Raw genomic sequence first — 56,631 nt, forward strand, 5'->3', positions numbered from 1 at the left:
CACCCGCGACCCGGCCCTGCGGGCACGGGCGGGCGGCCGCCGCCGATCGGCCGACGAGTTGTCAGCCAATGCCCGATTTCTACACCGCTGTCGGGAGATCAATCTCACACCCGGGGCAGGTGTGGACCCCTCTCACGTTACTGACGGACCGTCAGTTTCGAAGTCTCAGACCCGGGCGGCGACCACCGAGCGCAGCAGTTCCAGATCGACCTGCTCCAGCGAGCTCAGCACCGTACGCCCCGGGCCCGGCTCGATCGGCGCGACCGAGGGCACCGCGATGACCGGGCAGCCCGCCGCCCGCCCGGCCTGGACACCCAGCGGTGCGTCCTCGACCACCACGCAGCGGCCGGGCTCGGCACCGAAGCGGGCTACGGCGGCCAGGTAGGGGTCGGGGTGCGGCTTGGTCCTGGCGACCTCGTCGCCGGCGATCGAGAAGGCGAAGTGGTGGGCGCCCAGGCTCTGCAGCACGATGTCGATGATGTGCCGGTGCGAGGCGGAGACCAGGGCCGCCGGAACACCGTGCGCGTTCAGGGTGTTGAGCAGCCGCTCGGCGCCGGGCATCAGCGGGACACCGCCCGCCAGCAGGTCCACGAAGCGCTGGTTGATCAGCACCGTGAGGTCGGCGGGGGCCAGGTCCACACCCGTCCGCTCGAGCAGGTAGGCGATCACCCGGCTCATCGGGCCGCCGACCACCTGGGCCCGGTCCGCGTCGGTGAGCTCGTGGCCCAGCTCGGCGAAGAGCGAGAACTCCGCCTGCCACCAGAAGTCCTCGGTGTCCACCAGCGTCCCGTCCATGTCCAGCAGCACCGCCTGGAGGCCCTGACCGTCCGTGTGGTCGAGTCCCGTGGTGGCGGTCGAGATGGTGGTCATGGCGGGAGGTCCTTCCGTCCAGGAAGCCTGGGAATGGCACAGGCCGACCCGCTGGTGAGCGGACCGGCCCGTCAGGGTGATCCAGGATACGCTCCGTTCGCCGGAATGGGGCGAACGGAGCGCGGCTCCCGGGTTACCGGGCGTTGAAGTACTTGGCCTCGGGGTGGTGGATCACGATCGCGTCGGTGGACTGCTCCGGGTGGAGCTGGAACTCCTCCGAGAGGACCACCCCGATGCGCTCGGGGCGCAGCAGGTCGGCGATCTTGGCGCGGTCCTCCAGTTCCGGGCAGGCGCCGTAGCCGAGGGAGAAGCGGGCGCCCCGGTACTTGAGGGCGAACATGTCCTTGACGTCCTGGGGGTCCTCGTCGCCGAAGCCGAGCTCGTAGCGGACCCGGGCGTGCCAGAACTCGGCCAGCGCCTCGGCGAGTTGGACCGAGAGGCCGTGCAGCTCCAGGTAGTCCCGGTAGGCGTTGGCGGCGAACAGCTCGTTCGCGGCCTCGGAGATCCGGTTGCCCATGGTGACCACCTGCAGGCCCACCACGTCCTTCTCGCCGGACTCCTCCGGGCGGAAGAAGTCCGCCAGGCACAGCCGGCGGCCGCGCCGCTGGCGCGGGAAGGTGAAGCGGGTCCGCTCCGAGCCGTCCTCGTGGTAGACGACCAGGTCGTCGCCCTTGGAGGCGGCCGGGAAGTAGCCGTAGACCACAGCCGGCTCCAGCCAGCCCTCGGTCTGCAGCCGGTCCAGCCACATCCGCAGCCGGGGACGGCCCTCGCTCTCCACCAGCTCCTCGTACGTGGGGCCGTCGCCGCTGCGGGAGGCCTTCAGGCCCCACTGCCCCTTGAACAGCGCGTCCTCGTCCAGCCAGGAGGCGTAGTCGGCGAACGGGATGCCCTTGACGATCCGGTCCCCCCAGAACGGCGGGGTCGGCACCCGGTTGTCGATCACCACGTCGGAGCGGATCTGCCCGAAGTTCTCCTCCGGCGCCTCCTCGGTCTCGACCCTGGCGTGCCGGCGCTGCTTGAGCTCGGGCAGCACCGCTCCCGGGACCCCGCGCTTGACCGCGACCAGGGCGTCCATCAGCCTGAGGCCCTCGAAGGCGTCGCGGGCGTAGCGGACTTCGCCCTGGTAGATGGCGTGGAGGTCCTGCTCGACGTAGGCGCGGGTGAGGGCCGCGCCGCCGAGGATGACGGGGAAGTCGGCGGCCAGTCCGCGCTGGTTGAGCTCCTCCAGGTTCTCCTTCATGATCACGGTGGACTTCACCAGCAGACCGGACATGCCGATCACGTCCGCGTTGTGCTCACGGGCCGCGTCCACGATCGCCGCGACGGGCTGCTTGATGCCCAGGTTCACCACGTTGTAGCCGTTGTTGGACAGGATGATGTCCACCAGGTTCTTGCCGATGTCATGGACGTCGCCCTTGACCGTGGCCAGCACGATCGTGCCCTTGCCCTCGGAGTCCGACTTCTCCATGTGCGGTTCCAGGTGGGCCACCGCGGTCTTCATCACCTCGGCCGACTGCAGCACGAACGGCAGCTGCATCTGCCCCGAACCGAACAGCTCACCGACCACCTTCATCCCCGACAGCAGCGTGTCGTTGATGATCTCCAGCGCCGGACGCGAGGCCAGCGCCTCGTCCAAGTCCCCTTCCAGACCGCCCCGTTCACCGTCGACGATCCGCCGCTGCAGACGCTCCTCCAGCGGAAGCGCCGCCAGCTCCTCCGCCTTGGACGCCTTCAGCGACGCCGACGACACACCCTCGAACAGCTGCAGCAGCCGCTGCAGCGGGTCATAACCCTCCCGCCGCCGGTCATGGACCAGGTCCAGCGCCACCTCGCGCTGCTCCTCGGGAATCCGCGCGACCGGCAGGATCTTCGAGGCGTGCACGATCGCCGAGTCCAGCCCCGCCTCCACGCACTCGTGCAGGAACACCGAGTTCAGCACCTGCCGCGCCGCCGGCGACAGGCCGAAGGAGATGTTGGAGAGCCCCAGCGTCGTCTGCACCCGGGGACGGCGCCGCTTCAGCTCGCGGATCGCCTCGATCGTCTCGATCCCGTCCCGCCGCGACTCCTCCTGCCCCGTCCCCAGCGTGAACGTCAGGCAGTCCACCAGGATCGACCCCTCGTCGATCCCGTACTCGTCGGTCAGCTGCGCGATCAGCCGTTCCGCGACCGCGACCTTCTTCTCCGCCGTCCGTGCCTGGCCCTCCTCGTCGATCGTCAGCGCGATCAACCCGGCGCCGTGCTCCCGTGCCAGCGAAGCGATCCGCCCGAACCGGGTCTCGGGGCCGTCCCCGTCCTCGTAGTTCACCGAGTTCAGCACCGCACGGCCGCCCAGTGCCTCCAGACCCGCCCGCAGCACATCGGGCTCGGTCGAGTCCAGCACGATCGGCAGCGTCGAGGCGGTGGCCAGCCGCGAAGCGATCTCCCGCATGTCCGCCACACCGTCACGGCCGACGAAGTCCACGCACAGGTCCAGCAGGTGCGAACCGTCCCGGATCTGCTCCCGGGCGATCTCCACACACGCCTGCCAGTCCCCCGCCAGCATCGACTCACGGAACTTCTTCGACCCGTTCGCGTTCGTCCGCTCGCCGATCGCCAGGTACGAGGTCTCCTGGCGGAACGGCACCGACTGGTACAGCGACGCGGCCGCCGGCTCCGGTCGGGGATCACGCGAGACCACCGGGCGGCCCTGCACCCGCTCCACCACCGCCCGCAGGTGCTCCGGCGTCGTCCCGCAGCACCCGCCCACCAGCGACAGCCCGTACTCCCGGGTGAACGTGTCATGCGCCTCGGCCAGCTCGGCGGGCGACAGCGGATAGTGCGCACCGTCCCGGCCCAGCACCGGCAGACCCGCGTTCGGCATGCACGACAGGCCGACCCGCGCGTTCTTGGCCAGGTAGCGCAGGTGCTCGCTCATCTCCGCCGGACCGGTGGCGCAGTTCAGCCCGATGTAGTCCACACCCAGCGGCTCCAGCGCCGTCAGCGCCGCCCCGATCTCCGAACCGAGCAGCATCGTGCCGGTGGTCTCCACGGTGACCTGGACCAGCACCGGCAGATCCACACCCGCGTCCGCCAGCGCCCGCTTGCAGCCCAGGACCGCCGCCTTGGTCTGCAGCAGATCCTGGCTGGTCTCCACCAGCAGCGCGTCCGCACCGCCGGCGATCAGACCCGCCGCGTTCTGCCGGAACCCCTCCCGCAGCACCTCGTAGGGCGCGTGCCCCAGGGTCGGCAGCTTCGTCCCCGGCCCGATCGAGCCCAGCACCCAACGGGTACGGCCGTCCTCATGGGCATCGGCCGCCTCACGGGCGATCCGCGCACCCGCCTGCGACAGCTCGAAGATCCGCTCCGGGATCCCGTACTCGCCCAGCGCCGCGTGGTTCGCCCCGAAGGTGTTGGTCTCCACACAGTCCACACCCACCGCGAAGTACGCGTCGTGCACCGAGCGCACGATGTCCGGCCGGGTCAGATTCAGGATCTCGTTGCAGCCCTCCAGCTGCTGAAAGTCCTCCAGCGTCGGATCCTGCGCCTGCAACATCGTGCCCATGGCCCCGTCCGCGACCACCACACGGGTCGCGAGGGCTTCACGCAAGGCGTTCGCGCGGTCCTGCTGAACGGATGAGGGGACGACTGTGGCCATGGGGCTGCTCCCTGTGTGCGACGGCTGTCGGCTATGCGTCCCCTCCTCTGTGTGAGGACGCACGTCGCCAGATTATCCGGACACCTGCCCGCGCACAGAACCCATTCCGCATGCTGAGCGTCCCTCTGGACCGAGGGGGGCTGATCGATGGAGACGACGAAGAACCGCTGTGGCACCCGGCGGCACAGGTGGCGCGGCTGGCCACGGAGGCGAAAGGCCCTGGTGGCGGGCGCACTCGGGCTGGCCCTCCTGCTGCCACCGGCCTCGGCGGCCGCCGCGCTGCGCCTGCGGTACGCGGGGGAGCCGGCGGCCGAAGCCCGCACCCGGGGACATGACGCAGTCTGGCTCGGCCACGCCTGGGTGGACGGCCGGAAGGGGGACGCCGACCTCGCCGGCCTGACCCGGCAGCTCGCCGGCACCGGCATCCGCGACCTGTACGTGCACACCGGCCCGCTGGGCGACGACGGCTCGCTGGACCCCGCCAGGTACCCGAGGGCGGCCTGGCTGGTGGCGGGCGTGCACCGGGCGATGCCCGGCCTGCGGGTGCAGGCCTGGCTGGGAGACGTGGTGGCCCCCGAGGAGGACGGGCTGCATCTGGACCAGGCGGACACCCGGACCCGGATCACCGGCGCCTCCCGCCAGGTGCTCGACCTCGGCTTCGACGGGGTGCACCTCGACCTGGAACCGGTCCGCTCCGACTCGGCCGGGTTCCTCGCGCTGCTGGAGCAGGTGCACCCGGTGACCGCCGAGCGCCGTGCGCGGCTCTCGGTCGCCGCACCGCAGATCGACCCGCTGCCCGGACTGCACTCGGTGGGCACCGCGCTCGCCGGCCACGGCAAGTGGTGGTCGCAGGCGTACTTCGCGCAGGTCGCCCGGCGGGTGGAGCAGATCGCGGTGATGTCGTACGACACCGGCATGCCGCTGCGGTCGCTGTACGGCGGGTACGTCGCCCAGCAGACCTCGCTGGCACTCGAGGCGACCCCGCCCGGGGTCGACCTGCTGATGGGCCTGCCCGCGTACTGGGACGACAGCTTCGGGCACCGGGGCTCGGCGGAGACGGTGGCCGCGGCGGTGCGGGGCGCCCGGCTGGCGCTGGGCCGCAGCACACGGCAGACCTTCGGCCTGGCGCTGTACGCCGACTTCTCCGCCACCCCCGAGGACTGGGCCGCGTACCGGCACGGCTGGTGCGCGGCCTGACCGCGGTGTGCCGCGTGTCCGGCACGGTGACGCGCGGCCGGACAACCTCTCAACCCGCCGGTCAGGGCTTCCGGTTCGCCGATGTGCGCGGCACCTCCTCCGGTCACTGCGGGTGCGCCGGCGGCGGCCGGGAGCGGGCCGGGCGGATCACGGCACCCGCCCGCCGGGAGTCCTTCCTCGCGACCGCGACCGGCCGGCCGGGGTTTTCTCCCGCCCGTCCCCGCGGCGGCCGCCGGCCGGACCCGCTCCCGGCCGCCTCCGGAGCCGCCCCTGGCGTAACGGGGCAGGCATCAAAGCCCGTAGGCTGGGCAGGTAGGGACCATGGAACGGGCAGTTCCATGCGGAGAAGGTTCAGCAGTCGGCAGCCGGCCGTGGGTTCGCGTGGATGGACAGGCCGTACTGGCAGCGCGGGGCGGTCCGCTGACCGACCGGAGGGAGACACTGGGTGATCGAGCTGGAAGATGTTCCCGAGTTGATCGACCCGGTGATGGTCTGTGCGTTCGAAGGCTGGAACGACGCGGGCGACGCCGCCTCGGCGGCGGTCGGGCACCTGGACGAGACCTGGGGCGGCAAGGTGTTCGCCGCACTGGACGCCGAGGACTACTACGACTTCCAGGTCAACCGGCCCACGATCTGGCTGGACGGCGGGGTGCGCCGCATCACCTGGCCCACCACCCGTCTCTCGGTGGTCCGGGTCACCGAGCCCACCACCCGCGACCTGGTACTGGTCCGGGGTATCGAGCCGAGCATGCGCTGGCGCTCGTACTGCAACGAACTGCTCGGATTCGCCCATGAGTTGGGCGTCGAGCTGGTGGTGATCCTCGGCGCGCTGCTCGGGGACACCCCGCACAGCCGTCCGGTACCGGTCAGCGGGGTCACCTCGGACGCGGCGCTCGCCCGCCGGCTCGACCTGGAGGAGAGCCGGTACGAGGGCCCGACCGGCATCGTCGGCGTGCTCCAGGAGGCCTGTGCGCACGCGGGCGTCCCGGCGGTGACGCTCTGGGCGGCGGTGCCGCACTACGTCGCCCAGCCGCCCAACCCGAAGGCCACCCTGGCGCTGATCAACAAGCTGGAGGACCTCCTCGACCTGCGGATCCCGCCGGGCGAGCTGAGCGAGGACGCCCGCGCCTGGCAGCTCGGGGTGGACCAGCTGGCCGCCGAGGACAGCGAGGTGGCCGAGTACGTCCAGCAGTTGGAAGAGGCACAGGACACCGCGGACCTGCCGGAGGCGTCCGGCGACGCCATCGCCCGGGAGTTCGAGCGCTACCTCCGCCGCCGGGAGAACCTCGGCCCCACCGGCGAGAAGCCGGCCGTGGGCCACGCCACGGCGGAGCGGCCGAGCGAGCCCGAGAGCAAGGAGCCCAAGGAGCCTGAGCAGCCCGAGGGTTCCGAGGAGTCCGACGGGGACACCGAGCCCGGCGCCGACGAGAACGGCGAGGACTGACGGTCCGGACCGCCGAAAAGGGCGAGGGTTCCGTCCGGAGCGACCGCGTGGTCGCTCCGGACGGAACCCTCGCCCTTTTCGGTCTTGAGAGGTGGGGTCTAGAGCGCGACGCCGAGCAGCGCGTCCACCATCCGCGACACCAGACCCGGCGCCCCGGTGTCGGTGCCTCCGGTCTCGGCCTGCCGGGCGGCCCAGCGGTCGACGGCCGCCAGCGCGGCGGGCGCGTCCAGGTCCTCGGCGAGGGCGGTCCGGACCTCGGCGAGCAGCTCCTCGGCCGACGGGCCGTCCGGACGGGAGACCGACGCCCGCCAGCGCGCCAGCCGGTCCACGGCCCCGTCCAGGTCCTCCTTGGTCCACTCCCAGTCACTGCGGTAGTGGTGCGCCAGGAGGGCCAGTCGGATCGCCGCCGGGTCGACGCCGTCGCGGCGCAGCGCGGAGACGAACACCAGGTTGCCGCGGGACTTGGACATCTTGTGCCCGTCCAGGCCGACCATCCCGGCGTGCACGTAGGCGCGGGCGTAGGGGTGGGCGCCGGTGGCGACGTGGGCGTGCGAGGCGCCCATCTCGTGGTGCGGGAAGGAGAGGTCGCTGCCACCGCCCTGGATGTCGAAGGACATCCCGAGGTACTGCAGCGCGATGGCCACGCACTCGATGTGCCAGCCGGGGCGGCCGTGGCCGAGCTCGGTGTCCCAGGCGGGCTCGCCCTCGCGGGCGGCGAGCCAGAGCAGCGGGTCGAGGCGGTGCTTCTTGCCGGGGCGGTCCGGGTCGCCGCCGCGCTCGGCGAAGACCGGGAGCATGGCCTCGCGGTCGAGCCCGGAGACCTCGCCGAAGTGCGGGTCGGACTCGACGGAGAAGTAGATGTCGCCGTCCACGTCGTAGGCGGCGCCGCTCTCCAGCAGCTTCTTGACCAGCGGGACGATCCACGGGATCGACTCGACCGCACCGATGTAGTGGGCCGGGGGGAGCATCCGCAGGGCGGTCATGTCCTCGCGGAACAGGGCGGTCTCGCGCTCGGCGAGCACCGTCCAGTCCATGCCGGTGGCCACGGCCCGCTCCAGCAGCGGGTCGTCGACATCGGTGACGTTCTGGACGTAGAGGACGTCGTGACCGGCGTCCTTCCAAACCCGCTGCACCAGGTCGAACGCCGTGTAGGTGGCGGCGTGTCCCAGGTGGGTGGCGTCATAGGGGGTGATGCCGCAGACGTAGAGCCGGGCGGTGCCGTCCTGCGGCACCACCTCCCGGACTCCGCCGGTGGCGGTGTCGTGGATACGGAGCGGGAGCCCCTGACCAGGCAGGGCGGGAACCTCGGAGGCGGGCCAGGCATGCATGGAACCGACTCTAACCTTGCGATCATTTGAAAGGCTAACCAGTTACCAAGATCGGCCAGAATCAGCTTCCGATCGATCGGACTCGGTCAGAGATGCCGGGGTGCCCCGGTGTGCGGGGACGGCGGAGCGCCCGTCAGGCGGACGGCTTCGCCGGACCCGCGGCGTACCCCGGACCTCCGGCCACCGCCGGACCGGAGGCCTCCGTCAGACCGGAGGCCCCCGTCAGACCGGCGGCCAGGGAATCGACGGCCAGTCAGGAGACGGCAGCGGGTGCCGCGCGCTGCGCCGCAGCCGGGCCACCCGCTCTGCCGCGGCGGCCAGTTCGGCCCTGGTGAGGTGGGGGCGCAGCCTTTCGCCCAGCGAGCCGTCCAGTGCCTCGGCGAGCCGTGCGAGAACGTCGAGCGCCTCCTCGGTCACCGGTTGCTCGGCCCAGCCCCACAGCAGGGTGCGCAGTTTGCCGGGGACCGCGAAGGTGACCCCGTGATCGATCCCGTACAGCCGCCCGTCGGCGGCCGGGATCCAGTGGCCGCCCTTGCGGTCGGCGTTGTTGAGCACCGCGTCCAGGACCGCGAGGCGGCGCAGCCGCTCGTCGTCCCGGTGCACCAGCAGCGCGATCCGGTCGGGACCGACCTCGGCCCTGACGATCGGCAGCCAGCCTGGCTCCGGGCCGTCCGGGTCCTGGAGCGCCAGCAGCTCCTCGGCCGCCGGGTCCGGCTCCACCCAGAGCTGGACCATGCCCGGCCCGTGCGGGCCGTCCCGGAGCACGGTCGGCGGTATCAGCCCCCAGCCGGTGGCCGCCGACACCTCGTACGCGGCGACCTCGCGCCCGGCCAGGGTGCCGTCCGGGAAGTCCCAGAGCGGGCGCTCCCCGGCGACCGGCTTGTAGACGCAGGGGGCGCTCAGCCCGTCCAGGGCCGCGGTGCAGTACAGCACGGCGTTGGAGGCGTCGGTGAGCCGCCCGTGGACGGTGAGGACGCCCTCGCGCAGCAGGCGCAGCGCGGTGCCGGGGTCCGCCGCAAGGGCGGCGCTGCCCGCCGGGTCCGCCTGCGGCACGGACGGCTCGTCCCGCGCCGCCCGGTCGCCCGGCCCGGCCGCGGGCTCCCGCTCGGGCGTCTCGTCCCTCCGCACGGGTGCGGAGTCCGTCGGGGCGGGGTCGGTGTTCAGCGCCGGTAACCGTTCGCGCGCGGGCACAGATGGCCCTCCGGGTCGAGCGGGAGGTTGCAGAACGGGCACGGCTTGCGGCCGGCCGCGACCAGGTCCAGCGCGCGCTTGGCGAAGACCCGGGCCATCGCGCCGGAGATCCGCACCCGGAGCATGTCGGGGCCGTTCTCCTCGTCCTCGAAGAGCCGCTCGTCGGCCTCCTCGTCCTCGCTCTCCTCCTCGACGATCGCCTGGGCCTCGACCACCAGGCACTCCTCCACGCTGTCCCAGGCGAGCGCCATGGTGCCGACCCGGAACTCCTGCTCCAGCGGGAGGTCCAGCGGCGCGGTGTCGATCAGGTCGGCGGGGGCGATGGCGGGGATCGACGCCGAGCCGCCGCTGCGCCGCAGCGCCTCGTCCAGCACCTGGTCGACCCGCTCGGCGAGCGCCATGACCTGGGCCTTCTCCAGCAGCACGCTGGTGATTCGCCCCCGGGTGCTGGCCTGCAGGTAGAACGCCCGCTGGCCGGGCTGGCCGACGGTGCCGGCTACGAACCGCTCGGGCTGGTCGTAGAAGTAGACCTGACGAGGCACTCTCTCGCTCCGGGTTCACAATGGTTCGGTCAAGGGCTTATGTGCCACCCTACGGCCTGCCGGCCCGCCCCGGTGGGTCAGGTACGGGGCAGTCCGTCAGGTGTCAGCCGGCGTCGGCGCGGGCCGCGCGGGCCCGGTGTCCGGGCTTGTCCCGGTCGGTCCCGGTTCGCCGCCCCGGGTCTCCGTCGCGGTTCTCGGGCACCCGTTCTCGGACACCGGTTCCCCGTCGCGGTTCGCCGTCCGGGTTCAGCCGGTACCGGTGTCGCCGCCGACCACCGCGTCGCCGCTGGGGGCGTGCTCGGCGCGGCGCGGGGCGAGGGAGGCGAGGGTGCCGGTGTCGCCGACCCGGAGCACGAAGGGGCGCTGCGGGGTGTACCGGATCGCGGTGACCGAACAGGGCTCGACCGAGATCCGCTGGAAGTGGTCCAGGTGCAGGCCCAGCGCGTCCGCCAGCACCGCCTTGATCACGTCGCCGTGCGAACAGGCCACCCAGACCGCCTCGGGGCCGTGCTCGGCCGCGATCTTCTCGTCCCACTCGCGGACGGCGGTCACGGTGCGGTGGCTGAGCTCGCGCAGCGACTCCCCGCCGGGAAAGGCCGCGGCGGCCGCGTGGTCCTGCACGGTGCGCCAGAGCGGCTCCTTGGCCAGCTCGGCGAGCGGACGGCCGGTCCAGTCGCCGTAGTGGCACTCGCCCAGCCGCTCGTCCAGCGCGGCCTGCCCGAGCTCGGGCCGGGCCGCCAGCAGCGGCTCCAGGGTCTGGCGGCAGCGCTCCAGCGGGCTGCTCACCGCCTGGACCAGCGGAATGCCCGCCAGCCGTCCGGCCAGCGCCTCGGCCTGGGTCCGTCCGGTGTCGTCCAGCTCCACACCCGGGGTCCAACCGGCGAGAATCCCGGCGGTGTTGGCGGTGGAACGGCCGTGGCGGACGAGCAGCAGTGTGGGCATGGGGCCCAGCCTACGACCTCGGGCCGGGGACCGGACCCGTCCGGCCCCCGGCTACCGGCTTGGCAGCGGGGCGGGGCGGACCCCCTCGGGAGCCGCCCGGCCCCCGGGAGTCGCCCGACCGACCGCGTACACGCTGTGGAGGGCACCGCCGCCGAAGCCTTCTCCGGACGATCCGCCCTGCCGCGCCCGGGAGTTCGGGGACGGCCCACCGGGCCCGGCCGCCTTCCGACTCACGCGGGCGGCCGGTCCGCCCGGCTCGCCCCGTACTCCCGAACTCTCAGGCCAGGCCGGCCAGTTCGAGCGCCTCGACGCCGGCGCGGAGTGCGGCGATCCGCTCGTCCAGGGTGAACCCGGCGGGCGCCAGCGTCAGCGTGGTGACCCCGGCGTCGGCGTACGCCTGCATCCGGTCGGCGATCCGGGCCGTGGAGCCCAGCAGCGAGGTGGCGTCGATCAGCTCGTGCGGGACCGCGGCGGCGGCACCCGCGTAGTCCTTGGCGAGGTAGCGTTCCTGGATCTCGTCGGCGGCCTGCTCGTAACCCATCCGCCGGGTGAGCTGGTTGTAGAAGTTCTTGTCCTTGCTGCCCATGCCGCCGATGTAGAGCGCGGCGTAGGAGCGCTGCGAGTCGGCGGCGGCCTTGACGTCCTCGCCGAGCGAGATGGCCACGGTCGGGCAGAGGTCGAACCCGTCCAGGGTCTGGCCGGCCTTGGCGCGCCCGGCCCTGAGCGGCTCGACGGAGAGCGCGGCGTGCTCGGGCGAGAAGAAGATGCCGAGCCAGCCGTCGGCGATCTCGCCGGTCTGCTCCAGGTTCTTGGGGCCGATCGCGGCGATGTACAGCGGGATGTGCTCACGCACCGGGTGCACCGTCAGCTTGATCGGCTTGCCGGGCCCGCCGGGCAGCGGCAGCGTCCAGTTGGCGCCCTGGTGCACCAGCCGCTCGCGGGACATCGCCTTGCGGATGATCTCCACGTACTCCCGGGTGCGGGCCAGCGGCTTGTCGAACTTGACGCCGTACCAGCCCTCGGAGACCTGCGGGCCCGAGACGCCGAGGCCGAGCCGGAAGCGCCCGCCGGAGAGGGTGTCCAGGGTGGCGGCGGTCATCGCGGTCATCGCGGGCGTACGGGCCGGGATCTGGAAGATCGCCGAGCCGACGTCGATGCGCTCGGTCTTGGCGGCGACGTAGCTGAGCACGGTGGCCGCGTCCGAGCCGTACGCCTCGGCGGCCCAGCAGACCGAGTAGCCGAGCCGGTCCGCCTCCTGGGCCACCGCGATGTTGTCGGCGTCCATGCCGAGTCCCCAGTAGCCGAGGTTGATGCCCAGTCGCATGGTGCCAAGCCCTTCAGGTCGGTCCGCTCCGGTCGGTCTTCCGCCCGGCCGCGTTCGGTACGGCGGTGCTTCGTACGGTCGCGCCCCTACGCCCGGGCGTCCGGTGTTCCGGGGTGCCCGGGCCGACGGGTACGCGGCCGTGTCGGCCGAGCGTAGCCGGGTGGCCGCAGGTCAGGCTACCGGCCGGTAGGTGTGGGCTGCGTCACGCCTCACCGGCCCCGCTCCTGCGGGTCTGCCGGGCAGCCCGGGACGTGGCCGCTACGCTCAGCCGACGGGGGGATGACCCTTCCCACCTGCGTGTTTATCAGCTGACGGAGGCTGGCCCCGATGGAAAAGCGTCACCTCGGCCGCACCGGTCTGCGGGTGTCCAGACTCGGCCTCGGCACCATGACCTGGGGCCGGGACACCGACGAAGTCGAGGCCGCCGAACTGCTCAAGCTCTTCGTCGACGCGGGCGGCACCCTGGTCGACACCGCCGACGTCTACGCCGACGGCGGCGCCGAGTACCTGATCTCCCGGCTGACCGAGAGCCTCATCCCCCGTTCCGACCTGGTCATCGCCACCAAGGCGGGCAGCACCCCGGACCCCGACCACCGGTTCGACACCTCGCGCGGCCGGATGCTCGCCGCCCTCGACGCCTCGCTGCGCCGCCTGGGCACCGACTACGTCGACCTCTGGCAGGTCCACGCGTACGACCCGGCCACCCCGGACGAGGAGACCCTGCACGCCCTCGACCTGGCCGTCGGCTCCGGCCGCGCCCGCTACGTCGGAGTCGCCAACTTCAGCGGCTGGCAGCTCGCCAAGGCCGCCACCTGGCAGCTCGGCGGGCCCGGACGGGTGCCGCTGGCGAGCACCCAGATGGAGTACTCGCTGCTCCAGCGCGGCATCGAGCGCGAGGTGCTGCCCGCCGCGCTGGACGCCGGGGTCGGCGTGCTCGCCTCCTCGCCGATCGGGCGCGGCGTGCTCACCGGCAAGTACCGGCACGGCGTACCGGCCGAGTCGCGCGGCGCCTCCCCCCAGCTCACCGGCTTCGTCCAGCCCTACCTCGGCGAGCGGTCCCGGCGCATCGTGGACGCCCTGGCCACCGCCGCCGACGGCCTCGCCAGCAGCCCGCTCGCGGTCGCCCTGGCATGGGTCCGGGACCAGCCCGGAGTGGCGAGTGCGCTGGTCGGCGCACGCACCGCCGCCCAGCTGACTGCGGCACTGTCGGTGGAGGCGCTTACGCTTCCGGAGGAGATTCGAGGTGCGCTGGACGATGTCTCGGCGCCGCTACACCGCTACCCCGACCAGGGGTGGACGGAGCTGTGAGGAGCGATTGATGGGCGACGGCGACGTGGAGAACGGCCACGTGGAGAACAGCGCTCCCGGGCACCGTGCGGACACCGTCGCGGCCCTGGCGGAGGCGATCCGCAACATCGGCCGCCAGGGGGCGGCGGCACCCGGCCAGGGCGGTGAGGCGGCCGGCGGTGCCACGGGAGGCGGCGGCGAGCCGGGCGCTCCCGCGCCGACGGCCGGGGCGCCCGTCCCGACCGGGGCTGCGGCCTCGGCCCCGGCCCCCGCTGCGGCCGAGGCCGAGGCCGGGCAGGTGACGGACCGGCAGCGCGTCGACGCACTGCGGGCCACCGCCGAGGTACTGGCCGCGGGCGGCGCGCCGGCGGCGCTGGCCGAGGCCGCCGTCGCCGAGTTCGGCGAGGGCGCGGCCCAGGTGCTGCGGGACGACCCCTGGGCGGTGCTCGCGCTGCCCGGCGTCCGGCCCGAGCACGCGGACGGCTTCGCGCGCGGGCTGCTCGGCCCGGCGGCCGGCCCCGGCGACCGGCGCCGCGCGCAGGCGCTGGTTCCCTGGCTGATGGAGCAGGCGGTGCTGCGCGGCCACTCGGCGCTGGAGATCGGTGAAGTGGTCACGGGGCTGGAGAAGTTCGGCCTGCCCGACGCGGCCGCCGCACTCCAGGAGGTCGTGGTGGACGGCCGGGTGATGGCCTTCCAGGACGAGATCCCGGGCAGTCAGCATGCCGCCGCCTCGGACGAGGACGAGCCCCCGACCCGGACCTTGCTGGCCCTGGAGCGCCTCGCCCTGGCCGAGGAGAGCCTCGCCGACGGCCTCGTCCGGATCATGTCCACCTTCGTCCCCGCCGAGGACGGCGAGTCGGACGGCGAGTCGGACGGCGAGTCGGACGGCGAGTCGGACGGCGAGTCGGACGGCGAAGCGCACGCTGCCGAGAACCACGGGGCGGACGGCGACGGAGACGAGGACGAGAGCGCAACGGAGGCCGAGGGGGCGCCGGCTGACGCTTCCACCGTGGACACCGCGGCCACCAAGCCGCAGGACGTCAGGACGGCTCCGCGCACCGTAGGACCGTCCGCCTGGGAGGCCGCCGCCACGGCCGCGCCCAGCTCCTCGGCCACCGCCCTGATCAGGGCCGTCGCCGCCGATCCGCTGGTCCTGCACACGGGCGGCCAGGCCTCCCGTGCCGAACCGGCCGCACTGCTGCACGCGGCGCACCGGCTCGGCCTGCGCACCTGGGCGGCGACCTGGACCGACCAGGGGCGCGACAGCCTCGTCACGCTCCTGCCCGAGGCCGACCGCGGCGCGCCCGCCGATCACTCCGCACCCGCCGATCACTCCGCACCCGCCGATCACACCGCACCCGCCGGACACACCGGAGCCTCCGAGGAGCGCACCGACGCGGCCGGCGCGCATGTGGCCACGCTCGCCGACCTGCTCTCCGGTGCCGCCGGTCCGGGCCGCGCCGAGGACGGTTCGCTCGCCCTGGACGTCCTGGTCGTCCTGGACGCCCAGCTGCTCGACGTCGAGCTGGCGGCCACCCTGCTGGAGGCGCTGGCCGACGGCACCCGGCTGGTGCTCAGTGGCGACCCCGGCCAGCTCTGGTCGGCCGGGCCCGGGCGGTTCTTCGCCGACCTGATCGCCGCAAAGGTCTGCCCGGCGGTGGCCTCCAGGACCCCGGACTTCGGCCCGATCGGCGAGCTGGTCTCGGGCATCGGCATCGGCGAGCTGCAGCCCGTCGAGGCGCCGGAGAAGGAGGTGGTGATCGTCACCGCCAAGGACGGCGCCGAGGCCGTGCACCGGGCGATCCAGCTGCTCACCGACTCGATCCCGCGCGCCCTGGGCATCCCGGTCGAGCAGGTGGTCATGCTGACCCCCGGCCACGGCGGCAGCGCGGGCACCCGGGCGCTGAACGCCGCCGCCAAGGCCCGGCTCAACCCCGGCCCCGGCCGCTTCGGCGGCTTCGACCCCGGCGACCGGGTGGTGTACTCGCCCGCCCCCGGCATCACCCGCCCGGCACGGGTCCTGGACGGCGACGCGTCCGGGCTGCACCTCGAACTGTCCGACGGCGCCCGGCTGACGGTCACCCCCGCCCAGGCCGCGAAACTGCGGCACGGCTGGGCCCTGACGGTCCATCAGGCGGTCGGCCGGCGCTGGCCCGGCGTGGTCACCGTACTGCCGGACGACGCGGCGGCCGGGCTGACCAGGCAGTGGGTCTACACCGCGTTCGGACGTGCGGAGCGGCACCTGTCCGTGGTGCACGCGGCGGGCCAGGCACTCGCGCAGGCCGTCGCCGAGCGGCCGGCCCAGGCGCGCACCACCCGGCTGCGGTCGATCCTGGCCGAGCAGACCGGCCAGGCGTAGCGCTCCCCCGCCCGAAGACACCCGGGCGGCGCCGGAGACCCCGGCGCCGCCCACGGTGGTTCCGCCTGCCGGTCAGACCTCGCCCTCGAAGGGATCGAGGTCGTCGTCGTAGACCTCGCTGACGTCGAAGCGGCAGATCAGCAGCTGCGGATCGGCACCGTCGAAGGGCTCCGGCAGCCACTCCCCCGGGTCGGACGGCTCGGCCGCGGCGACCCAGAGCGTCGAGTCGCCCTCCTCCAGGCCGAACTCCTCGCAGCGGGCGGCGATCTCGTCCGGCTCGTACTCTCCGAAGAGCACGCCGATCGCCGCGTTGACCCCGCCGTCCTTGCCTCCGCCGGGGGTGAGCGTGCTGTCCACCCGCTCGGCCTGGGCACGCAGCCGCTTGGCGTCGGCGATCAGGTAGTCGCGGCGGATCAGCACGCTGATCGCCTCGGGCTGCTCCGGGCCGACGTAGCCGCCGGCGCTCTCGTCCCCGGGGACCTCGAAGGGTGTGACCTCGTCATAGACCTCGTAGAGGATCTGGTCGTAGGCGATGGCCGCCGCTGCGAGCTCCTCATAGGCGGCGACAACGGCGGGATCGTCCGCCGTTGCAGGGGCGGAGACCGCTTGCAGGTGGCGGTCGATGGCTGCCTTGACCGCCTCGGCGGCGGCGCGTACCTCGGCGATGGTGGGCTGCGCGGCATCAGACATGGTGCTGACGCTATATCCCCTGGGTGACAACACGCACAGGGGTTGTCGCCTACACCCGTGAATTCCCGGCAACTTACCCCCAGATGTCCGGTCCGGGTGGTTCTGTGCCCGCACGGAACGACGGCCTCCGGGTTCTCTCCCGACCGTCGTCGGCCCCACCCGGGGGGCTCACCCGCCGTTCGCACGCCGTCCGCCGGCGGCCGGTCCGCGCGTCATCGCATGCCCCCGGCGTCCGCATCGCCGCGGCCGCACCTGGGTAACCCCTTCACGGCAAGGAACCTGATTGACTGTCAGTACTGACCTCGACAGCCTCGCAGGCAGCAGTGCCCGGAGCCGCCCCGCGGGGCCGGTCCGGTTGTCACAGGCAGGTCGTAACCTGGCCTCCAGACGTTCCGCAGGAGGAGAAGTTTTGACCCCACCCAAGCTGGTCCGACAGCCCGAGTACGAGTACCAGTCGCTGCGCATGCCGCGCGGCACCACCCGTAGCGCGGCCCGGCAGCTGCTCACCGACCACGCCGAGTACGGGAACTGGGAGTTGGACCGGCTGCGGCTGTTCCCGGACGGCAGCCGTACGGTGCTGCTGCGCCGCCGGATCATCCGGCAGGTCCGGAGCTGGTGACGGCGGGCTGACGGCCCCGGTGGAGCGGCGGCTGCGGTCCGTCTGATCGCCTCCGGCCGCCCGGGCCGGCCACCGCCCGGGTCGGTCCGCTCGGACTGCGGCCGCTTCGGGCCGGTCGCCGCGCGGGTCAGTCGCCGCTCGATGGGGCCCGCCCGGGTCCCGGATCGCCCTGCCCCCGACGCCCGGGCTTCCGCCACCCGCCCCGGACAACGCGCGCGCCCGCAGTCGTGAACCGTACGACTGCGGGCGCTTGGGTGGCACTCGGACCGGTCAACCGGCCCCGAGGCCGGCCGGGCACAGGCCCCGGGCGGGGTTCAGCGAGCCCCGGCCCGGGTCACCGGGATCCGGCGCGGGCGCGACGGTAGAGCACGCCGCCACCGATCAGCAGTGCCGCTCCGGTCGGGGCGATCAGCTCCAGCCCGGACGCACCGGTGTAGGCCAGCTGGGAGCCGACCGGCGCCTGCCGGGGCGTCTGCGGCGTGCCCTGGGCGGGCAGCACCTTCGGCGGGGTCTGGGCGCCACTCGTGCCGGGGCTGGCCGGCGGGGTGCTGACCGGCGGTGCGCTGCGCGGCGGGACGTGCGAACCGGTGTCCCCCGGCGGGCAGTCGTCACCGGGCTGCGAGTTGCTCGGCGGGGTGACCTCGGCCGGGCCGTGGTTGCCGCAGTCGTTGCCGTACGCCGGGTTTCCGACGCCGACCACGTTGACGGAGTTCCCGCAGGCGTTCACCGGGATGGTGATCGGTGCCTGCGCGTTGATGCCGGAGATGACTCCGGGCGAGTTGGCCGCACCGCCCACGGAGGAGGCCCCGGAACCCGCGTGCACCGGGCCGCCGGGCCTGCCGTGGTCGCCCGGGCCGTCGGAGTCGTCGTCCTGACCGGCCGGGCTGTGCTCACCGGGCGCGATCTGCCCGTCGTGTCCGCCGGATGTTCCGTGCCCGCCGTGTGCGCCGTGCGACACGTTCCCGCAGTTGTTCCCCATCGCCGGATTGAGCAGACCGACCACGTTGACCGTGTTGCCGCAGGCGTTGAGGGGTACGTCCACGGGCACCTGCACGCTGTTTCCGGAGCCCACCCCGGGCGAGTTGGCCGCACCGCCGTGGGCTTCGGCACTTGCGTACGCGTAGCCCGCGGTGGAGGCCAGCACACTGCCGGTGGCTACGGCAGTGAGGATTCCTCTCTTGGCGACCTGTCGCATGTACTCCCCTGACTTGTGATTGTCGGAATTCCTAACGAAGCGACTGCCCGTCCACGGGATAACGAGAGGCAGCCGCGAAGGTTGAGCCGAACGGGAACCGTTCACTCAATCGCGTGGCAAGGGATTGCATGCTGACCCGCAGTCCGGATAGGCAGGAAAACATCCCCGGGCGGAGCCATCCGCCGCCCGGGGACGCAGGGATCAGTGGACCGGCACAGCCACTACCGTGCCGACGCCGCACCGCCCTGTGAGAGCTGCCGCAGCAGAGTGCGGCACGCCGCTCAGTGGTTCAGGCAGGCGTTGCCGAAGGCCGGGTTCAGCAGACCGACCACGCTGATGGTGTTGCCGCACACGTTGACCGGCACGTGCACCGGAACCTGGACGTTGTTGCCCGACAGCACACCCGGGGAGTTGACCGCCGCGCCGTGGGCCAGAGCGCCGTCGTGGGCGGAGGCGACACCGGCACCCGCGAGCGCCAGACCACCCGCGGCGGCGACAACGGCAACGATCTTCTTGACCTTCATGGTTCCTCCTGGCCGGCCCCGGGTCGTCCCCCGGGGCGGCTGATGTCGATTCGTCATTCCACAGCGCGTTTCCGAGCTGCCATATGGGTGAACGACGATGCGGCAAACGGGGTACGGAGGCGCCTGCCCATTCACTCGCAGCGGTGATATCTCGCACAGGTAATCGACCAGCTGTTTCGGGATTTATCGTTTCTGCAGAGCCCTCGACGGCAGGCCTCAAGTCATTCGCTCCGACAATGCGCGAAGACCGCCCGGCGACGCTTCGGCGACGCCGCCCGTCACTCCGGGACACCCCGCGCCCGGCACTCCCGGCGGACACGCTCCGGACATGCGGATGGCCCGCCCCGTACTCCCGGGGGCGGGCCATCCGTCAGACGCTGTCGCCGGCCGCTCAGCAGGCGTCGATGAACCGGTCCAGTACCCGGACACCGAACTTCAGCCCGTCCACCGGCACCCGCTCGTCCACACCGTGGAACATCCCGGCGAAGTCCAGCTCCGGCGGCAGCTGCAGCGGCGCGAACCCGAAGCAGCGGATCCCCAGGTCCTGGAAGGACTTCGCGTCGGTACCGCCGGAGAGGCAGTACGGCACCGCACGGGCGATCGGGTCCTCGGCGCGCAGCGCGGACTGCATCGCCGCGACCAGCGGCCCGTCGAAGTCGGTCTCGATCGCCTTGTCCGAGTGCAGGCTCTCGCGCTTCACACGCGGGCCGAGCACGCTGTCCAGCTCGGCCAGGAACTCCTCCTCGAAGCCGGGCAGGAAGCGCCCGTCCACGTGCGCGGTGGCCTGGCCCGGGATGACGTTCACCTTGTAGCCGGCACCCAGCATGGTCGGCTGCGCGGTGTTGCGCAGCGTGGTGCCGATCATCTTGGCGATGCCGCCGAGCACCCGGAGCGTCTCGTCCATGTTCTCCGGGTCCAGCTCGACCCCGAGGGCGTCCGACAGCTCGTTCAGGAAGGCCCGCACGGACTTGGTGATCCGCAGCGGGAACTGGTGCCGCCCGAGCCGGGCCACCGCCTCGCACAGCTCGGTGATGGCGTTGTCGTCGTTCTCCATCGAGCCGTGCCCGGCCCGGCCCTCGACCGTGAGCCGCATCCAGTGCATGCCCTTCTCGGCCGTCTCGATCAGGTAGAGCCGGACATCGTTGTTGACCGTGAAGGAGAAGCCGCCGACCTCCCCGATCGCCTCGGTGACGCCCTCGAACAGCTCCGGGTGCTTGTCCACCAGGAAGCGCGCGCCGTAGGTGCCGCCCGCCTCCTCGTCCGCGAGGAAGGCCAGCACGATGTCGCGCGGGGGCTTGCGCCCGGTGCGCAGCCGGTCGCGGATGACCGCCAGGGTCATCGCGTCCATGTCCTTCATGTCCACCGCGCCGCGGCCCCAGACGCAACCGTCCGCGATCTCCCCGGCGAACGGGTCGTACGTCCAGTCGGCGGCGTTGGCCGGCACCACGTCGGTGTGTCCGTGGATCAGCAGCCCGGGCCGGGAACGGTCCTCGCCCTCTATCCGGACCACGGTCGAGGCCCGGCCCTTGGCCGACTCGAAGATCTGCGGCTCCAGACCGAACTCGGCCAGCTGCTCCGCGACGTACTCGGCCGCGCCCCGCTCCCCCGGCCCGGAACCGTCACCGTAGTTACTGGTGTCGATCCTGATCAGGTCACGGCAGATCTCGGCGACCTCCGACTCGGCCGTCCGCTCCGCCTTCGCCTCGCTCATGCGCACTCCTCGTCTCAGACCCGCCTGGCGCATCTCCACGCCTCCCCCGGCCCCACGGCCGCGGCCCTGCGGGCACGCTCCCGTCATCCTCCCTCAGCGACCGCCCCACCCCAAGGGCAATCCCCCGGATCGAAGCCGGTCGGGGCCCGCCACGGACGATTTTGGATCCTCAAGCCGATCTTGCTACAGTTATCCATGTCAGCGCGGCACGGAAACGAAAACCGCAAAGACAGACACCTAGTCCGGGTGGCGGAATGGCAGACGCGCTAGCTTGAGGTGCTAGTGCCCTTTATCGGGCGTGGGGGTTCAAGTCCCCCCTCGGACACCAACGAAGGACCCCAGTTGATCTGGGGTCCTTCTGCTTTCCCGGCACGGTTCGGCCGTCGCGTGACCCACCGCGTGACCAACGGAGCCGGGGGCTCCCGGTCAGACCAGGGCGGACGGGCCGAGTCGGCCCGCTCCGGAGGCGGCCAGGCGCCGCGCCCCGTCCTTACGCGAGTGCCCGTAGCGGGCCATCGTGCAGCCCGGCGAGTGGTGCCGGACGTTCGCCGAGACCTCCACCGGGATCTCTCCTTGCTGTGACGCCAGTCAAGATCAAGTAGGCCCCCTCCCCGAGAGGGGGCCTTTGCCGGCTGAGGGCTACCTCTGGGAGATCACCCCAGAACCAGAGTCCGGGTAACGGTTGCTCCGGTGCTTCCTGTCTGCGAGGGGGTGAGGGTGGTGGTTACCGTGACGGTGTCTCCGGCGTGAAACTCGCCGTCGATTGGCGCCAGGGTGAAAGTCCGGTTGATGTTCCGGCTCGTGCAGGGCTCCAAAGGATTCAGGGTGATCGCGGTGACGGCGCCGGTCGTCCGATCCGTCGCTGAGGTCTCGAAGTTGGCCGACAGGTCGACCGGGTCACAGCTGCAGGCGATGTGCACCTCCACAAGGCCGAGGAGCTTGTTCGCACTGTCGAGCTGCACGACGCCGGCGCCACCCGGTGGGACGAGCGGCAGGTCCAGACCGGCCCCGACCTGGATCGTCCGCCCCCGGTACTACGGCACATCGAGGCGGGTCCGCCGGTCGTCCAATTACCCGTTCGGGGGTGCGCCGGGCTTGTTGGCGGGTCCCTTCGGCCGCTTGTTTGAGCGGTAGGCCGCGAGGGGCGGCCCGCAGTTGCGGGCCGCCCCTCGCGGGTGCCCTGTCCCTTCCGCCGACTGCGGCCGGGTCAGAAGTTCCAGTGGTCGGTGGTCATGCCGAAGCCGGCCGAGTACAGGTACTTCGAGGTCTTCTGCTCCCGGGAGCCACGGATGTGGGTCTCGTACTGACCGGTGGTGTTGTAGTGCGGGATCTGGATGATCTCGTAGGACGGGTACTGGTCGGCGATCATCCCGATGTCATAGTGCTCACCGTCGGTACCGGGTGTCTGGTTGATGGTCACCCGGCCGTCCACCCCCGCGGTCTCACCGACGTAGGGGATCGTGGAGAAGGCGTTGGCGACCTGGTACTGCAGCTCCACGTGCCCAGGCGTGCCGTAGGCCGCCACCTTGTTCTCGGAGAAGGTGTAGTCGCACGAGTGGACGGGGCCGTCGCACTCGTCGTTCGGCCGGAAGTCCATCGGCAGCTGCTTGATCGGCAGGGCGTCCTTGCACACGCCGGGCGGGCAGGTGGGACTGACCGACATACCGACCTGGCCCGACTTGGGATCCCAGAGGAACACCACGCGGTGCGTGGCCGAGACCTGGTCCGACTGACCGTCACGGTCCTTGAACCAGTAGGAGACGTCGTCGCCGCCGGTGATGTAGCCGCGGATCATCAGCAGGTCGCTGTCCGCGCCGCCGCCTCCGGGGGAGAGCACGGCCTGCTTCTCCGCCGCGTTGGGCTTGTTGACCATGAACTCGTTCATGGCCTCGGTGTAGGCCGGATTGACGTACTGGGTCGGCGCCGGCGGTGACGTCGGTCCCGGATCCGGGGTGGAGCCGCAGACGGGCAGGTCCGGGTCCATGCCGGAGTACCCGGTCTTCACGTAGAAGTCGGGGATCCAGAGGTTGTCGTAGGTGTAGTCCCAGATGTTGGAGCCGTAGGCGTTCGGCCCGTTGTCCTGGCACTTGATCGAAACCATGGTGCCGATCGGGTACTTGTCCGGGTAGGCGTGGTTGCCCAGGTCCTTGACCGAGCGGCCGTCCAGCGTGGCGGACACCGGGAAGCTGTTGCCGCCCCGGGGCACGTCGATCGGCGCACCCTCGCCGTCCGCGTCGTGCAGCGGCGACACGACCGCGTAGATCGGCTCCCAGCCGGTGTTGCGCGGGTCGAACGGGCCCTTGCGGGCCACGCCGTCACCCCAGTTGCCCTCGATGGTGGTGATCCGGCCGTCCGAGCCGACCGACTCGACCACGCCGATGTGCACGCTGTCGCTCAGCGAACCGTAGATCACCGCGTCGCCGGGCTTGATCTGGCTGAAGTTGCGCAGCAGGCCCTTGGGCGCGCCCCAGTAGTAGAACTGGTTGGAGCCGCCGTAGTTGGCCCCCCAGACGCCCGCCTGGCGCCAGGCCCAGCTGGCGAAGTACGCGCACCAGGGCTCGCCGCAGTGGTACGGGGTGGCGAAACCGGTGTAGTACGGCTCGCAGTTGTCCCGGTTGTGCTCGGGGTAGACCCCGACCTGGGACTGCAGGGCGGCCACTATCCTGCCGCGAACGCTGCCCGGGTCCGGCACGCTGGGCGCCGGGGTGCCGCTGTCGCCGCCGCAGTTGGGCAGGCCGGGCGCGAAGCCGCTGTAGCCGGTCTTCACGTACTTGTCGGTCACCCAGAGGTTGTCCGAGGTCTTGTCCCACACCGTCGAGCCGTAGGCGTCCGGGCCCGACTCCTGGCAGACGACGGTGACCAGCGATCCCTGCGGGTACTTGTCCGGATACGCGTGGTTGTTCAGGTCCTTGGCGGTGCGGCCGTCCAGCGTGGCGCCGACCGGGAACTGACGGCCGTTCGGCGACGGCGGCTGGCCGCCGTCACCGCACCGGGGCAGCGTGGAGACGAAGCCGTCGCTGCCGGTCTTGATGTAGGCGTCGGTGACCCACAGGCCGTCGGTGGTGTAGTCCCAGATGGTCGAGCCGTAGGCCGACGGGCCGGTGTCCTGGCAGACGATGTCGACCATCGAGCCCTGGGCGTACCGGTCCGGGTACGCGTGGTCGTTCAGGTCCTTGGTGCTGCGGCCGTCCAGGGTCGCCTTGGCCGGGAAGGCGTGGGCGCCGGGCTGCTGGATCGCCGGGGAGTTGTTCTCGTCGCACCGGGGCAGGTTCGGGCTGAACCCGCTGTAGCCGGTCTTGACGTAGTAGTCCACCACCCAGAGGCCGTCGGCCGTGTAGTCCCAGATGTTGGAGCCGTTGTAGGTGACCGGGCCGGTGTCCTGGCAGACGATGTTCACGGTGCTGCCGGCCGCGTAGCGGTCGGGGTTGGAGTGATTGTTCAGGTCCTTGGCGGTGCGGCCGTCCAACGTGGCGGTCACCGGGAAGGTGCCGGCCGCGTGGGCCGCCGGGGCGCTGCTCAGCACGGTGAGCAGCGAGGCGGAGAAGGCGAGCAGGCAGGACTGCGCCACTCGGCGGGTGTAGGTGCGCATGAGTCAGCGGCCGCCAGCCGTCAGTGCCTTGACCGCACGTGGGGCCTTCCGGGCATGGGTCTTCAAGTGTTCTTCCCCTCGGATTCGGTACCGCCCATGCTCGGCGGGCCCGGTCTCGGGCCGGTGCCGCCGGCCCCGGGGCGGCGGGCGGGCGGCGACACCGGAACGAGACCGGCCGGAGTCGGGGTGACGGGAGCGGCGCGGGGGCGGGCGGGCCTCAGGTGCAGCGGGCGGCCGGCGCGGGGACGTCCTGACGGGCCGCCGAGATCCTGGTCTGTTCGGCGAGGGCGAGCTCCTCGCCGTACCGGTCACCGCGGTAGGCGCAGCAGCCGATCAGCAGCATGCTCTCCCACTCGGCCCGGTCCAGTTCGCCGGCGCCGCGCAGGCTGCGCAGCACGCCGATCCGGGCCTCCCGCTCGGCGTGCCAGTCACCGGCACCCTCGGCGGCCGCGCGGTAGTTGCGCAGGGCCTGGCGCGGCCGGCCGAGCCGAAGTTGGAGGCCGGCGACGTTGCGGTGCCCGCCCACCACGAACAGCTCGGGGTGCACCGGCTCGCCGACCGCCATGCTGCGAAGGTGGTACTCGACGGCGGCCGCGGGGTCGCTTCGCTCCAGCAGGGAGCCGAGGGCGCTCAGGGCCCGGGCCTCGGTGTGCGGATCGGCCAGCTCGCGGCTGAGCCGCAGGCCGTCGGTGAGCGTGGTGCGGGCCTCGGCATCCCGACCCAGCCGCTCCAGCATGATCCCCCGGTGGGTCAGGTGCACGGCCAGGCCGCGCGGATCGCCGAGCGGGCGCCAGCGGCGGATGGTCTCGTCCACCACGACCAGCGACTCCTCGAACTCGCCGTTCATGTAGAGCGCGCAGGACAGGTCGGCGTGGGCGTAGGCGTCGGCCACCGGGTCGCCGGTGCCGGCCGCCAGCTGCCGGGCCAGCCGGGTCACGGTGACCAGTTCGCTGAAGGAGCCGCGATCGGCCAGGTAGGCGAAGAGGGCCTGGCTGATGGTCAGCAGCCGGCGCAAGTGGTGCGGAGCGGTGCGGGCCGGCACCCGATCGACCAGGTCCAGCGTCAGGTTCTCCCGCTCGGCGTCCCACCAGGCGCGGGCCTCCTCGGCCGAGGCGAAGGCCGGCCCGCAGGGCACCGGCAGCCGGGCCCGGCGGGGGTCGCCGGGGACCAGCAGGCACCGGGCGGCGGCCACTGCGCGGTCGGCGTACCAGCCCAGCGCCCGGCCGACGGCGGCGGTCCGCTGCTCGGGGGCCTCCTGGTGCCGGGCCAGCTCGCCGGCGAAGTCACGGACCAGGTCGTGCAGGGTGAAGCGGCCCGGCGACCGCTCGGTGAACAGAGCGGCGTCCACCAGCAGGTCGGCGGCGAGCTCGGCCTCGGCCGTGCCGAGGTCCGCCAGGTGCGCGAGGACGGGCAGGCTGTAGGAGGGCAGAGCCAGGGCGCCGGCCCGGCGCAGCAGCAGGGCCGCGTGCCGGCCGGCGGCACGCGGGGAGTCGGCCAGCGACTCGTAGGTCAGGGCCAGCGAGCCGCGCACGCTCAGGTCGTCCAGCTCCAGCTGGTCCAGGCGGCTGTGGCCGAACCGCAGCCGGTCCGCCATCAGCTCCAGCGACCAGGCCGGGCGGGAGGCGAGCCGGGCGCCGATGACCCGCAGGGCCAACGGCAGTCGACCGCAGCGGTGAACGATCCGGGCCGCGGCCCGGGGCTCGGCCGCCACCCGCTCGGGGCCGGCCAGCCGGGCCAGCAGCTCCCGGCCCTCGGCCGCGTCGAGCGGGTCGAGCGTGAGCCGGCGGGCGCCCGCCACGGTCGGTAGCGCGGACCGGCTGGTCAGCAGCACTGCGCAACCCGGGACGGCCTGCAGCAGCGGGCCGACCTGGGCCGCGGACCACACGTCGTCGACGATCAGCAGACGGCGCGAGCCGGCCAGCAGGCGGCGCAGCAGGGCCAGGGCCGCCGCCGGGGAGGTGGGCAGGTCGTACGGGGAGACGCCGAGCGCCTGCAGCAGGTCGGCGACCGGGTCGGTGTGGCGGAGCGTCAGGAAGAGCTGGCCGTCCGGGAAGCAGGCGGACATCTGCTCGCAGACCCGCAGGGCCAGCGCGGTCTTGCCGACGCCGGCCATCCCGCTCAGCACCACCACGGGCGGCGGGCCGTCCGCCGTGCCGAGCAGGACGGACAGCTCGGCGAGCTGAGCCGCGCGGCCGACGAACTGGGCCGGGGCGGCGGGCAGGGTCGGCGCCGCCGGGCGGGCCGGCCCGGCGTGCTGGCGCGGGACGGCGCCGGACGGCGGCTGGGCGTCGCGGGGCGGCTGCGGCGGGGCGTCGCTCTCGCGCAGCAGCTCGTGGTGGAGGGCGAGCAGTTCCGCCCCCGGCTCGACGCCCAGCTCGGCGACCAGTAGCGCGCGGGCCCGGCGGTAGGCGTCCAGCCCCTCGACTCGGCGGCCCGCGCCGTGCAGCGCGCGGATCAGCCGCACCCAGAGCGACTCCCGGTACGGGTGCTCGGCCACGGCGGCCCTCAGCTCGGGCAGCAGCTCCTGGTGACGGCCGAGCCCGGCGTACACGTCGGCCCGGGCCTCGCGCACGTCGAGCAGGCGGGACTCGATCCCCGCGACGAAGGCGGTGACCGTGGGCGAGCACTGCACGTCGGCGAAGGGCGGGCCGGCCGAGAGCTCGACGGCGGCGTCCAGCGCGGTCCGGGCCGCCGCCAACTCGCCCGCGGCGCGGGCCCGCTGGGCGCGCTCGGCGAGCCGGCCCAGCAGGAGCGCGTCCACCTCCTCCTCGCCGACCGCCAGCAGGTAGCCGGGCGAGCGGGTCAGCAGGACGACGCCGGCCTCGTCGCCGAGCAGCGCACGCAGCCGCAGCACGTAAGTCGCCACCACCTTGGCCCCGGTGGCCGGCGGGCGCTCACCCCACAACTCGTCGATGATCCGTTCGGTAGGGACCACCCGGCCCGCTTCGGCGAGCAGCAAGGCGAGCAGCAGGCGCTGCTTCGCCGACGGTACCGGGCACCATCGTCCACCCAGCCGCACCTCCAGCGGGCCGAGCACGCGAAAGTTGATCTTGTCCACGCCGCATGAGAGTACAGCCTATTTACAAGATCCTTACACCCTTTGATCAGCAGATCCTTGGAACTGGGCCTCCATTGACTATGAGCGTGCTTTACCTTCAGGCCGCATCGGCCCTGTGTCCGTGGAGAGCCGCACGATCTCCGGTAGTGGAACGACGGTCGGGCCACCGGCGGTCAGCCCGGAGCCCTTCTCCAGCAGCGGCGCCAGCAGCTCCTCAGCGGTGTCGGGGTAGGTGGTGGACTCCAGCAGCACGGTGGCGCCCGGCCGCAGGTGCGCGGCCGGCGCCTCGCCGGCCGCCTCGATGCAGGAGAGGTCGGGCACTCCCTCTCGCAGCGGCGTCGGCACGGTGATGACCACAACATGCATGACGACTCCCTTAGACCGACCGGCGATAGGGAGCGTGGATCAAGGAGCGGGGCGAGAGCCGAGTCTGGGCGTGCATCGTGAGGAGAGCGCAGCGGCGCTGCGCGCGACGAGGGATGTGCGTCCAGGCGAGAGCTATCGGCACGCGACGCCGCGGGCCCTATTGCCGGTCGGTCTTACTACAATTCCAGTGCTTGAACGGACTGTCGTCTCTGGCCTGGCAAGGAGAAGCGCTGTGCCCCTGGTGTCTGTGGTGATGCCCGTGTACAACTCGGCAGCCACTCTCGGCGCTTCGATCCGGTCAGTGCTCGCGCAGAGCCACAGCGATCTTGAGCTTCTGGTCACCGACGACGGGTCCTCCGATGACTCCATGGATCTGCTCATGGAATTCGCGCGGCAGGACGAGCGCGTGCTGCCGGAACCGGCACCCGGGCGTGGTGGTGCGGCACGGGCACGCAACCTCGCTATCGGACGGGCCCGTGGGGATTACGTCGCCTTTCTTGACAGCGACGACATGTGGCTCCCGGACAAGGTTGAGCGGCAAATCGACTTCGCGGCGACGGCCGATGCGCCGTTGACGTTCACCTCCTACTACAAGGTGGACGCCGCCTACGACGGTGAGGGCGCCGACTTCATCCCGAACGGGCGCGTGGTTCGGGCGCGAGAGTACGTGGACTACCGCGCGATGCTGACCCAGGATCACATCGGCGCCCTGACCGCCATGTATGACCGCACCGTCCTCGGCACGAGGCTGATGCCGGAGATGCACAAGCGACAGGACTACGCCCTGTGGCTGTCCATCATGCGCGACGGCACTCCGGCCCGGGGTCTTCCCGAGCCGCTGGCGGTGTACAGGTCCCACCGCGCGGGATCGCTGTCCTCGAACAAGCTGTCGCTCGTTCCGTACAACTGGGCCCTGTACCGCGAACACGAACGGCTGTCGGTTCCCCGGTCGGCGCAGGCGCTGACCGGGGCTGTGTGGCACTCGCTGCGCAAATCGCGGATCTAGAGTCCTACGCGGCGGCCGGTTCCACGACACCCGCCCCGCGCAGGAACAGCTGAAGCAGCAGGGCGGCGGCGCGACCCGCTCCGGACGCGGGCTCACCCGAACGCGCGTACGTGTCGGCGGGGCGTCGGCGGCCGGGGCTGCTCTCGCTGGAGGACACCGGCACGGGCCTACAGGTCTCCGATCCGCACCGGCAGCACCGGAGCCGGGGCACCCGGGGCCCGGTTTCGCCGAGGGCGGTCAGGTGGTCGTCCTGGTGGCCGGTGTCGGCGAGGTCATACCCGAGGGAGAAGAAGGTACCGTCCGTCCTGGGTCCAGAGCGGTGCAGCGGGCCATGAAGGAGAGCCGGTCGACGAGCCAGGGGAGCACCTGGTCCTGGGGGATCACGCCGTGACCCGCGCCTTCCTGCTCCCGGAGCAGTACCGGTGCCTCCCGGCGGTCTCCGCTGGTGGCGTGCTGCAGTGCTGCGCACAGCTTCCGGGCATGAGCCGGCGGCACCCGGCGGTCGGAGGTGCCGGCCATCACCAGGAATGCCGGATAACGCACGCCGGGCCGGACGTTGTGGTAGGGCGAGTAGGAGCGCAAGGCGGTGAGGTCGGCTTCATCGGCCGGGTCCCCGTACTCGGTCACCCAGGCGGGACCGTCGCCGAGCAGCGTGAATCTCACCATGTCGGTGACCGGATGAACCGCTACGCACGCGCGGAAGAGGTCGGGCCGACGGACAGCTGCGGCGGCGGCCAGCATTCCCCCGTTCGACGCTCCGAACAGGACGAGCTGGTCCGAGGTCGTCCGGCCGGAGGCGACCAGGTGCTCGGCCGCGGCGATGAGATCTTCCACCGAGCGGGGCTTGTTGCGGCCACGGCCGGCGGCGTGCCAGGTGGCCCCTGCCTCGCCCCCGCCGCGCACATGGGCGACCGCGTGGGACCCGCCGGCCAGCAGCCAGGAGAGCGTCTCGGCGCTGAAGGCCCGGTCGGCCGTGATGCCGAATCCGCCGTAGACGCTGAGGATGACGGGGCCCGGGCCGGGGGGACCGTCCTCATTGGTGAGGGTGCTGATGGGGATCTCGGTGCCGTCCGCCGACCGGCAGACCGTTCGCTCGGCACGGATGCGGGCGTTCAGACAGGGGTTGGCGGGCCTGAACCAGTCGCGGGCCCGTGGGGCCGCCGCCTCCCCGGCGGCGGCACCAGGGCCGGCGGGAGGATCGCTCAGATCGAACTCCAGCACGGCCGGCGGCTGAGTGGGGTCGGCGAACGTGATCCACAGCCGGTTGTCCGGCCCGGTCGAGCCCGTCATCGCGGAGACCGTCCCGCCATCGGGGAGTGGGAGAAGCGTCTCGCGCCCGGAGTCCGCGTGGACGACCAGGACTTCGGCGCGCCCGTCGACGGAGCGGCAGACTGCGACCCGGTCGTACAGTGGCGCGAAGGTGCGGATCACCGTACCGCCGCCTCCGGCCGTCAGTTCCCGCCAGGACGCCGGATCGGGGTCGGCCGGGTCGAAGACGCACACCTGGCCCAGGCTCGACCTGAGATGAGTGAAGCAGTAGATCCTTCCGTCGGGGCCGAAGCGGGCAGCGGTGAAGGACTGTCCGGACTTCACCAACAGCTGGGGCTCCGCTCGTTCGGGCGCGGCCGGGTTCACGGGAGCGATCAGCAGGGCATTGCGCGGGTCCGCGCCGTATCTGACGGTCAGTAGGAGCCAGGCGCCGTCGGGCGAGACCGCGGGAACGGTGAAGACGGGCCGATCCGTCTCCGCCGGCAGCCACACCTCGGTGTGCCGGCCGGATTCGAAGTCGACGAAGTACAGGCCCTGTTGCTCGCGGCCCGAGCCGGCCCTCGGGTAGTAGAGGCCGTTCGGCGGGCGGTCGACGGATCCACCCCAGGCGACGGAGGGATTCCGGACGTCCTCCGCCACCACGAGGACGACCTCGCCGGACGCCACGTCGAGAACGCGCAGGGGTCCGTGCTCCAGCCCTTCATCGCAGATCTGGAAGGCCAGCCGCGAGCCGTCCGGTGAGACACTCCAGGCCGTGATGCGCGCGCTCGCCGCAGTTCCCCAGTCGGCGGGGTCGACCAGGCGGGACGTGCCCTGCGGTCGCTCCACGTACAGGGAGGGCGAGACCATGCCGGGGGCCTGCTCGGTGAAGAACAGACCGGTATCGCGGGCAGCCGGAACGCCACGGCGGCGAAGGTCGGACAACTCTCGGACGGTGTGCTCGAAGAAGCCGCGGGCCGATGCCGAGTCCAGCCACTGCCGGGCATGGTCCCGCTGGGCCGCGAGCCAGGCGCGGACGGCCTCGGCGTCGCCGTTGTCCGCGCCGCCTCCGACCATCTCAAGGGCCCGGTAGGGATCCGGGATCGCGACGCCGTGCCGGATCTCCTCGTGCGGGCCGCGCAGGAGCGGTGGGTACCCGGCCGAGGGCTGTCGGGGCTGAGTGAGCCGAGCGTTCATGAGGTCTCCAACGTGGCCGCGGACCTGGCGCTCCGTTCGATCACCCGCAGGACGACCGCGGCGACGAGCACGTACCCGATGATCAGGAGGGCCTGCGCGCCGAGCAGCGCCAGAGCGCCAGGTCGGCCGTCGAGGTTTCTGCGCGCGCCTTCGATGCTCAGGGTCATCGGCATCAGATCGGCGAGCAGACGGATCGGCGCGGGGAAGTCGGACACCGGCACGTTGGCCCCGCTGAGCAGGAGGCAGGTGGTGAGCACCAGGCCGGCGAGAAAGTTGATGTCCCGGGCGCGCAGGCCGACGGTGCCGACCAGCAGGCCGAAGGCGCAGGCAGAGCCGGTCGACAGCATCAGCGCACCTAGGAGTCCGGCGAGTTGAGTCGGTGTCAGCCGGAAGTCGGTGGCCAGCCAGCCGGTTCCCAGGGTCACCAGACCAGTGCACAGGCCGACGCAGAAGGCGGGCACCATGCGGCCCGCGAACAGCAGTAGCCGGTTCACCGGCGCGGCCAGGACCATCACCAGCGTGTTGTTCCGGCGCTCCATCGCGACCGCGACCGACATGCTGAACATGCCGCCGATCGCGCAGCTGTAGAGCGCGTTGCCGACCACGTAGAAGGACGGGTCCCGGGCTCCGGCGTAGTGCCCCAGCTGCAGGAAGAAGAGCAGCTCTGCGATCGGCTGGAGGATGACCGTCGGAACGAACATCGCCGGGGTGAGGATGCGGAACCCGCCGCGGTAGGCCAGCCAGCTGTCGATGAAGAAGACGCGAAGTTTGTTCATGTCAGAGCGAGTTTCGCCTTGTCTCGGGCGCGGTTCACCAGGATCCGCAGGAGTACCGTCGCCGCCGCCAGGTAGCAAGCCGTGAGCAGGGCGCACATGAGCAGCGGGGTCGTCGGCGTCGCGGCGCCCACTGCTGCGGCATGCAGGGCGCGGACGCCCCACATCGGTGCTACCAGGTAGGACAGTGGCCGCACCAGTTCGGGGAGACTCGCCACCGGGACCAGGATCCCGCTCAGCAGCGCGATCGGGAACTCGACCGCGTTCGCCAGCGCCTGTGAGGCGGGGTAGAGGAAGAACACCGACCCGATGAGCAGTCCCATCACCCCGAGGGCGATCACGTTGGCGAGGACGCAGAGGACGAAGAGCACCGGATGCTGGACCGCCAGGGGCATCCCGAACAGTGCGTAGCCCCAGGCGAAGGTCGCCAGCATGGAGTACAGGCCCACGGTCGCGGAGGCGATCGTCACCGGCAGGATCACCACGGGCGTGGGCATGGGCGAGGCGACCACACCCTCCAGTAGGCCCATGAACCGGTACCGGGTGATCGCCGCCCCGGACCCGAACAGCGTCGACCCCCACATGCCCAGCAGGCCCGCGCCGAGCGCGATCTCGGTCGGCGTCTGGTGGCCCGGCGCGTGCCGGAAGACGAGGAAGGCGATGGTGGCGAAGAGCATCGGCTGGAAGAGTGCGGTCATCATCTGCAGGCGCGTCGTGCTGAGCTGCTTCAGCTGCAGCCACCAGGCGCTGACCAGGAAACGGGCGACCGCGCGGACCTCGGTCACCTTTCGCCCGCTTCCGGGGCGTCGGCCATCAACCTGAGGTAGGCGTCCTCGAGGGTCGGCTCGCTGACCGTGATCCGGCCGACCGAGAGGCCGGCGAGGATGTCCAGGGTGGCAGCCGTGGCATCGCACCGGGCGTCGGTCTGGATGTACACCACCTGCCCACCGGCCTGTTCGACCAGGTTCACCAGGGCCACCCCGGGGATGGCCCGGATCCGGGCCAGATGGCTCTCGTCCACCCCGTAGGACTCGATCGCGGTGACCTGCCGACCGTCGGTCGCGTACTTCAGGTCGGTGGCGGTGCCCTCGTAGATCTTCCTGCCGTGGTTGATGACCGCGATCCGGTCGCAGAGGGCTTCGGCTTCCTGCATGTAGTGCGTGGTCAGCAGCACGGTGCGGCCGTCTCCCGCCAGCCCGCGGACGAGCTCGCGCAGGTCCCGGCCGGCGACCGGGTCGAGCCCGTTGCTCGGTTCGTCCATGATGACGACCTCGGGATCGTGCAGCAGCCCGCGGGCGATGTGCAAGCGCTGCCGCATTCCCCGGGAGAACGACTCGACGCGATCCCCCGCGCGGTCCGCGAGGCCCACGAGTTCGAGGAGTTCGGGCACCCGGTGACGCCGGGTCCGAGCGTCGAGACCGTAGAGGTCGGCGAAGTACCGCAGGTTCTCGCTGGCCGTCAGCCGCTCGTACAGGCCTCGGTCGCCACCGATGACGACACCGATACGTCGGCTCACCTGTCGCCGCTCGGCGACCACGTCGAGGCCGGCGACCCGGACCTGACCGGACGTCGGCAGCAGGACGGTCATCAGGATCTTGATGGTGGTGGTCTTCCCCGCCCCGTTGGGGCCGAGCAGTCCGAACAGCTCGCCCGGCTCGACCGAGAGTGAGAGGCCGTCCACCGCACGGCGCACCTTGCCCCGGCCAGTGCGGAACTCCCGGACCAGATCTGTGATCTCAATGGCCGGCACGGTTGGCCCCCTCGCCGATGAGCACGCCGGAGTCCAGCAGGCCGGTGTAGTACGCGTCCACGGTGGCTTCCGCGACGCCGAGGAGTCCGGCGACGAAGGAGACCGCTTCGGCGCGTGGGCGGCCGTGGGCGACGCCCCACAGCAGCGCGCCCTGCGGGCTCACCCGCACGGCGCGGCTGTCCTGCCGGTTGAGCAGGACCGGACCGGTCGTCAGGGCCGGGACCACGCTGGGGTCGCGCCTGGGCTGACGGGGCGCCGGATCGACGATGATCGGGTAGGCCCGACCGGTCATCGCATGCACCAGAAGGTCCTGGGCCAGCCAGAACGAGCGGTCGACGGGGGCGGCCGGGTCGTACAGGACCTGCCGGACCGGTTCTCCGAGCTGGTCGCCGACGCTTCGCTCCCAGCGGGCCCAGACCCACTTCGAACCGAAGTAGGCGTCGCCACGCGCCGTCAGAAATGCCTCGGCGGAGGCGAGTAGGGCCTGTCGTCCGAGGTATTGAGCAGAGGCGTGGTCACCGACGGCGAGTGCGCCGTAGGCATCCTCCGCCAGGTTTCCGGTGCTCGACGCCTGCCGGGCGATCACGAGTTTGGCGATGTCCCCCTCGGCGCGGCGGGCGCGGTCGAGCAGCCCGGCCAGGGTGCCGTCGTCGGAGACGATCTCTCCGAGCGAGAAGCGGACCAGGCGGTCCAGGACGGAGGTCTGGGCGAAGCGCAGCTGGGTCATGTCGGACTCGGTGACCGTGAAGTGCTCACAGCGGGCCACTAGGTCCTCGAGAGCCGCTGCACTGACGGATTCGACATCGACCCGGGTCTCGTCGACGAAGATCTGCTCGGTGTGGCCCGGATGGCCGGACACCACGAACAGGTCGACGTCGGAGGAGGGTGTGCCGAGCCCAGCCAGCGGTGACCCTCCCAGGTAGGCCGGAACACCGGGCCACCGCTCCAACACGCTTGCCGTGGCGCTGCGGGCGAGTTCCAGCTGCGCGGGATCTCTGGGCGGGTAGTGCGTGAAGATGGGGTTGCTCCGTTCTTGCGTACACGGGTGGAACAAGGAAGTGCGAGGCGGCCGGAGCCAACCTCGCACTTCTCGTGAATCACTCGATAAAGAGAGTCATCACATCTCGTGCGTGCCGGAGCCGGACTCCAGGACGATCAGCTCGTCACCCATTTAATTCACCCCTCTGCATATCTTGCCGCGCAGGAACAGCTGCGCCTGAATTGCAATCGCCGATGCGGTGCAACAGGCTCGACGCTAGCAGTCGGCCAAGTCGCTTCGAAAGAGTTGATTTCGATAATTTTTCGAGCCGTCCAGGCACCTTCAGAAGGCATGCAAAAGTGGCCGTACGGCTAGTTGAAATGCCGTCGGCCGATCTTTTGCGGAGGTGCGGTGGCTGGGTCAGGTGGCCTTGCGGTGCCGGGATCGCGGGTCGAGCCCGGGCATTCCGTCGCGAGCCAGCCGGTGATTGCGGAAGCGGCTGTCCTCGGTCACCTCAAAGCCCCACCACGAGGGCGGCTCGAAGGCTCTCGCCTCGGCCGTACTCGGGAACTCGACCTCGGCGATCACGAGCCCGTCGTGCACGCCCTCGAATACGTCCAGCTCGACCAGGTGACCACGCTCCCGCAGGCTGTAGCGGGACTTGATGATCCGAGCCCCCTCGGTCAGCGGCCAAAGCGCATGGAAGAGCTCGTCGGTGACGACCTGTTCGACTTCCTGACGGACCAATCCGGATCCGCTCTTGACGGTCAGGTACGAGATCCCAGCCGCATTCCGGATCCGCAGCTCGACGCCGGCCCGGTCGATGGGCAGGTACCCCTGCACGACTCGGACGGGCGCTGCTGGCAGTTGGACGGGGTGAGCGTCCAGCAGGAATCGTCGCTCAATCTCATCGGCGATGACCAAACCCCCCTTGGTTGCCATCCGGCATTCTCCGACCCCGCCGAAGCATAACTGTCGGGAAGCCGCTGGCAACACCCTTCGAAGAGCTTTCATACTTCGCCGTCGACTGGCCCCACCCGGGCACCGTCGGCATGACGGCGGGACCGACACGCCGGTCACGCTCCGGCCTTCGGAGGTGCCCCGACTAGCACCTTCTGGAAGAAACTCCGGAACCGGCTCTCCCACATCGAACATTGATCGACTACCGTACAGTGATCTGGTCGTTATGGCCACGAGGGGAGGGCTGACACGGCATGCGCGTCGCTGCCATTGGTGCGGGATTAGGCGAGCAGTATCTCGACCGGCTCAGCCGGCACTCGAATGCCAAAACGGACATATTAAACTTTCAGCCTGACCTGGGGCAGGACGAGCGAATCGCCACCAAACGGCATACGCCCCGGGTGGGCGACAACGTCGACGAGACGATCGAGGACGGCTGCGACCTCGTGGTGACCGCCGCACCGGCCCGTCTGCGGTCCCGGTGGGCCGGACGTGCCCTGACGCTGGCCAAGGCGGTCGTCCGGGAGAAGCCCCGCCCGCCTTGACCGCCGAGACGGCCCAGGCTTATCGTCCACGCAGCCGAGACGGTCGGCGTGCCGAACATGGCGATGTTCCAGTGGCGCTTCCACCCCGCATTCCGCGCGCTACGGGACTTGTTCTCCTCGCACACGCCGGTCCGGAGACTCCATCTCGGCCCGCGGTTCTCCATCACGACATCCCGGCGGACCCGACCACGCCGTTCCTCTGGCGCCACTCCCACAATCAGGCGGCAGCAGAAGCCTTCACCGACCAGGGGTCCGTCTCTTCAACCTCCTGGACTGGTTGACCGGCCGGTCACTCGGCAGGGTCCTTGCGACAGCCTCGGTCCTGCGAGTCACCAAGGGCCACCGCCAACCGCGCGTCACGGTCTGCGGTACCGACTCGGTCGATCAGGCTGAGGTCCGCCCGGACACCACAGCCGGTCGACCGGGCTCCCCGATCCCGCGCAGCGCCCGGAATCGACCCACCGGATCGCTGTCGAACCCCTGCTAATTGTTCCTGGCCGGCGAGGACGCGGACGCTACGTCAGACCTCCCCGACTTCGCGGCCGGGCTGGCGGCCCGACGGCTCCTCGACGCCGCGGCCGCACACCCCGGCAGTACTGAGTAAGTGAACGGAAGGATCAGCATGACCAATCCGGCAAAGGCAGCCCGCACAGGCGTGGGCGACAGCACCTGGGAGCGGGAGATCGCCGCCGGCTACGCCGCTGTCTCGGCCTCCTCCTCATGAGGGGCGGGGCAGCGGAGCCCGGCACGTCGGACTGGGTCCTGGTCACCGGGGCCAGCCGGGGGATCGGCCGGGCGGTGGCGCTCACGCTCGCCGAGGCCGGCCACCAGCTGATCCTGTGGGCCCGCACCACCTCCGACCTGGTCGAGGTCTCCCGGGAGATCACCGAGCGGTGGGGCACCCAGGTCAGGATCGCCACGGTCGACGTGGCCGACCCCGAGCAGGTCGACCGGGCCGCCGAGGAGTCCTTCTTGGGTCTCGAATCGCTCCGCGCGGTGGTGGTGAACGCCGGCGGCGGCATCTGGAGCTCGATCGAGGCCATGAAGCCCGAGGACTGGCGCGAGGTGATGGGGGCCAACCTCGACGGCGCTTTCCACACCCTGCGGGCAACGGCGCCCTACCTGCGCAAGCGGCCCGGCGCCCAGGTCGTCGGTCTCGCCTCTGACTCCTCCTACAACTCCTTTGCGCAGCGCGGTGCTTACTGTGCCTCCAAGGCCGGCCTGCTGTCCCTGTTGGAGACCGCGCGCCGGGAGCTGCGTGAGGACGGAGTCCGGGTGACCGCGCTCGTCCCGAGCCGGGTGGACACCTACTTCCGCGGAAAGCATCCGGGCTCCCGCCCGGAGGCGCTGTCGATGACCGAAGTGGCCGATGTCGTGGCGACGCTGTTCGCCCTGCCCCCGCGGGTGGAGGTCCGGGAGCTGCAGCTCTCCTCCATCCACTCCTCCTTCGGTCTGTTTCCCGAGGTGTTCACCGAGGAGCCGAACGGTGTCTGACATCCCGGGCACCGCCCGGTGACCGGCGCCGCCACCGGCGCCGGCGACGCATTCGCTGCCGACTTCGTCGCGGCCGAACTCCTCGGCCGCCCTTGGCCGAAGGCACTCGCCCGGAGCACCGAAGCAGGAGCTCGCCCGGAGCACCGAAGCAGGAGCTCACGCGGTCACGGTGGCCGGAGCGCGGGACATCCCCCTCTCCCCGGCCCGGCTCTCGGGCTCAGGTACCGATGCGTCCACACCGGCGGTCCACCCAGTTCGAGAGACCGAAGTAAGGAATCCCCATGAGCACCGAGGTTCTGACCGAAGCCTTCCGCACGGTCGACTGGCGGCAGCTGGAGCAGGTCCACGAGGCTTCTGCCACAGCCCTGCCGGCACTCGCCGACCCCGCCGCGCTCGGCGCGCTGTGGGACGGGATGATGCGCGACGACCGCCTGGCCGAGAGCGCGGAGACCTTCAACGCGTTCCAGAAGTTCGTCCTGCACGACGACCTGGAGACGGGGCTGCGGTTGCGTCTGCATATTTTCAACGAGCACATGGTGGAGGAGGCCCACAACCACCGGGCCACCTTCAGCTCGCTGATCCTGCGCGGCAGTTACCGTCATTTCCTGTACGGCGACGTCGATCACGTCTGGGGTGAGGAGGAGAGGCCGGCGACGGCACTCGACGCCCGCTTCATCCAGGAACAGCTGCCGGGATCGAGCTACACGCTGCACCACGCCTTCGTGCACTCCACCTACGCCACCCCCGGCACGGTCAGTCTGGTCATCCAGGGCCCTCGGGACCGCGCCAGCTTCCGCATCTACGACCTTGCCCGGGGCGTCACCCGCACCAGGGTGGGCGGCGCCCAGACCCAAGGCGCCCAGGAGCCCGGCGAGCGGAAGCTCGAACGTTCCGAACTGACCGTGATCCGCGCACAGCTGGCGGAACAGGGCCTGCTGGTCTGATCCACCTTGTGCCTGCCCCTCACCACAAGCCGAGACACATAAGGACATCGTGAAGAAGTCGAGTCTGCCGCTGACCGTGCTCCAACCCTTCGCGAACTATCGCAATGAGGACCCCGACTTCCAGGTGGGCCTCGTCCACCCCTACCTCGTCGAAGCCTGGCAGAAGAACCGGCTCAAGTACCGCGAGAGCCTGGCTCTCGGCTATCTCGCCGGCGCTCTGGACAGGCACGGCTTCGAATCGACGAGCATCAACGCCGAACTGCTCGGCATCGGTCCCGAGGAGGTCACCGAGCGACTGCTGGCGGACCCCCGGATCCAGCTGATCGGCATCTCCGCCAAGTCCCAGCGCACCTACCGCGCCGCACGCCAGATCGCGCGTCTGGTCAAGGCGGTACGGCCCGATGTGCACATCACGCTGGGAGGCGTCTTCCCCAGCGCGGCCGACCAGCCGATCCTCGACGACTGCGTCGAGATCGACTCGATCGTCCGCGGTGAAGGCGAATACGCCATCGTGGAGTTGGCCGCCCGGCTCTCCCAGGGGCTCCCCCTGGACAAGATGCGCGGTCTGTCGCTGCGGGTCGACGGGAAGTTCGTCAGGACGCCGGACCGGCCGCGGGTCCGGGACTTGGACAGCCTTGCCTTCCCCGCCCGGGACGATCTGCAGCAGATGCTCGTCGACAACGGGGGCGGCTCGACTTCCGCCTATCTCGTGGCCTCGCGCGGCTGTTACGCGGCTTGCACGTTCTGCTCCATCCACCAGATCTACGGCGACCACAACGTGGTGCGCCGGTCGCCCGAGAGCATCGCGGACGAGATGCAGTCCATCAAGGACCGCTTCGGGGTGAGCCGCTTCTCTTTCGTCGACGACCTGTTCATCATGCCCTCCCCCAGTGGCATTCGCTGGGTGCACGACTTCTGCGACGTGCTCACCGAGCGGAAGCTGGAGGTCAACTTCTACGCGGAGATGCGCGCCGACACCATCGAGAAGTCGCTGGTCCGCCGGCTCATGGACGTGGGCATGCACCGCCTCTTCATCGGTGCCGAGTCCGGGGTGGACTCCGTCCTCGTCCGGTGGGACAAGGGAACCACGGTCGAGGACAACAACAGGGCGCTGCGTGAACTGCGCGAGATCGGCATGGCCCCGCACCAGATCAACTTCGGCTACATCATGTTCGACCCGGAGATGACGTTCGCGGAGCTCAAGGAGCAGTACCAGTGGATCCGTGACTCCGGGTACGCCAAGGTGCAGCACCTCCAGAACAAGATGAACATCTACTGGGGGACGCCCCAGTACCAGCGCATGATCGACCAGGGCCGGGCGGACGACTCCGCGCTGGGCGACCGCTGGATCTACACCTTTGACGATCCCAGGGTGGACTCCTTCGAGCCGGCCTTCCGCAGGTTCCACCGGCGCTACGAGGCTGACTCCCGCGCCATGGCCGTGCTCGCCGCCCGCGAGGCGTTCATGAAGCGCGTCCAGGAGGACAAGTCCCGCGTCCCCATGCCGCGCTGGCTCTTCGAGTGCCTCAGCCAGGCGATGCGCCGGATCGACCAGGCCGACCGGGACTGCTACTTCTACGTCTTCGAGTGGCTCTTCAGGGCGCTGGAGGAGCAGGACACTCTGGCGGATGGAGCCGAGGAGGAGATGTGGGCGGGGCTGGAGCCCCTGCTGGACGGTCTCGCGGCGGATGCGGAGCTGCTGAGCGCCCTGTGCGCGAGCATCCAGGAGATCGTCGAGAGCGACGGGGCGACGGCTGCCCCGCGAATCGGCGACGCCTGGCGCGCCTCCGAAGACGGCTCCCCCGAGATCGTGACGATCTGGCTCGCGGACCAGCCGCACGGTACCGAGGGCTTCCGGGTCGGTCTCGGCTTCACGGGAGATGACCGCTTCGACCACGCCTGCGAGGTGGTCCAACTGCCGCCCGGCGGCAGCCCGACCGACATCACCGTGCGCCGCTATCCCCGCGCCTCCCAGCTGCTCGGCTCGGCCCGTCTCCTGCCGGCAGGCGTCGAGGCAGGTCAGTCATGATCATCTGCGGCGTCAAGCTCACCCACGACGGCGGGGTCGCCCTCATCGACAACGGGCGGCTGGTCTTCTCCATCGAGATGGAGAAGCTCGCCAACAACCCGCGTCATCAGCGGATCGACGATCTGCAGATCATCGTCGAGTTGCTCGGCGAGTACGGCTACCGGCTGGCGGACGTCGACCGGTTCGTCTTCGACGGCTGGCGCAAGACCCACAAGGTCAAGCCGTGGGGTGGCCAGGAGGCTCTCGTCGACCTGGCGCCCTACCGGCGTGGGCTGCTCCAGGACGATCTGCTGCGGCCGTACCCCTCGCGGCTGTTCGACCTGGAGTACACCAGCTATCCGCACTACGCCGGCCACGTCGCGAGCGCCTACTGCTCCAGCCCGTTCGCGAAGAATGCCGAGCCCTCGTACGTGCTGTGCTGGGACGGGGCGATGTTCCCGTTCCTCTACCACTACGACCCGGCCACCGGCGTGATGGAGAGCCTCGGCGCGGTTCACCACATGCTGGGCGACACCTACCACACGCTCGCCCAGCTGTACCCGCCGTTCGATGCGCCCATCGAGTGGCCGCACACGCTCGCGCTACCCGGCAAGATCATGGCGTACGTCGCGTACGGCACTCCCGACGAGGGCGCGATCGAGGTGCTGGCCGGGCTCCAACGGGACGCGGAGCGGCAGGTGTTCGGCCTCGGCGACCCGGCCGACGACCAGCTGACCGAGGCTGCCGGCCGCCGGATCCTGGCCCTGATGCGCGAGGGGCTTGCCGTCCCTGGGGTGGCCGCCGACGACATGCTCGCCTCCGTCCACGCCTTCCTCGGCCGGGCCCTGGTCGACGGGCTGGCCACCAGGATCGCAGCCGACGGGCGGGGCACCCGCAATCTCTGCCTCATCGGGGGCTGCGCCCTGAACATCAAGTGGAACCGGGACATCCGCGCCTCGGGCGTGGCGGACCAGGTCTGGATTCCGCCATTTCCCAACGACGCGGGCAGTGCCCTGGGCACGGCCTGCTGTGAGCTGCTGCGCATGGGCGGGTCGCCCGCCCTGGAGTGGGACACCTACGCGGGACCCGCTCTCGGCGTCACCGAGGTGCTACCGGGGTGGGAGGCCCGCAAGTGCACCCCCGCCGACCTGGCGGCCTGGCTGCACGAGTCCGGCGATCCCGTGGTCGTGCTGCACGGGCGGGCCGAGCTCGGCCCGCGTGCGCTGGGACACCGGAGCATCCTGGCTCCGGCGGTCTCCCCGGACATGAAGGGCCGGCTGAACGAGGTCAAGGGACGCGAGCGGTACCGCCCGGTCGCGCCCATCTGCCTGGAGGCGCGCGCCCCCGAGGTCTTCTCTCCAGGCACCCCCGACCCGTACATGCTCTTCGACCACGACGTACGGGAGGACTGGCGCGAGCTGGTGCCCGCGGTCTGCCATCTCGACGGCACCGCCCGGGTCCAGACGGTCGGCCCCCGGGACGACACGCTGATCTTCGAGGTCCTCACCGAGTACGAGCGGCTCAGCGGAGTGCCGCTGCTCTGCAACACCAGCGCCAATCTGAACGGCAGTGGATTCTTCCCGGATGTGCGCAGCGCGATGGAGTGGGGCAAGGTGCCCGCGGTGTGGTCGGACGGCACGCTGTACGAGAGGCGTTGAGCGGTGGAGCGGCACGACGGGGTGTGCACCGTGCCGGCGGCGTTGAGCCGGGTGGAGCGCAAGCGGGAGGTCTTCGCGGGTGATCCGTACTTCCGGGACACCTGGGACGATCTGCGCGTGGTCTGCGGCACCGGGCAGGCCACGGTGGAACGGCTCTACCGGGTCGCTCCGCTGGTGCTGCGGCCTGACACCATGGCCGTCCGGGGTGGTGTCAGGCTGCTGAACGCCGTCCGGGCCGCGGGGTTCGTCCCCGTGGCCTGGGCTCCGTTCCGGTTCAACCGCCACACCACCCGCGAGGTGTGGCGGTACCAGCTCAACATCGCCACCCGCGAGCGGATCGACGTCATGGACATGATCATGCCGGCGGGCACCTCGCTGTACGTGCTGTTGCGAGACACCGCGGACTCGGCCGTGCCGGCCACCACCCGGCTCAGCGGCCTCAAGGGCCCGAGCCGTCCGGAGGACCGGAAGCCGCACCACCTGCGCCGGCTCGTAGGACCGGCCCAGGCGTCCGTCCTCACCTACATCCATGTCTCGGACGAGCCCGCCGACATCGTCCGGGAGCTGGGTATCTTCTTCGACCGCCCGCAGCGGACACGGCTCATCGGATGTCTGGACTCGCACCAGGACGTCACAGAACAGGTCGTGGCCGCACTCGCGGAGATCGAATCCCACACCGAGGCATCGGACCTGAGCTGGCAGTCGGCGCTGGACCGGCTGGAGCTGCGCCTGAGCGGATCGCGGGCGGACGGACCGCTGAACACCCTGATCCAGCAGGTGCGTTCGGGTCAGAGCAGGGACTGGCGGGCCGTCCTGGCCCAGGCCGAGCGGCTGGAGCCGGCGTGGGGGCACTGGGATCGGGTGGCGGTGGCCGCCGAACTGAGCGCACGGCATCTGGACGCGACGCCGGTCATCCCCGATGTGGGCCGGTCCTGCTGGCTCGCGACCGTGTGACCCGGGCCGGCCCGAGGGCCTGGTCCGGCGACGGGACACGGCCGGTACATCAGCATCACGAGCAGGACATGCGAGAGACAGGAGAGATCATGGAACAGGATCGGGTGACGGTCGCACGCCTCGCCGAGGCCAAGCGACTCCCGGTCGAGGCGCTCCGCCGCTTCGGACTGGGCGACAGCGACGAAGGGGTCCGTTTCACGTACGCCTCCCCGGCCGGGCTGCCCGGCCGGACCCGGCTGCGGACCGGGATGCGTGGCGCCGGCGGCTCGTCCTGGATGCCCGGTGACACGTCCCCCGTGGTGGCGTACAGCACGGCCGAGGGGCTGGGCTACGCCAGGTCGGCCGGCTACCAGATCGTGGTGGAGGGCGAGTCCGACTGCTGGACGGCCTGGCAGCACGGCGTGCCCGCCGTCGGCATCCCGGGCTCCGATCACTGGGACGCCCTGACCCTGGAGCACCTGCCGGTCGCCGAGGTCTTCGTCCAGGTCGAGGCGGAGAGCGCCCAGACCTACCCGGGCGGCGTGGCGGAGTACGTGTCCGCAGTGGTGCGCCGGGTCCGGGACGTCGGCTTCGACGGGCCGGTGCACCAGCTGGAACTGGGCGGCGGTATCAGCGATCTGAGCGACCTCTACCAGAGCGCCCCCGAGGAGTTCGTCGCAGCCCTGCGACGGGCACTCGACCGCTCCCGCGGCGCCGCGGATGCGGGGACGGCATGACCCTCCCGCTCGCGACCGCTCGGAGCCTGGACGCCGGGCGCGTACCCGATGACGTGGAGACCGCCCTTCAGGGGCGTTACACGATCAAGTCCTCCGTGACCGTCGACCTCAACGCCTTCCGGCTGCGGATCGCCAGCAACCTGGCGGACTTCGACGGGTACTCGTTCTTCACGAAGTTCGTCGAGCCGGGCGCGACGGATCAGCCGTGCGCATATGAAGTGGTCTGTGTGGACCTGGACGAGGACCCCATCGATCCCGCCCTGATCGAGCCCCTGGCGGACCGGGGATTTCGGGCCGACCGGTTCCGTGGCGGCTTCTACCTGACTCACCACTTCGGCCCGCCCGCGTATCTGGCGACGCGCGGCAACCGGATCTACGTCTTCGGCCGCAAGCTCGACCGCATCATCTGGCCGTACTTCGCCAAGCACCTACTGACGATCTTCGCTGTCGACCACGACCTGGTACACCTCAAGGCCGCGGCCTTCGTACAGCCTGGCGCCGGGGCCACCCTGCTGTTCGGACGGGGAAGCGGCGGAAAGACCGTCTTCATCACCCAGGCGTGCACGGCCGGTGCGGAGTTCGTGAGCAACACGCATGTGCTGACCCGCGACAGCACGGTGTACGGCATCCCGTCCGCGATGCGGGTGCGCCGTGACCGTTGCTTCGAGGAGGTCATCGCCTCCGGTCGGCTCGAACGGCACCTGGACGCCTCCGAATACCGACTGGATCCCGCACTGATCTTCGGCCGGGAGCCACGCACCGAAGCCACCATCCGCAATCTGTGCATCGTGGACTACCGCCCCGATCGGCCGTCCCGCTTCGAGGAGGTGGACGAGGAGCCTTTCGCCGCGTTCCTGGACCTGTTCGCCTTCGCTATCGGCACGTACGGGCTGAAGGACGATGTGCTCGCCCACCTGGACAACGACTTCGACCGGTACGGCGAGGCCTACGCGGGGATGAAACGGCGGATGCACGAACTCATCCGTTCTGCTCGCCGTCTCTACATCAACGCCGACATGCTCGACCCCGCCGTACGGGACCATACGCTGGCCAGGCTCGCGGAGTAGGAAAGACGGATGAAGAATCTCGACGCCGTACTCGCGGCCGCCGTGGAGGCCGCCCAGGCGGCCGGCCGAGTGATCGTGGAGCGCCAGGCCACCGGCGGTTCCGCGCTGTCCTACAAGCAGGACGTCGAACCGGTCACCGAGGCGGATCTGCTGTCGGACGGGGTCATCACCCGCTCCCTGCAGCGGGCCTTCCCGCTGTACGGGATCCTCTCCGAGGAGACGGCCGCATCCGACGGCTGGGAGTCGGGAGATCTCTCGGCACCCCAGTGGGTGGTGGATCCCATCGACGGGACCGCCAACTACACGCGTGGGCACCCCTACGTCTCGATCGCCGTGGCCTTCGTCGTGGACGGATTCACCCAGGCCGGTGTCGTCCACGCGCCGTTCCTGGGCGAGACCTTCACCGCGGTCGCCGGCCGAGGGGCACAGCTGAACGGTGTGCCCATTCGGGTCAGCCATCCCGACGGGCTGCTCCGAGCGGTGGTCAGCACGGGCTTTCCGCATCTGAAGACCGATCTGGACCCCCTGGTGCAGCGGATCACCAGACTGCTGACGCACTGTCAGGACATCCGGCGGGCCGCCTCGCCCGCCCTGGACATCTCCTGGGTCGGCGCCGGACGCCTGGACGCGCACACCGAGACCCTGCATCCCTGGGATGTGGCGGCCGCTTCGCTGATCGCGCGGGAGGCGGGCGCGGTGCGCAGTCATCTGGAGCCGGTTCCTCCGCACATTCCCCCCGACCTGTTCGGTGGCGGTTATCTGGTGTCCTCGCCCGCCATCCATGACGAACTGGTGGACGTGCTCAGGGGAACGCGAGGTGGTGACTCGCCACCGCCCGGCCGTATGGCAGGAACCGACCCCAACGGCCTTGACCTCAACCGCGCTTGAGCTTCTAGGGTCGGCTGCATGATCTTCACCGAGAGGGAACGCGAGTACCTCGCCGCCCAGTTGCTGGCCCGACTGGCCACCATCGGCCCCGACGGCCGTCCGCAGGTCCGTCCGGTGGGCTTCCGGCTCAACGGCGACGGCACCATCGACATCGGCGGGCCCGCCATGGCCCGCAGCCAGAAGTACCGCAACGCTCGGGCCCACCCCGATGTCTCCGTGCTGGTCGACGACCTGGCTCCGGCCGATGACCCGGTCGCGGGCGGGTGGGGGCGCGGGGTCGAGATCAGGGGCCGGGCCGAGGTGCTGACCGTCGACGTGCCACCCGTGGCACCCGATCGCTTCAGCAAGGACATCATCCGCGTCCACCCCCGGCGGGTCATCACCTGGAACCTCGAGGCACTGGGGAGCGCCGCCCGCGACGTCGGGTGATGCGGGGCCGAATGCGTTGCACGTTCGCCCGCACGCTCGCCATGGGCTGATCCCCCCGCGGCCCGGAATGACGCAGCCTGCCGCACCCGTCCGGGTTCCCCCGTGAGCCGAACGGGCGCGGAGACGAGCAGGCCCTGCGGCGGCGGAGCGCACCGGCAGGACGGGGCTTCGCGGACACCGGCGTCGGACCGCTTCGGCGACGGTGGTCGACAGCATGCCGTCGGACGCGTGACATGGTCCGCCAAGTGTGGTCCGCAGAAGGCGGTTTGGAAGCGGACGCTGAGCTCGTTACTCAGGAGCCTGTCCCGGGACGGAAGTTCTGGCCGCTCGCCCGCAGACCTTCGGCCCGGCTGTTCCGTCGGCGGAAACCCTTCTGGCTGCTTCTGGCGAACCGTGACTTCCTCGGTGCCACAAGTCCTTTGAGCAGGTAGATTCCCGGAGCTGTCCGGCCAGACCGGGGAACCGGTGCCAGACGTCTTCCGATAGTGTGCGTGTCGCTCCCGGTACGTCGCCCGGGAGTTGGGGGATCACCGCTGCCGTGATCATCTAGGCCTGGAGGATGGATGCCGCCGGTACAGCGGATCACGTCACGCAATGCCCGCTTCCAGCAGTGGGAGTCGCTCCTCGGCAACCGGAACAAGCGACAGCGGGCAAAGGAGTTCCTGGTCCAGGGAGTTCGACCGATCTCGCTGGCGGTGGAGTACGGCTGGCCTATCCACGCACTGATCCACGACGCCGAGCGCCAGCCGTCCCGCTGGGCCGAGAACCTTCTCCGCACGGTCCGGGCGGACCGCGTCGCGATGGCGTCCGACCTGCTGGCGGATCTCGGGGAGAAGAACGAGAACGCTCCCGAACTCATCGCGGTCGTCGGGATACCCGAGGACGACCTGGGCCGGATCAAGGTCGGCGACGGCTTCCTCGGGGTCGTCTTCGACCGGCCGACGAGCCCGGGCAACATCGGCAGCATCGTCCGGTCGGCCGACGCCTTCGGGGCCGACGGGCTGATCGTGACCGGCCACGCGGCCGACCTGTACGACCCCAAGTCCGTACGGGCGAGCACCGGTTCGCTCTTCGCCCTGCCGACAGTCCGCAGCCCCTCGCACCGCGAGGTCGCCGAGTGGGTTCGGCGAAAGCGCATCGACGGCCGGCCGATCGTCCTGGTCGGCACGGACGAGCACGGTGACTGTGACGTCTTCGATTTCGACTTCACGCAGCCCACGCTCCTGCTCATCGGCAACGAGACGTCCGGACTCAGCAACGGCTGGCGTGAACTGTGCGACTACACGGTCAGCATCCCGATGACCGGGGCCGCCAGTTCCCTGAACGCGGCCAACGCGGCGACGGCGGTACTGTACGAGGCCTCCCGGCAGCGGACCGCCGCCGGGAAGCGCGCCGGCTGACCGGGGCGGGGCCTGCCGACCCTCTCATCCACGGCTGCTCCGGTTCGCTACCGGTGGAGGGGTGGGCGGGGCGGCCCGGGCGGGATGGTGCCGACACCGGGTGCCGGTTCGGGCCAGACCAGCAGGACGGGACAGGGGGCGTGGTCGACGACGAAGCGGCCGGCCGGGCCCAGGCTCCGTGGCCCGAGGTGGGTGCGGTCGCCGTCGCGGGCGAGGACGAGCAGGTCGGCTCCTTCGGCCGCGGCGACGACCTCCCGCTCGACACGACCGGTCCGCTCCAGGCAGGTGCAGGTCCGCCCGAGGCGGTCGGCGGCAGCTGCGAGCAGTTGCCGGCCGGAGGTGGTGGCCAGGCCTTCCAGACGGGTACCGGGGTCGCGCTCGGGGCGGCCGCGTCCGAGCAGCCCGGCGAACGCACCGTGGGCGACGCCGGGGACGTCGTCGCCGCTGACGTGGAGCAGCACGACCTCGCCGCCCGCCGGGGCATGCGTGCGGACGGCGTCCACGCAGGCGGGCCAGGTGCCCTCGGTGATCCAGACGACGACGGCCATGGCTTCAGCCTCCGATGATCCGCAGTGCTCCCCACAGAGCTACCACGGCCAGCGTCAGGGCGGCCGGTACGACGAGCAGTCCGAGCCGGGTGAACTCACCCAGGTCCACCTCGGTGTCGTGTTCACGGACGATGCGCCGCCACAGCAGGGTGGCCAGGGAGCCGGCGTAGGTGAGGTTGGGGCCGATGTTCACCCCGAGCAGGACCGCCAGGACCGCGCCGGGCCCGGCCGGAGCGGTCAGTGGCAGCAGGACGAGGGTGGCGGGCAGGTTGTTGATGATGTTGGCCAGGACGGCGGCCAGGACGGCGACGCCGAGCAGGGCGGGCAGTGCGGTGCCGTGCGGTACGACGTGCGCGAGCGCGGAGGCGAGCCCGTTGTCGACCACCGCTCGGACCACGATGCCGAGCGCCAGCACGAAGGCCAGGAAGGAGGGGGCGGCGGAGCGCACGATCGCGGTCGGGGTGGTGCGGCGCTGGGCCAGCGCACGGGCGGCGAGGACCAGGGCGCCGGCCAGGGCGGCCCAGGCCGGGTTGATCCCGATCGCGGAGGTGAGGACGAACCCGGCCAGCGTGCAGGCGACGGTGGCCAGGGCGAACAGCGGCATCTCCGGCGCCGTGTCGACGGTCCGGGCCTGGGCACCGGCGTCGAGGTCGGTGGCGAAGAACCGGCGCAGGACCGCGTACTCGACGGCGATGGCGGCCAGCCACGGCAGTGCCATCAGTGCGGCGAAGCGGGTGAAGCTCAGTCCGCTGGCCGCGAAGGCGAGCAGGTTGGTGAGGTTGGAGACCGGCAGGAGCAGCGATGCGGTGTTCGACAGGTGGGTGCAGGCGTAGACGTGCGGCTTGGGGCGGGCGCCGAGGCGGGCGGCGGTGGCGAAGACCACCGGCGTGAGCAGCACGACGGTGGCGTCCAGGCTGAGCACCGCCGTGATCACCGAGGCGGCGGCGAACACCTGCACCAGCAGCCGACGCGGGCGCCCCACGGCGGTGCGGGCCATCCAGGCCCCGCAGGCGTGGAACAAGCCCTCGTCATCGCACAGCTGGGCCAGCACGAGTACGGCCGCAAGGAACCCGATCACCGGGCCGAGCCTGGCGGCCTCGGCCGCCGCATGGTCCAACGAGATCGCGCCGGCGCCGATCGCCACCCCTGCCGCCGGGACCGCGACCACCGACTCCGCCCAGCCCCACGGCCGCACGACTGCGCAGGCCAACACCACCACCAGCAGGCCGACTGACAATGCCTCGGCGAAAGACGTGTTCAGGGTCTGCTCCTCGTGGGTGACGGCGATGGCGCCCCTTATCGAAGCAGAAGGCCCCGCGGGTACGACCCAGCGGCCCGTCCTCGGCCACCCGGCACACGCGGTGGTTCCAGTCGGCGGCAGCCAGTCGGCGTCTCCATCGACGAGGCCGGATGACTCCCCGTCGGGTGGCGAGCGCTGAGGGGGTGTGAACCGGCCGCCGACGGCCGGGTGGCGGGGAGGCAGGCCGACTGTCCCACATCCGGTCGTCTGACACCGAACAGCTCGGAGCACCGCACCGTAATTCATCCACCCCGGGGGCGGCCGGGCGGCACAGGCGCCATTTTCCGAAAGTCCCACATATGCCATCGGGCGAAAAAATTACCACTGCAGCTATTTGACCGAATACCTGGAAGCCCCCCAGGAGAGGGGGGCTTACCAGGATCATGTTCAATCATTCAGGTGCTTCAGGAGCGCGTCTCGCAGATCGCGTATGCCTGGATGTTCCCCTTGTGATCCCTGGCCACCCACGACTTCTGGTCGATGACGGACGGGCCGTTGGAGTCCACGGTGTCGGCGGGACTCCCCCCGTAGGTGTACACCGGCTGCCAGTAGTATCCGCCGCCGATCAGATTGGTGCCGTCGGGGCAGGTCGCCCTGGAGAGCTCCCCGGCGCCGACCAGGGGCCCGGCCACCACCTGGGTGGTGGTGGCCGCCGCGGTGCCGGCCGTTGCCAGCCCGAAGGCGGAAGCGGCAGACAGGACACCGACCGCGACGGCGCCGGCACGCAGGCACTTGCGAATACGCATATCAGTCCCCAATACATTGATTCCAGCGCACGGAGCGCTCACTGGTCAGAATCTATCGGCGAAATTCGTCGTTATCGCCGATCAAGGACGGAAGGTCACCTGAACGGCTCCGACTGAGCCCCGGGGTTGATCGGCAGAGTTTTTCCGACCGGCCCATGCTCCTGCCACGGCCTCGATCATCGTGTTGTCCGAATTCGACCAGGACCCGGCGGAGATTCCGGAGGGCCGGACGCAGCCCGGCCCATGTTCCCGACCGACCCGGCAGGTCGAGTCCGTCTCTCGGGACGGTCGGCTGTACGGCCGAGGCCGTCACCGGCGTCGGCACCCGCCATCCGGTGCACGGCCTCCCCTGGCACGGCGGCTTGACCTTCACCCAGACGTCAAGGTTGATGCTCTACCGCATGCAGACGACCGAGACGAACACCTGCCAACCACTCGACCGCAAGGCCTCCCTGGCGTTGGCCGCGCTCACCCTGTGCTCCTTCACCCTCGGCACCGGCGAGATCATGATCGCCGGGTTGCTTCCCGACATCGCCTCCGACACCGGGGTCTCGCTCTCCACGGCCGGGCTGCTGATCAGCGTCTTCGCGATGACTGTCGTGGTGGGTGGTCCGATCCTGGCCCTGACCACCGGGGCCGCCCGGCGCAGCCGGCTGGTCGTCGTCCTCATGGCCTGCTACGTGCTGGGGAACGTGGTGTCGGCGGTGTCGCCGTCCTTCCTGCTGCTCGCGGTCGGCCGGATCGCGGCCGCCCTCGCGCACTCGGCTCTGATGCCACTGTTCTTCGGTCTCGCCGCCGACGTCGTCCCGCCGCACAAGCGCGGCACGGCCGTGGCCCGGGTGTCCCTCGGCTTCAGTCTCGCCATGGTCGCCGGCCTGCCGATCGGCACGGCCCTCGGGCAGTGGCTGGACTGGCGCGCCACCTTCTGGGCGGTGGCCGTACTGACCCTGGCGGTCACCGCCCCGGTGGCCCTGCTGGCCGGGAAGGCACCCGGGGTCCCGGCGGGCTCCGGCCGCCTCGCCGAGCTCCGGGTGCTGGGCGACCGCCGGGTGCGGATCGTCACCGCCGTGACCGCGCTCGCCGCGGCCGCCGCGTTCACCGCCTACACCTACGTCGCGCCGCTGCTCACCGACACCGTCGGTTTCACCGCCTCCGCCGTCACCGTGCTGCTGTTGCTCTTCGGCATCGGCGGCACCGTCGGCAACCTGGTCGGCGGCAGGCTGACCGACCGTTCGATGATGCACGCGATCTGCGTCGGGCTGGCGGCGCTGGGTGCCTCCCTGCTGTTGCTGGGCGCGACGGCGACCAGCAAGGTGCCCGCGGTGGCGTTCCTCTTCCTGTTCGGCGCCGCCTACTACGCGGTCATCCCGGCGGTGAACACCCGCATGATCGACGTCGCCTCGCAGCAGGCCCGTACCCTGGCGCTGACCGTACAGAGCTCCGCCTTCAACCTCGGTACGGCGCTCGGCGGTTGGTTCGGTGGCCGGCTCATCGCCGCCGGAACCGGACTGAGGTGGCTGCCGGTCGCCGGTGGGCTGATCGCCGTCGTCGCCCTGCTGGTCGCGCTCGGCGAGACCTCGGGCGAGAAGCGCCGGAACGTGCTCGCCGCCGCCTCCCCGACGCCGTCCGAGGCGCCCGCCGGCGCCCCTTCCTCGGAGGGTCGATGAGCGGTGAGCCCCAGTCCCTCTCCGTCAGTCGATGGGTCAGACCCACCGGCAACACCACCACGAACGTCATTTGTCAGTCGATGCCTTCGATGATGCGGAAGTCGCGCTCGACGCCGTCGGGGAGGGCCACCAGCGCCTTCTGGTATGCCTCGCTCTCGTATGCCGCGACGGCCTGTTCAAAGCTGTCGAACTCGATCAGAACGACGCGTTGCGTGATTCCGGCCTCGTGGGCGACGACTCGACCGCCACGGGACAGGAGGCGCCCGCCCCCAGCCCGGACAGCCGGACCGGCCAGCTTCTCGTAGGCGGTCAGCCTCTCAGGGTCGGAAATGGCGGGGTAGACACTGGCCCAGTAGCCCTTAGCCATGGAAACCTCCTGTGTTCGGCCGGGCACGTCTGACTTCGAATCGACACTCAGATCGATCGATCCCGGCATGCGCAGGCTAGGGCTTGATGCGCGGTCGGGGGAAAGACCGGTACGGGATAGGCTCAGAACGGATCGTTATCAATCGGCAGGGAGAGCACGTGGCGCCGGATGCGGTGAGCCTGCGGTACTTCCTGGTGCTGGCGCAGGAGTTGAACTTCACCCGCGCGGCCGCACGGATCGGTATCGCACAGCCCGCACTCAGCGCCCGGATGCGCCGATTGGAGGCGGAACTCGGTACGGCCCTGCTGGTCCGCAACACGCGTAACGTCGTATTGACCACGGCCGGTGCGGCTTTGGCGGAGTCCGCGCCGCCCGCGCTGGCGGCGCTGGACCGGGCGTGGGAGACCGCCCGGAGCGCGGCGGCCGGTGAACTGGGCACGCTGCGTATCGGATACAGCCTCAGCGCCGGGGCCGAGACGGCACCGGCCCTGGTGGACAGGCTGATTCGCGACAACAGCGGACTCGAGGTCAGCGCGGTCCCGATGGCGACACCGGAGATCTCCCCCGCGGTCGCCGACGGCCGCATCGATGCCGGGATCACCCGCGGTGAACAGCCGGGCCGCGGCGTGCGCCGGTTCCTGCTGCGGCGTGCGCGCATCGGGGTCCAGCTGGCGCAGCACCATCCGCTGGCCGAACACCCGGAGATCGAGATCGCCGACGCGGCCGCGTATCCGCTGCGACTCCCGGACCGTGCGGCCAACCCCGTGATCCACGATCAGCTGTCCGCACTGTTCCGAGACACCCGACCACACCCCCGATTCCACACGCCCGCAGTCTCTTTCGACATGTCTCAGCGCGACCTGCGCGACGGGGTCACCCTCGCCCCGGCCGGAGAAGCCGCGGCCACGGCACAACCGGCCGGTCTCACCTGGCGACCGCTGCGGGGCGCGCCCAGCCTGACGATCCACCTGGTCCTCCCACGCGAGCAGTCGCCACTACACCGCCGCATCCGTGCCGTCGCCAAAACCCTGGCGCACGAGCTGCACTGGCTGCCGGACTGACGCGCAAGCCGATAGCTCTCCCTCCCTCCTTGCCCGCCATCGGGCGGGGGTCCCCCTTCTTCACCCACGCTCCCCATTGCCGGTCGGTCTTAGCGCACGACCTGGCATGGATGTTCCTCAAGCCCCGTCCCCGGGATCCGGTCCGGGCCCCGAGACCATGAGGACTCAACCACCCGGACACCGAAAGGACTTGACCACCCCGAGGCCGGGCGATCTAGGCTCCCTTTCGTACTGCCACGTACCGGAGGGAGCACCATGCGCATCGGGGAGCTGGCCCGTGCCACCGGCACCACGACTCGGGCTCTGCGGTACTACGAGGAGCACGGCCTGCTGGAGGCCGAACGGTCCGCAAACGGGTACCGCACCTACGGAGCCGAGGCCGTCAGGGTCGTGGAGAACATCCGTCTGCTGCTTGCCGCCGGACTGACCACCGAGGACCTGGCGCTCATCGACGGCTGCCTGCGGGACGAACTGCTCGGCGGCCACGTCTGCGCCGATCCCACGTCCAAGATCGAGGTCTTCGAGCAGCGCCTCGGGGTTCTCCAGAACCGCATCCACGGCCTCACCCAGGTCCGGGACCAACTCCTCGACCGGCTCGGCGAACTCCGCAGCCGCCCCGTCGCACAGCCGTGCGGCCGGGTCCTCGCCGAGGCCCGCACGGCCGGCTGAGCGCCCGTCGCCGGACCGGGTGCCGGGCGGCACGCCCGCCCGGCCGGCCGACTCCACTTCAACAGCCCCACGGGAAGGGACCATTCAATGAAGATCGCCATCGTCGGAGCCGCAGGCATGGTCGGCTCATGTGTCGTCAGCGAAGCCGCGGACCGGGGCCATGACCTCATAGCGGTGTTCAGGAGCTTGCGACCGACCGCCCTGCCACCCGGAGTGACCGCCGTCGAGGGGGACGCCGACGATCCCGACCGGATGAGCGGACTGTTCAACGGTGTCGACGCGATCGTGGCCGCGACCCGTCCCGCCCCCGGACACGAACACACCGCCGCCCCGACCACGAAGGCGCTGCTCGACGCCGCCGCGACGGCCCGGGCGCGCATCCTCGTCGTCGGCGGCGCCGCGCCCCTCCGGGTCCCGGGCCATCCCGACCGGCTCGTCCTCGACAGCCCGGAGTACGTGCCGCTGGAAGTCCGCACCATCGCCGCTGCCAGCGCCGCGCAACTGGACGCCTGCCGGGCGCACTCGGCCGACTGGGTCTACCTCAGCCCGCCCGCCCTCCTCGAACCCGGACGTCGCACCGGAAGGTACCGGCGCGGCACCACCACACTCATCACCGGCGCCGACGGCGGATCCCGGATCTCGGCCGAGGACCTTGCCGTGGCCGTCCTCGACGAACTCGAAAGCCCCTGCCCGGACCGGCACTTCACCGTGGGCTACTAGGCTCGGCCGGTCTGGCTCTGAGCCCGCCCGCGGGCTCAGAGCCTAGATCTCGATCCAGTACCGTCGCACAGGCCCGTCTTCGGTGTCCCGGATGCCTTCGAGGACGCCGCCGTGGTGCTCGATCGTCTTCACCGAGGCAGTGTTGTCGGCCTCGCAGACGATCAGCACCCGGTCCAGACCGAGCCCCCGCGCCTCGCCGAGCATCCGGCCCAGCGCCCAGGTCGCCAACCCGCGCCGACGTGAAGACGGCCGGATACCGTAGCCGATGTGGCCGCACTGCAGCACGTGGTCGTCGAGCCCGTGCCGCAGTGCGATTCCGCCGTGCACTCGGTCGCCCTCGACGATCCATCGGTAGGTGCAACCCCGGCCGGACTCGACCGCTTTCGGGCCCGCCTCCTCGTCCAGCAGTGCCACCCAGGCCGCGAATCCCTCCGGAGAGTCGACCTCGTCGGACGGATCCAACCCGAATCCGTCCTCGTGGAGGCCGGGCCCCCACTCGTGGTGCGCCTCGAGCCAGGCGGAGTGCAAGTCGACGGTGGGGGCGATCAGTTCGGGCATGCGGCGACGATATCGGTCCGGGCCGTCACGCTCCACGGCCGAAGCACCGGGGAACCGGCAGTGTTCCTGGTGCACGCAGGCGTCGCGGATCCGTCTGGAGCAGCCGCCAGCGATGGGCCGAAGCCGCGGCGAGCAGCAGCAGGACCGCCATCGTCGCCATCCGGAGGCAGCCGTCGCCTCCGTTCGGATTCCTCCGGTTGACCTCGACATGGCCACCGGGCGGAATGCCGGGGTGTCGCTTGGCATAGTGCTCGATCTGCTGCCGCTCGCCCTGGGCCTCGCTGAGCCAGGGCGTCTTGAAACCGCACTCACCGCACCAGTAGCGGTATGCCATGGTGGCTCCTCGTATGTCGCCATGCGGAGGCGTGATGTCCTCCGCCGCCTCGCTCGCACGTCATCGCCACGCGCCGGTCATGGCGGTGATGAGAGGTTTCGGCCCCACGGCCCGTCGCAGGGCCACGTGCGGCCGTTTCCCGGACCTGATCGTGGAGTTCGTGCCGCCGGGCGGACAGGCCAAGCCACCGGCCATATGTGACCGGACGTCACGGTAGGCTCACCGGCGGCCATACGGGCGAGCCTGGGGGAGGCGACCGGTGACAGATCAGCTCGGCGCATTGTTGCGCCGACTGCGCCATCAGGCGGGGATGACACAGGAGCAGGTGGCGGAGCGGTCCGGGGTCAGCGTCCGCACCATCCGCCGGCTGGAGACCGGCAGATCCACCGATCACCGGCTGGGCACGGTGAACCTGCTGGCGGATGCCCTCGATGTCGGGCACGAGGACCGCCGGCTGCTGGCGGCCATGCTCGCGGGAACGCGGAACGGGGCGGCCTCCGAGGCGCCCACTCCGGATCCCGTACCGCCCGCGCCGGATCCCGTACCGCCCGCGCCGGATTCCGTGCCGTCCACGCCGGCTGCCCTACCGTCCACGCCGGATCCCGTCCGACCCACGCCGACAGCCGGTTCGCCCGCGCAGGCCGACCAGCCGCCCGCGCAGGCCGACGGGCCGCCCGCGCCGCCTCCGCATCCGGTACCCGGTCCGCTCGCCGACGCCGTGCAGGAGCTGGCCAGGGAGGTCAGGCGTCGCTGGCGGCGCGAGGAGGAACAGCGC

At 71.1% G+C, this 56,631-nt stretch carries 51 protein-coding genes and 1 tRNA gene (1 of these 52 only partly in view); 23 read left to right on the plus strand and 29 right to left on the minus strand.

Annotation, left to right across the window (positions count from 1 at the left end; all coding sequences use genetic code 11):
* Nucleotides 1–165: 165 nt before the first annotated feature.
* Nucleotides 166–870, minus strand: coding sequence for an HAD family hydrolase (locus ACSMTC_RS07700; protein WP_436558891.1), 705 nt, complete (start codon nt 868–870; stop codon nt 166–168).
* 133 nt (nt 871–1,003) lie between these two features.
* Nucleotides 1,004–4,504 (minus strand): methionine synthase, encoded by a 3,501-nt coding sequence (gene metH, locus ACSMTC_RS07705; RefSeq protein ID WP_436558892.1) that lies wholly within the window; start codon nt 4,502–4,504, stop codon nt 1,004–1,006.
* Nucleotides 4,505–4,726: 222 nt separating this feature from the next.
* Here metH and ACSMTC_RS07710 point away from each other — a divergent pair, with 222 nt between their 5' ends.
* Nucleotides 4,727–5,701 (plus strand): glycoside hydrolase family 18 protein, encoded by a 975-nt coding sequence (locus ACSMTC_RS07710; protein WP_436558893.1) that lies wholly within the window; start codon nt 4,727–4,729, stop codon nt 5,699–5,701.
* 445 nt (nt 5,702–6,146) lie between these two features.
* Nucleotides 6,147–7,145: a PAC2 family protein gene (locus ACSMTC_RS07715; RefSeq protein WP_436558894.1), complete on the plus strand. Its 999-nt coding sequence runs from the start codon at nt 6,147–6,149 to the stop codon at nt 7,143–7,145.
* A gap of 98 nt (nt 7,146–7,243) precedes the next feature.
* On the opposite strand, the gene mshC is transcribed toward ACSMTC_RS07715, so the two are convergent.
* From mshC to ACSMTC_RS07740, 5 genes are all read right to left on the minus strand, one after another.
* The gene (gene mshC, locus ACSMTC_RS07720; RefSeq protein ID WP_436558895.1) at nt 7,244–8,473 is read right to left on the minus strand and encodes a cysteine--1-D-myo-inosityl 2-amino-2-deoxy-alpha-D-glucopyranoside ligase; all 1,230 of its coding nucleotides are present in this window, start codon (nt 8,471–8,473) and stop codon (nt 7,244–7,246) included.
* A 222-nt stretch (nt 8,474–8,695) separates the two neighbouring features.
* Nucleotides 8,696–9,526, minus strand: coding sequence for an SCO1664 family protein (locus ACSMTC_RS07725; RefSeq protein WP_436564619.1), 831 nt, complete (start codon nt 9,524–9,526; stop codon nt 8,696–8,698).
* A gap of 107 nt (nt 9,527–9,633) precedes the next feature.
* Nucleotides 9,634–10,206, minus strand: coding sequence for a DUF3090 domain-containing protein (locus ACSMTC_RS07730; RefSeq protein WP_436558896.1), 573 nt, complete (start codon nt 10,204–10,206; stop codon nt 9,634–9,636).
* A gap of 246 nt (nt 10,207–10,452) precedes the next feature.
* Nucleotides 10,453–11,148 carry a histidine phosphatase family protein gene (locus ACSMTC_RS07735; RefSeq protein WP_436558897.1) on the minus strand — a complete coding sequence of 232 codons (696 nt, stop codon included), beginning with the start codon at nt 11,146–11,148 and terminating at the stop codon, nt 10,453–10,455.
* A 277-nt stretch (nt 11,149–11,425) separates the two neighbouring features.
* Nucleotides 11,426–12,472, minus strand: coding sequence for an LLM class F420-dependent oxidoreductase (locus tag ACSMTC_RS07740; protein ID WP_436558898.1), 1,047 nt, complete (start codon nt 12,470–12,472; stop codon nt 11,426–11,428).
* A 327-nt stretch (nt 12,473–12,799) separates the two neighbouring features.
* Here ACSMTC_RS07740 and ACSMTC_RS07745 point away from each other — a divergent pair, with 327 nt between their 5' ends.
* Together ACSMTC_RS07745 and ACSMTC_RS07750 are read left to right on the plus strand one after the other, a co-directional pair.
* Nucleotides 12,800–13,780 carry an aldo/keto reductase gene (locus tag ACSMTC_RS07745; RefSeq protein WP_436558899.1) on the plus strand — a complete coding sequence of 327 codons (981 nt, stop codon included), beginning with the start codon at nt 12,800–12,802 and terminating at the stop codon, nt 13,778–13,780.
* Between the two features lie 10 nt (nt 13,781–13,790).
* Nucleotides 13,791–16,118 carry an ATP-binding domain-containing protein gene (locus ACSMTC_RS07750; RefSeq protein ID WP_436558900.1) on the plus strand — a complete coding sequence of 776 codons (2,328 nt, stop codon included), beginning with the start codon at nt 13,791–13,793 and terminating at the stop codon, nt 16,116–16,118.
* Nucleotides 16,119–16,190: 72 nt separating this feature from the next.
* On the opposite strand, the gene ACSMTC_RS07755 is transcribed toward ACSMTC_RS07750, so the two are convergent.
* A complete protein-coding gene (locus tag ACSMTC_RS07755) occupies nt 16,191–16,808 on the minus strand; it encodes a hypothetical protein (protein WP_436558901.1) in 618 nt (205 codons plus the stop codon).
* Nucleotides 16,809–17,217: 409 nt separating this feature from the next.
* Between ACSMTC_RS07755 and ACSMTC_RS07760 the strand changes: the two genes are divergently transcribed.
* The gene (locus ACSMTC_RS07760; protein ID WP_436558902.1) at nt 17,218–17,427 is read left to right on the plus strand and encodes a DUF5703 family protein; all 210 of its coding nucleotides are present in this window, start codon (nt 17,218–17,220) and stop codon (nt 17,425–17,427) included.
* 334 nt (nt 17,428–17,761) lie between these two features.
* On the opposite strand, the gene ACSMTC_RS07765 is transcribed toward ACSMTC_RS07760, so the two are convergent.
* The 3 genes from ACSMTC_RS07765 to ACSMTC_RS07775 all read right to left on the minus strand — a co-directional run bounded on the left by ACSMTC_RS07765 (nt 17,762) and on the right by ACSMTC_RS07775 (nt 20,857).
* A complete protein-coding gene (locus tag ACSMTC_RS07765; protein WP_436558903.1) occupies nt 17,762–18,622 on the minus strand; it encodes a chaplin in 861 nt (286 codons plus the stop codon).
* A gap of 281 nt (nt 18,623–18,903) precedes the next feature.
* Nucleotides 18,904–19,146: a chaplin gene (locus tag ACSMTC_RS07770; protein ID WP_436558904.1), complete on the minus strand. Its 243-nt coding sequence runs from the start codon at nt 19,144–19,146 to the stop codon at nt 18,904–18,906.
* 391 nt (nt 19,147–19,537) lie between these two features.
* Nucleotides 19,538–20,857: a M20/M25/M40 family metallo-hydrolase gene (locus ACSMTC_RS07775; RefSeq protein WP_436558905.1), complete on the minus strand. Its 1,320-nt coding sequence runs from the start codon at nt 20,855–20,857 to the stop codon at nt 19,538–19,540.
* Between the two features lie 240 nt (nt 20,858–21,097).
* On the opposite strand from ACSMTC_RS07775, the gene ACSMTC_RS07780 reads away from it, so the two are divergent.
* Nucleotides 21,098–21,185, plus strand: a tRNA-Leu gene (locus tag ACSMTC_RS07780).
* A 98-nt stretch (nt 21,186–21,283) separates the two neighbouring features.
* On the opposite strand, the gene ACSMTC_RS07785 is transcribed toward ACSMTC_RS07780, so the two are convergent.
* The 5 genes from ACSMTC_RS07785 to ACSMTC_RS07805 form a co-directional block, all read right to left on the minus strand.
* The gene (locus ACSMTC_RS07785) at nt 21,284–21,418 is read right to left on the minus strand and encodes a hypothetical protein (protein ID WP_436558906.1); all 135 of its coding nucleotides are present in this window, start codon (nt 21,416–21,418) and stop codon (nt 21,284–21,286) included.
* A 92-nt stretch (nt 21,419–21,510) separates the two neighbouring features.
* Complete coding sequence (locus tag ACSMTC_RS07790) at nt 21,511–21,819, minus strand: hypothetical protein (RefSeq protein ID WP_436558907.1); 309 nt, start codon at nt 21,817–21,819, stop codon at nt 21,511–21,513.
* A gap of 245 nt (nt 21,820–22,064) precedes the next feature.
* A complete protein-coding gene (locus tag ACSMTC_RS07795) occupies nt 22,065–24,446 on the minus strand; it encodes a CHAP domain-containing protein (protein ID WP_436558908.1) in 2,382 nt (793 codons plus the stop codon).
* Between the two features lie 217 nt (nt 24,447–24,663).
* Nucleotides 24,664–27,504 carry an AfsR/SARP family transcriptional regulator gene (locus ACSMTC_RS07800; protein WP_436558909.1) on the minus strand — a complete coding sequence of 947 codons (2,841 nt, stop codon included), beginning with the start codon at nt 27,502–27,504 and terminating at the stop codon, nt 24,664–24,666.
* 78 nt (nt 27,505–27,582) lie between these two features.
* Complete coding sequence (locus ACSMTC_RS07805; RefSeq protein ID WP_436558910.1) at nt 27,583–27,870, minus strand: hypothetical protein; 288 nt, start codon at nt 27,868–27,870, stop codon at nt 27,583–27,585.
* Between the two features lie 232 nt (nt 27,871–28,102).
* On the opposite strand from ACSMTC_RS07805, the gene ACSMTC_RS07810 reads away from it, so the two are divergent.
* Nucleotides 28,103–28,876 carry a glycosyltransferase family 2 protein gene (locus tag ACSMTC_RS07810; protein ID WP_436558911.1) on the plus strand — a complete coding sequence of 258 codons (774 nt, stop codon included), beginning with the start codon at nt 28,103–28,105 and terminating at the stop codon, nt 28,874–28,876.
* A gap of 4 nt (nt 28,877–28,880) precedes the next feature.
* On the opposite strand, the gene ACSMTC_RS07815 is transcribed toward ACSMTC_RS07810, so the two are convergent.
* From ACSMTC_RS07815 to ACSMTC_RS07845, 7 genes are all read right to left on the minus strand, one after another.
* The gene (locus ACSMTC_RS07815; protein WP_436558912.1) at nt 28,881–29,033 is read right to left on the minus strand and encodes a hypothetical protein; all 153 of its coding nucleotides are present in this window, start codon (nt 29,031–29,033) and stop codon (nt 28,881–28,883) included.
* An 80-nt stretch (nt 29,034–29,113) separates the two neighbouring features.
* Nucleotides 29,114–31,321 (minus strand): prolyl oligopeptidase family serine peptidase, encoded by a 2,208-nt coding sequence (locus tag ACSMTC_RS07820; RefSeq protein ID WP_436558913.1) that lies wholly within the window; start codon nt 31,319–31,321, stop codon nt 29,114–29,116.
* Nucleotides 31,318–32,097 carry an ABC transporter permease gene (locus ACSMTC_RS07825; protein WP_436558914.1) on the minus strand — a complete coding sequence of 260 codons (780 nt, stop codon included), beginning with the start codon at nt 32,095–32,097 and terminating at the stop codon, nt 31,318–31,320. The genes ACSMTC_RS07820 and ACSMTC_RS07825 overlap by 4 nt, the downstream gene beginning before the upstream one ends.
* Entirely contained in the window at nt 32,094–32,879 is a 786-nt protein-coding gene (locus ACSMTC_RS07830) for an ABC transporter permease (RefSeq protein WP_436558915.1), read from the minus strand. Before ACSMTC_RS07830 ends, ACSMTC_RS07825 begins: the two co-directional genes overlap by 4 nt.
* Nucleotides 32,876–33,844 (minus strand): ABC transporter ATP-binding protein, encoded by a 969-nt coding sequence (locus ACSMTC_RS07835; RefSeq protein ID WP_436558916.1) that lies wholly within the window; start codon nt 33,842–33,844, stop codon nt 32,876–32,878. Before ACSMTC_RS07835 ends, ACSMTC_RS07830 begins: the two co-directional genes overlap by 4 nt.
* Nucleotides 33,831–34,793, minus strand: a complete 963-nt coding sequence (locus ACSMTC_RS07840; RefSeq protein ID WP_436558917.1) for a nucleotidyltransferase family protein — start codon at nt 34,791–34,793, stop codon at nt 33,831–33,833. Before ACSMTC_RS07840 ends, ACSMTC_RS07835 begins: the two co-directional genes overlap by 14 nt.
* A 450-nt stretch (nt 34,794–35,243) precedes the next feature.
* Nucleotides 35,244–35,765: a CYTH domain-containing protein gene (locus ACSMTC_RS07845; RefSeq protein ID WP_436558918.1), complete on the minus strand. Its 522-nt coding sequence runs from the start codon at nt 35,763–35,765 to the stop codon at nt 35,244–35,246.
* A 272-nt stretch (nt 35,766–36,037) separates the two neighbouring features.
* Between ACSMTC_RS07845 and ACSMTC_RS07850 the strand changes: the two genes are divergently transcribed.
* From ACSMTC_RS07850 to ACSMTC_RS07900, 11 genes are all read left to right on the plus strand, one after another.
* Nucleotides 36,038–36,328, plus strand: coding sequence for a Gfo/Idh/MocA family oxidoreductase (locus tag ACSMTC_RS07850; RefSeq protein WP_436558919.1), 291 nt, complete (start codon nt 36,038–36,040; stop codon nt 36,326–36,328).
* A gap of 720 nt (nt 36,329–37,048) precedes the next feature.
* On the plus strand, nt 37,049–37,822 hold the full coding sequence (locus ACSMTC_RS07855; protein WP_436558920.1) for an SDR family oxidoreductase: 774 nt from the start codon (nt 37,049–37,051) through the stop codon (nt 37,820–37,822).
* 281 nt (nt 37,823–38,103) lie between these two features.
* The gene (locus ACSMTC_RS07860) at nt 38,104–38,766 is read left to right on the plus strand and encodes a hypothetical protein (protein ID WP_436558921.1); all 663 of its coding nucleotides are present in this window, start codon (nt 38,104–38,106) and stop codon (nt 38,764–38,766) included.
* Nucleotides 38,767–38,815: 49 nt separating this feature from the next.
* Nucleotides 38,816–40,795 (plus strand): B12-binding domain-containing radical SAM protein, encoded by a 1,980-nt coding sequence (locus tag ACSMTC_RS07865; RefSeq protein ID WP_436558922.1) that lies wholly within the window; start codon nt 38,816–38,818, stop codon nt 40,793–40,795.
* The gene (locus tag ACSMTC_RS07870; protein ID WP_436558923.1) at nt 40,792–42,432 is read left to right on the plus strand and encodes a carbamoyltransferase N-terminal domain-containing protein; all 1,641 of its coding nucleotides are present in this window, start codon (nt 40,792–40,794) and stop codon (nt 42,430–42,432) included. The genes ACSMTC_RS07865 and ACSMTC_RS07870 overlap by 4 nt, the downstream gene beginning before the upstream one ends.
* 3 nt (nt 42,433–42,435) lie before the next feature.
* A complete protein-coding gene (locus ACSMTC_RS07875) occupies nt 42,436–43,386 on the plus strand; it encodes a hypothetical protein (RefSeq protein WP_436558924.1) in 951 nt (316 codons plus the stop codon).
* Nucleotides 43,387–43,475: 89 nt separating this feature from the next.
* Nucleotides 43,476–44,102, plus strand: a complete 627-nt coding sequence (locus ACSMTC_RS07880) for a toprim domain-containing protein (RefSeq protein WP_436558925.1) — start codon at nt 43,476–43,478, stop codon at nt 44,100–44,102.
* A complete protein-coding gene (locus tag ACSMTC_RS07885; protein ID WP_436558926.1) occupies nt 44,099–45,169 on the plus strand; it encodes a FomB family phosphonate monophosphate kinase in 1,071 nt (356 codons plus the stop codon). Before ACSMTC_RS07880 ends, ACSMTC_RS07885 begins: the two co-directional genes overlap by 4 nt.
* A 9-nt stretch (nt 45,170–45,178) precedes the next feature.
* Complete coding sequence (locus tag ACSMTC_RS07890; protein WP_436558927.1) at nt 45,179–46,057, plus strand: inositol monophosphatase family protein; 879 nt, start codon at nt 45,179–45,181, stop codon at nt 46,055–46,057.
* A gap of 18 nt (nt 46,058–46,075) precedes the next feature.
* Nucleotides 46,076–46,486, plus strand: a complete 411-nt coding sequence (locus ACSMTC_RS07895) for a PPOX class F420-dependent oxidoreductase (RefSeq protein WP_436558928.1) — start codon at nt 46,076–46,078, stop codon at nt 46,484–46,486.
* 563 nt (nt 46,487–47,049) lie between these two features.
* On the plus strand, nt 47,050–47,886 hold the full coding sequence (locus ACSMTC_RS07900) for an RNA methyltransferase (protein ID WP_436558929.1): 837 nt from the start codon (nt 47,050–47,052) through the stop codon (nt 47,884–47,886).
* Between the two features lie 47 nt (nt 47,887–47,933).
* Here the strand turns inward: ACSMTC_RS07900 and ACSMTC_RS07905 are convergent, their stop codons facing one another.
* The 3 genes from ACSMTC_RS07905 to ACSMTC_RS07915 form a co-directional block, all read right to left on the minus strand.
* Nucleotides 47,934–48,434, minus strand: a complete 501-nt coding sequence (locus tag ACSMTC_RS07905; RefSeq protein ID WP_436558930.1) for a universal stress protein — start codon at nt 48,432–48,434, stop codon at nt 47,934–47,936.
* 4 nt (nt 48,435–48,438) lie between these two features.
* A complete protein-coding gene (locus tag ACSMTC_RS07910) occupies nt 48,439–49,695 on the minus strand; it encodes an SLC13 family permease (RefSeq protein ID WP_436564620.1) in 1,257 nt (418 codons plus the stop codon).
* 443 nt (nt 49,696–50,138) lie between these two features.
* Nucleotides 50,139–50,480 (minus strand): hypothetical protein, encoded by a 342-nt coding sequence (locus ACSMTC_RS07915; RefSeq protein WP_436558931.1) that lies wholly within the window; start codon nt 50,478–50,480, stop codon nt 50,139–50,141.
* A 401-nt stretch (nt 50,481–50,881) separates the two neighbouring features.
* Between ACSMTC_RS07915 and ACSMTC_RS07920 the strand changes: the two genes are divergently transcribed.
* Nucleotides 50,882–52,147: an MFS transporter gene (locus ACSMTC_RS07920; protein WP_436558932.1), complete on the plus strand. Its 1,266-nt coding sequence runs from the start codon at nt 50,882–50,884 to the stop codon at nt 52,145–52,147.
* Between the two features lie 73 nt (nt 52,148–52,220).
* Here ACSMTC_RS07920 and ACSMTC_RS07925 read toward each other — a convergent pair whose 3' ends face one another.
* Entirely contained in the window at nt 52,221–52,514 is a 294-nt protein-coding gene (locus ACSMTC_RS07925) for a DUF1330 domain-containing protein (RefSeq protein WP_327071408.1), read from the minus strand.
* A gap of 158 nt (nt 52,515–52,672) precedes the next feature.
* Here ACSMTC_RS07925 and ACSMTC_RS07930 point away from each other — a divergent pair, with 158 nt between their 5' ends.
* From ACSMTC_RS07930 to ACSMTC_RS07940, 3 genes are all read left to right on the plus strand, one after another.
* Entirely contained in the window at nt 52,673–53,575 is a 903-nt protein-coding gene (locus ACSMTC_RS07930) for a LysR family transcriptional regulator (RefSeq protein ID WP_436558933.1), read from the plus strand.
* Between the two features lie 255 nt (nt 53,576–53,830).
* Nucleotides 53,831–54,244, plus strand: a complete 414-nt coding sequence (locus tag ACSMTC_RS07935; RefSeq protein WP_436558934.1) for a MerR family transcriptional regulator — start codon at nt 53,831–53,833, stop codon at nt 54,242–54,244.
* 87 nt (nt 54,245–54,331) lie between these two features.
* Nucleotides 54,332–54,964 carry an NAD(P)-dependent oxidoreductase gene (locus ACSMTC_RS07940; protein WP_436558935.1) on the plus strand — a complete coding sequence of 211 codons (633 nt, stop codon included), beginning with the start codon at nt 54,332–54,334 and terminating at the stop codon, nt 54,962–54,964.
* Between the two features lie 42 nt (nt 54,965–55,006).
* Here the strand turns inward: ACSMTC_RS07940 and ACSMTC_RS07945 are convergent, their stop codons facing one another.
* Together ACSMTC_RS07945 and ACSMTC_RS07950 are read right to left on the minus strand one after the other, a co-directional pair.
* Nucleotides 55,007–55,522 carry a GNAT family N-acetyltransferase gene (locus ACSMTC_RS07945; protein ID WP_436558936.1) on the minus strand — a complete coding sequence of 172 codons (516 nt, stop codon included), beginning with the start codon at nt 55,520–55,522 and terminating at the stop codon, nt 55,007–55,009.
* A 25-nt stretch (nt 55,523–55,547) separates the two neighbouring features.
* Nucleotides 55,548–55,856, minus strand: coding sequence for a hypothetical protein (locus ACSMTC_RS07950; RefSeq protein ID WP_436558937.1), 309 nt, complete (start codon nt 55,854–55,856; stop codon nt 55,548–55,550).
* Between the two features lie 259 nt (nt 55,857–56,115).
* On the opposite strand from ACSMTC_RS07950, the gene ACSMTC_RS07955 reads away from it, so the two are divergent.
* Nucleotides 56,116–56,631, plus strand: the 5' end (the start) of a protein-coding gene (locus ACSMTC_RS07955) for an XRE family transcriptional regulator (RefSeq protein WP_436558938.1). 2,037 nt of this gene lie beyond the right edge of the window; only the first 516 of its 2,553 coding nucleotides appear in the window; the start codon lies at nt 56,116–56,118; the stop codon falls past the right edge of the window.

The organism is Kitasatospora sp. HPM-01-4, from assembly GCF_051374625.1.
Lineage (GTDB): Bacteria > Actinomycetota > Actinomycetes > Streptomycetales > Streptomycetaceae > Kitasatospora.

Bases quoted from the DNA above. Each gene is read 5' to 3' on its own strand.
- ACSMTC_RS07890 (WP_436558927.1), top strand. From the start codon at position 45,179: ATGAAGAATCTCGACGCCGTACTCGCGGCCGCCGTGGAGGCCGCCCAG.
- ACSMTC_RS07795 (WP_436558908.1), bottom strand. From the start codon at position 24,446: ATGCGCACCTACACCCGCCGAGTGGCGCAGTCCTGCCTGCTCGCCTTC.
- ACSMTC_RS07750 (WP_436558900.1), top strand. From the start codon at position 13,791: ATGGGCGACGGCGACGTGGAGAACGGCCACGTGGAGAACAGCGCTCCC.
- ACSMTC_RS07925 (WP_327071408.1), bottom strand. From the start codon at position 52,514: ATGGCTAAGGGCTACTGGGCCAGTGTCTACCCCGCCATTTCCGACCCT.
- ACSMTC_RS07855 (WP_436558920.1), top strand. From the start codon at position 37,049: ATGAGGGGCGGGGCAGCGGAGCCCGGCACGTCGGACTGGGTCCTGGTC.
- ACSMTC_RS07770 (WP_436558904.1), bottom strand. From the start codon at position 19,146: ATGAAGGTCAAGAAGATCGTTGCCGTTGTCGCCGCCGCGGGTGGTCTG.
- ACSMTC_RS07805 (WP_436558910.1), bottom strand. From the start codon at position 27,870: ATGCATGTTGTGGTCATCACCGTGCCGACGCCGCTGCGAGAGGGAGTG.
- ACSMTC_RS07870 (WP_436558923.1), top strand. From the start codon at position 40,792: ATGATCATCTGCGGCGTCAAGCTCACCCACGACGGCGGGGTCGCCCTC.
- ACSMTC_RS07885 (WP_436558926.1), top strand. From the start codon at position 44,099: ATGACCCTCCCGCTCGCGACCGCTCGGAGCCTGGACGCCGGGCGCGTA.
- ACSMTC_RS07920 (WP_436558932.1), top strand. From the start codon at position 50,882: ATGCAGACGACCGAGACGAACACCTGCCAACCACTCGACCGCAAGGCC.
- ACSMTC_RS07880 (WP_436558925.1), top strand. From the start codon at position 43,476: ATGGAACAGGATCGGGTGACGGTCGCACGCCTCGCCGAGGCCAAGCGA.
- ACSMTC_RS07860 (WP_436558921.1), top strand. From the start codon at position 38,104: ATGAGCACCGAGGTTCTGACCGAAGCCTTCCGCACGGTCGACTGGCGG.
- ACSMTC_RS07845 (WP_436558918.1), bottom strand. From the start codon at position 35,765: ATGGCAACCAAGGGGGGTTTGGTCATCGCCGATGAGATTGAGCGACGA.
- ACSMTC_RS07765 (WP_436558903.1), bottom strand. From the start codon at position 18,622: ATGCGACAGGTCGCCAAGAGAGGAATCCTCACTGCCGTAGCCACCGGC.
- ACSMTC_RS07700 (WP_436558891.1), bottom strand. From the start codon at position 870: ATGACCACCATCTCGACCGCCACCACGGGACTCGACCACACGGACGGT.
- ACSMTC_RS07740 (WP_436558898.1), bottom strand. From the start codon at position 12,472: ATGCGACTGGGCATCAACCTCGGCTACTGGGGACTCGGCATGGACGCC.
- ACSMTC_RS07900 (WP_436558929.1), top strand. From the start codon at position 47,050: ATGCCGCCGGTACAGCGGATCACGTCACGCAATGCCCGCTTCCAGCAG.
- ACSMTC_RS07940 (WP_436558935.1), top strand. From the start codon at position 54,332: ATGAAGATCGCCATCGTCGGAGCCGCAGGCATGGTCGGCTCATGTGTC.
- metH (WP_436558892.1), bottom strand. From the start codon at position 4,504: ATGGCCACAGTCGTCCCCTCATCCGTTCAGCAGGACCGCGCGAACGCC.
- ACSMTC_RS07950 (WP_436558937.1), bottom strand. From the start codon at position 55,856: ATGGCATACCGCTACTGGTGCGGTGAGTGCGGTTTCAAGACGCCCTGG.
- ACSMTC_RS07905 (WP_436558930.1), bottom strand. From the start codon at position 48,434: ATGGCCGTCGTCGTCTGGATCACCGAGGGCACCTGGCCCGCCTGCGTG.
- ACSMTC_RS07825 (WP_436558914.1), bottom strand. From the start codon at position 32,097: ATGAACAAACTTCGCGTCTTCTTCATCGACAGCTGGCTGGCCTACCGC.
- ACSMTC_RS07755 (WP_436558901.1), bottom strand. From the start codon at position 16,808: ATGTCTGATGCCGCGCAGCCCACCATCGCCGAGGTACGCGCCGCCGCC.
- ACSMTC_RS07850 (WP_436558919.1), top strand. From the start codon at position 36,038: ATGCGCGTCGCTGCCATTGGTGCGGGATTAGGCGAGCAGTATCTCGAC.
- ACSMTC_RS07775 (WP_436558905.1), bottom strand. From the start codon at position 20,857: ATGAGCGAGGCGAAGGCGGAGCGGACGGCCGAGTCGGAGGTCGCCGAG.
- ACSMTC_RS07820 (WP_436558913.1), bottom strand. From the start codon at position 31,321: ATGAACGCTCGGCTCACTCAGCCCCGACAGCCCTCGGCCGGGTACCCA.
- ACSMTC_RS07935 (WP_436558934.1), top strand. From the start codon at position 53,831: ATGCGCATCGGGGAGCTGGCCCGTGCCACCGGCACCACGACTCGGGCT.
- ACSMTC_RS07895 (WP_436558928.1), top strand. From the start codon at position 46,076: ATGATCTTCACCGAGAGGGAACGCGAGTACCTCGCCGCCCAGTTGCTG.
- ACSMTC_RS07745 (WP_436558899.1), top strand. From the start codon at position 12,800: ATGGAAAAGCGTCACCTCGGCCGCACCGGTCTGCGGGTGTCCAGACTC.
- ACSMTC_RS07945 (WP_436558936.1), bottom strand. From the start codon at position 55,522: ATGCCCGAACTGATCGCCCCCACCGTCGACTTGCACTCCGCCTGGCTC.
- ACSMTC_RS07915 (WP_436558931.1), bottom strand. From the start codon at position 50,480: ATGCGTATTCGCAAGTGCCTGCGTGCCGGCGCCGTCGCGGTCGGTGTC.
- mshC (WP_436558895.1), bottom strand. From the start codon at position 8,473: ATGCATGCCTGGCCCGCCTCCGAGGTTCCCGCCCTGCCTGGTCAGGGG.
- ACSMTC_RS07735 (WP_436558897.1), bottom strand. From the start codon at position 11,148: ATGCCCACACTGCTGCTCGTCCGCCACGGCCGTTCCACCGCCAACACC.